The sequence below is a fragment of the Flavobacterium sp. P21 genome (genome assembly GCF_050632225.1).
Classification (GTDB): Bacteria; Bacteroidota; Bacteroidia; order Flavobacteriales; family Flavobacteriaceae; genus Flavobacterium.
Genome location: NZ_CP192585.1, coordinates 115,343 through 173,013, shown reverse-complemented (window position 1 = coordinate 173,013; position 57,671 = coordinate 115,343). Strand labels below are relative to the sequence as shown.

The following is a 57,671-nucleotide window of genomic DNA, read 5'->3' as shown; positions in this document are numbered from 1 at the left end:
ATTGGTGATTTAGCATGCGGAGTTTCTTGTGTGATTCTTCGTTCCTCAGAATGACAAAGATCAGTCGGTTCTAATTTTAAAAACTAATGAAAATAGAAAAAGCCAACATAACCGATAACGAAATTCTAACCACAATAACCAAAAAGTCAAAAGCCTATTGGGGATATTCTGATGAGCAAATCCAGATATGGGATAAAAATCTAACTATTTCGCAAGATTACATAAGAGAGCATAACGTTTTTAAATTGGTTGATAATGATTTAATTATTGGTTATTATTCTTTTATTTTTGAAAATGACAAAACTGTAGAACTTGATAATTTATTTGTCTTGCCTGGATATATGGGAAAAGGATTTGGAAAATATTTGCTTCTAGATTTTTTAAACCGAATGAAAGAAATTGGAATCGAAAAAATAACGCTAGATTCAGAACCCAACAGTCGCGGAATTTTATTCTAAAATGGGATTTGTAAAAGTTGGAGAATTCGAATCGTCAATAAAAAACCGTTTCATGCCTATTATGGAAATGAAACTTTAAAAACAAACGAATTTGAAAAAATATTTAAAATACCTAATTGCACTTTTTCTGACTTTTGTCGTGATTGCGGGCGATGGTATTTTATATTCTCAATCTAAATCGGCAGAATATTATCAATCTTCATTTGTAGTTTTAAGAAGAGAATCAAATGCTAAAAGTTCTCGTTTATACAAATTCGGACAAGTTGTTTCCTGGGCGGAAATAAGATTTTCAATTGTTTTGAATTTTCTAAAAGTTGAAAATGTTTTTACTTTTCAAATTAAGAAACTCCTGAAATTTCAAAATCTGCTTTATCAAAAACTAATTTCATTTATAAATCAATCTGTTTTTATAAATGAAATAATCATTTCAAAACACTTCAGCAAAAGTTTATACACAGCTTAAGAAATTTATTTCGGAGCATAGATGATCAATAATGTCTAATCATTTATCATTTTCAAAATGTATAAGCAAAATAAACAAACACGTTTGGAGCGATCCAAGCGACCACTTCTTCATTGGTTAAAAAGAAAATTTATAATTATAATTACAGCCTTTATGCTAGGAATGGCCAACGGAATGCAGACTGAAGATACCCGAATTAAAGGAAATCAAAACTATACTGAACAGCATAAGAAGGATTGATTTTTTTAATTAGATAATGTGTCAATTTGATAATTAGAAAATGCTTTGTTGGAGTCAAAAGTCTTCTAAACATAATCTTGTCATTCTGAGGAACGAAGAATCTTCGCAAGTAGCTCCGGCTAGAATGTCGCCAATCTTTGTAGAGTTTCTCGAGAAGATTCTTCGTTACTCAGAATGACAAATGTTGCCTATAAAAAAAACCGAAGCTATTTGCTTCGGTTTTTATTGGAATTTAAAATTAAAAAAAATGGAATTTTAATCCACCCATTTATAATATCTAGCTCCAATCAAAACAGGAATTTCTTTTTCAATTCGGTCTAAAATCCATTCGTTTTTAGGAGTTCTTACGCTTTGTTTTTGCTCTTTTTTGTGAAGACTTTCGTAAGTATTGAAATCAATTTCTACACTTTCAGCTAAATTTTCAAAAAGTTTTACATTTTCTAAGGCCGATTTCCATTCTGGCTGAATTGTTCCTTCAAAAACTTTTGATTTCGATCCGCTTCCATAAGCTAAGAAACCGAATTTAGTTCCGGCAACTTCTTTTTTGGTATCATAGAAATGAGCCAAAGTCGACAATAATCCCATGAAAATAGAACCTGTGTAAAGATTTCCAATCAAAGAAGAAGCTAATTCGGCAGGCTGTAATTTCTCGGTTACAAAACTTCTGTAATCTTCAGATTTTGCAACTTCTTTAATTTTTGCCTGATAATCTGCAGGTGCAATATCATCAGCAATAATTTTTTCGGCACTATCCAAAGCGTAAATTTCAGATAACATTCGTCGCCCTTGAAAAGAATAAGGTAAATGCATCACGATACTGTGCCAAGTATTGTATAAAGTCTCAGTTGTATTTTTTAATTTTTTGAATGAAAAATACGCATTTCGCGTACGATCCATATAACATTGATTTGAATATTGTCCGTCAAAAACCGGCTGGTCTTTGTGGATTTCGATTTCGGCTTCTAAATTGTCGAACCAAGAATCGTTGTTTGCATTTTTTGTAATTTCTTCTTTAGCAATAGTTCTGTATGGTTTAAAGAAATCGAAAACACCTTTTGTGCTTGTTGCCCAATTGTCATCAAAAGCAATGATTTTTGGGTTTGCAGTAATCAGCATAGCAACAGCTCCAGCACCTTGCGTATATTCTCCGCCAGAATTCAAATCATATTTTGCAAAGTCAGAAGTAACTACGATTGCTTTTTTCATCGGATTCAATTTTACGAAATCAAGACAGTTTTGCATCGCGTCAACTCCGCCAATACACGCAAAAGTAAAATCTACAACATCGCATTCTGCCAATGAATCTTCGCCAAATTTTTGCTCCATTAAACTGATTAAATAAGAAGCAATTGGTTTAGAACTATCGATACCGCTTTCGGTACCTACATATATACGACTGATTTCTTTTAAGTCAATTTTATTGTTGATTATAAGTTTGGTTAAAGCGTTTGCTCCAAAAACAACTGCATCCTGATGAACGTCTGGAAAAGTCATTTTTAGTAATCCAAGACCTTTTTCTAATTTTTCGGGTTCAATATTTCTGGCGATCGCCAAAGTTTTTATGGGTAAGTGTATGTTCGCTACATCAAAAGAAATAGCATCAATTCCTGTTTTCATTCTTATTTTTTGAGTAGCTAAAGGTAAAACTATGTTATGGAATGACAATTTTTTGCTTTAATAAAATTGAGTGCAGTAGGTACTTTTGAAGAAAACAAACCAAAACTTTGAATAAAATAACAATATGATAAATTTTTAGTAATCTGAATACGTACTAAAATTAGGAGAAAGTGACTGTGACGCAATTTTTTAGATTTTCCATACTAAATTTATACGTAAAAATACGTATGCGTAGTCTATTTTAAAATGATTATAAATAACAACGAAATGGTTGTAGTTCTTTGTTAATTGAGTTATTTTTGTGTAATTTTTTAAAACAAACTACTTAACACTTATGGCACAATCTGCACAGTTGAATGCTTCCATCTTAAAGAAAGTAGCTATGGCTCTTTCGGGAATATTCTTAATCACGTTTTTAGCGCCGCATGTTTCCTTAAATTTTATTTCTATTATTAGTGAAGATGTTTTCAATGAGGCTTCTCACTTTATGGGATACAATCCGCTGATTCAGTATGTAATGCAACCAATTTTGGCATTCGGAGTAATTTTCCATTTCGTAATGGGATTTGTACTTACGGCACAAAACAGCGCCGCAAGGCCAATTGCTTATGCAAAATACAATGGAGTCGCTAATGCTTCTTGGAGTTCTAGAAATATGATTATTTCTGGATTGGTTATTTTGGCTTTCTTAGGATTGCATTTTTATGATTTTTGGTTTCCTGAAGTTGCTTACAAGTATATAGCAGGAACAGCACCAGATGCAACAAGGTATTATGGCGAGTTAGTTCATAAATTCCATGATCCAATCCGTACAGGATTGTATTGTGTGGCTTTCGTACTTTTAGGTTTCCACTTATGGCACGGATTTGCATCTTCTCTTCAGTCAATGGGAATGCACAACAAATACTCTAGATTTTTAAGTAAAGTTGGTTACGGGTTCGCAGTTGTGGTTCCGGCACTTTTCATAATTATCGCATTATTTCATCATTTCAATAATTAATATCAATTATAATGGCATTAGATTCAAAAATTCCAAATGGTCCTATAGCGGACAAATGGACAAATTATAAAGATCATATTAATTTAGTAAACCCTGCTAACAAACGTAATCTTGATATTATCGTTGTTGGTACAGGTTTGGCTGGAGGTTCGGTCGCGGCTACTTTGGCTGAGTTAGGATATAACGTAAAAGCATTCTGCTTCCAAGATTCTCCACGTCGTGCGCACTCAATTGCCGCACAAGGAGGTATCAACGCGGCAAAAAACTATAAAGGTGACGGTGACTCAGTTTACAGATTGTTCTACGATACTGTAAAAGGTGGTGACTACCGCGCACGTGAGGCAAACGTTCACCGTTTGGCGGAAGTTTCTGCTAACATTATTGACCAATGTGTGGCTCAAGGGGTGCCATTGGCTCGTGAATATGGCGGACTTTTAGATAACCGTTCTTTTGGAGGAACTTTGGTTTCTCGTACATTCTACGCACAAGGACAAACTGGACAGCAATTATTGTTAGGAGCTTATTCTGCAATGAACCGTCAGATTGGTCGAGGAAAAATTAAAATGTACAACCGTCACGAAATGCTTGACATTGTAATCGTGAACGGAAAAGCGAGAGGTATCATCGCTCGTGACTTAATTACAGGAAAAATAGAAAGACATTCTGCTCACGCGGTAGTAATTGGTTCTGGAGGATACGGAAACGTGTTTTTCCTTTCAACAAATGCTATGGGAAGTAACGCAACAGCTGACTTGGAAAATTCATAAAAAAGGAGCGTTTTTCGCAAATCCTTGTTACACACAAATTCACCCAACATGTATTCCGGTTTCAGGAGATCACCAGTCTAAATTGACTTTGATGTCTGAATCTTTACGTAATGACGGTCGTATTTGGGTACCTAAAAAATTAGAAGATGCTCAGGCAATCCGTGAAGGAAAGAAAAAAGCAATTGATTTATCTGAAGACGAAAGAGATTATTTCTTAGAAAGAAGATATCCTGCTTTTGGTAACTTAGTTCCTCGTGACGTTGCGTCTCGTGCGGCTAAAGAAAGATGTGATGCTGGTTTTGGAGTTAACAAAACTGGTGAAGCTGTTTATTTAGATTTCGTCACGCTTATCGAACGTTACGGAAAAGAAGTCAGCTCACGTAAAAGGTTTGAATGAAAATGACAAAGCTTTAGTTACTAAATTAGGAACTGATATCGTGAAAAGTAAATATGGAAACTTATTCCAAATGTACTTGAAAATTGTTGACGAAGATCCTTACACAACACCAATGATGATTTACCCAGCGGTTCACTATACAATGGGTGGAACTTGGGTTGATTATAACTTAATGACTACAATTCCTGGATGTTTCTCAATTGGAGAGTCTAACTTCTCTGATCACGGAGCAAACAGACTTGGAGCTTCTGCTTTAATGCAAGGTTTAGCTGATGGATATTTCGTATTACCTTATACTATCGGAGATTATTTAGCACCAGATATTAAAATGGGACCAATTTCTACAGATTTGCCAGAATTCGTTGAAGCTGAGAAAGCGGTTGTAGATCAAATCAATAAATTCATCAACAACAACGGTAAACATTCTGTAGATTATTTCCATAAAAAACTTGGAAAAATCATGTGGAATAAAGTAGGTATGGCTCGTAATGCTAAAGGTTTAACCGAGGCTATCGAAGAAATTGTCGCTTTACGTGAAGAGTTTTATAAAGATGTAAAAGTTCCTGGAAGTGCTTTTGAATTTAATCAGGAATTAGAAAAAGCGACTCGTGTTGCCGATTTCTTAGAATTAGGAGAGTTGTTCGCAAAAGATGCTTTACACCGTAACGAATCTTGTGGAGGTCACTTCCGTGAGGAATACCAGACAGAAGAAGGAGAAGCACTTCGTGACGATGAAAACTTTGCATATGTTGCGGCTTGGGAATACAAAGGAAAACCAAGTGATGCAGTATTACACAAAGAACCTCTTAATTACGAAAACATTAAATTAGTTCAAAGAAGTTATAAATAAGAATTTGGTCGAAAGCCCAAAGTCTTAAAGTCAAAAGGCAAAATGTGCCAAGCGACTTTCGACTTTCGACTTTATGACTTTCAAACGAAAAAGGTATGAAACTTACATTAAAAATATGGCGTCAGAAAAACGCTCAAGATAAAGGAGGGATTGTAGAATATCCTATCGATGGAATCGAACCAGACATGTCTTTCCTTGAAATGTTAGACGTTCTTAACGAAGGTTTAATCAACAAAGGAGAAGAGCCTGTAGCATTTGATCACGATTGTCGTGAGGGAATCTGCGGAATGTGTTCTTTATTCATCAACGGAGAAGCACACGGACCAGATAGAGGTGTTACAACTTGTCAGTTGCACATGCGTATGTTTAAAGATGGTGACACGATTTTTATCGAGCCATTTAGAGCAAAAGCTTTCCCAGTAATTAAAGATTTAGTTGTTGACAGAAGTTCTTTTGACAGAATTCAACACGCAGGAGGATTTATTTCTGTAAATACTTCAGGAAATACAATTGATGCAAATGCGATTCCAGTTCCAAAAGACGACGCAGATAAATCATTTGATGCTACTGCTTGTATTGGTTGTGGAGCTTGTGTTGCAACTTGTAAAAACTCTTCAGCAATGTTATTCGTTTCTGCAAAAGTTTCTCAATATGCATTATTGCCACAAGGTAAAGTTGAAGCAACGGATCGTGTATTAAACATGGTTCACCAAATGGATTTGGAAGGTTTTGGTAACTGTACAAATACTGGAGCTTGCGAAGTAGAATGTCCTAAAGGAATTTCTCTTGAAAATATCGCACGTATGAACCGTGAGTATTTAGCGACAAGTTTAAAAGGATAATTCAAACCGATTAATATATTAAAAACGCTTCCAAAAATGGAAGCGTTTTTTGTTTTCTATTCATTATAAAGTTGAGAAGCATTGATTTCTTCTTTCTTCTGGTCTTCCTTCTGTATAAAACAATTTAAAATTGTACCGCCAGTCAAATCAAAATAGCTGATGTTGAGTTTGTGAAAACCTTTCTCTAATTTGACAGCACCGTAAGCTTCATTCATCCAATGTATGCCATCATTATTTACGATGAGCTCATTATCAATAAAAAGCTTTGATCCATCATCAGAAAGCGTAGAAAATGTATAATTTCCCGTTTCTGGAATAAAGATATATCCGTCGAATTTTAGGCCGATGTAACGCTCTAATTTCGTTTTCCATTTTTCCACACTGATTTTGCCTTCCAAAACTCCAGAATTAACAGGTTTTGTAAGGTCTAAATCTTGAATTTGAGAAAAGTTTCCAGCAAAATATTCATATTTCAAACCATTTTTCGTTGGTTGAATTGTTAGTGCTGGTTTTAAATCCGGATTTCGAACAATGATTTTATTGATGGAACTTCTTTTGCCGCTCTCGCTGATTTGAATTATTTTGATGATTCGATATTCTCCTTTTGGAATATTTATGGTTACAGGATTTTGGTAAAAATTTGCTGTTTCATCAGGATTATATCCATCAATTGTATAAAATATTCTTCCGTTTTTGATGGTTGGTTTTAGGTTTAAAATATACTTTGATGCAACTAATGCTTTTTCTTCCGATCCAAAAGGCGAAGGCACTTTATAGACTCTTTTTTCTGCTTCTAACCTTTCTAAATGATATGGTAACTGATTTTGAACAAAATGGTCGTAATTTTTATTCGGAGTTTCTGTCCATGCAATTTCTGCTAAAGCAAATAGTCGAGGATAAAGCATATAATTCAATTTTGCTGGATTCGTCAAATATTCCGACCAAAGATTGGCTTGAACGCCAATAATATATTTTTGTTCTTCAACATTTAAGCTATCAATGGGAGTTGGATTATAATTATAAACTTTTTCCAAAGTACTTAATCTGCCAACTGTAAGCGGTTCATTTGGAGAATATCCTTGATTATAATCGAAATACACAGTGTTTTCAGGAGTCATTACAACGGGATGTTTCAGTTTCTGTTGCATGAATTCCTCCTGATTCTCCTCTCCAAGACATAACAGCGACGTTTGGTGCCAATCCGCCTTCAAGAATTTCATCCCAGCCAAAAATTTGTCTTCCATTGGCATTCAGAAATTTTTCGATTCTCTTGATGAAGTAACTTTGTAATTCATGTTCGTTTTTCAAACTCAAATCTTTAATTCTTTTTTGGCAATTCGGACAAGCTTTCCATCTTGTTTTTGGGCATTCGTCTCCGCCAATATGAATGTTCTTGCTTGGAAATAGCGCTATTACTTCTGTCAAAACATCTTCTAAAAAAGTAAAAGTTTCGTCTTTTCCGGCACAAAATACATCCTCAAATACGCCCCAAGATTCTGCCACTTTATAATTTCGTTCTGGAAAACAAGCTAGATTTGGATAAGCAGTTATTGCCGCCGAAGCATGTCCTGGCATTTCGATCTCGGGAATTATATTCACATAATGATCTTCGGCAAATTTGACAACTTCCTTAATTTCTTCTTGAGTATAAAATCCTCCGTATGGATTTCCGTCGAAGAAAAAAGGTGTTCTTTCAAATTTATTTCCAATTAAGGTCTGATTTCTTTTTGAACCAATTTCTGTCAGTTTTGGATATTTTTTGATCTCAATTCTCCAGCCTTGATCGTCTGTCAAGTGCCAATGAAAGTTGTTTAACTTATAACTGGACATTTGTGCAATAAAATCTTTTATAACATTAATAGAGAAAAAATGACGGCAGACGTCTAAATGCAAGCCTCGGTAAGAATATTGGGGTTGATCTTCGATGATTAGGCACGGAATTTTAATTTCTGTCCCCGAAGGCTTGTTCGGAAGAAGTTGCAACAAAGATTGAACGGCATAAAAAAGCCCTTCTTCTTGTCCTTCGACCATAATTTTATTTGAAGTAATTTCAATTTTATATCCTTCTTTTGAGGAAAGATTTTTGCTTGAGTCAAATTCGATTCTAAGATTTGATTTTTTCGAGGGAGCAGAAATGTTCAAAGCCGATTCTAAAATTTTAGCTGATTTTAATTCCTTTTTGCTGTAATTTTTGTTTTTAAAATTAATCTGTACTTTTCCATTTATCCGAATACTATCTCCAGTAAGTTTGAAAAAATTTGGAGCAGGAATAATAGAATTGTTCTGCTGAAAATTTTGGGAATTTCCGATGAAATAAAAAAGAGCAAAAAATAAAAAAAGCAATTTTTTCATAAGAGAAAAACTTTAGATTTTTATTAAAAAGAAGTTTTAAAGATATGCAAATGGTTTGAAAACTTGATTATTGGACTTTTTATAGCAACACAATTTTTGGATTGAAGGAATTGTTTATTTTTGTAAGTAGAAAAAATAAATGGCATGAGTACTGAAAATGAAGTTTTAAATTACAGCAAAGAAGAACGCAAAAATCATATTCTGAAAGAAATCAATTTACACACGCGTGTGAGTTTTGAAACACTTTCTGCAAAACTTGGCGTTTCTGAAGATACTGTTCGACGTGATATAAACGAATTAGACGCTGAATCCCTTTTGATTAAAGTAAAAGGTGGTGCAATGACTAAAGGATATCACTATTCTTCATCGAATCAAACTTATGCGGTTGAAGCAAAACAGGTTATTGCACAAAAAGCCGTTAGTCTTCTTCATGACGGAATGGTTTTGGTTGTAGATGGCGGAACTACGATTCGAGAATTTATCCGTTTGATTCCGAATGATCTTAATTTGACTGTTTTTACGATTACTGCTTTAACGGCGGTACAGCTTTTGGATAAACCGAATATTAAAACCATTATGATTGGCGGAAGCATTTCTTCTTATAGCCAAATGTGTATAAGCGGAGAAACTTTTCATCAGTTAGCCAACATAAAAGCTGATCTTTTGGTTTTAGGAACAAATGCTTTAGATGTAGATGGTGGTTATTCGGATTCTGATTGGGAAACGGTTCAAGTGAAAAAAGCAATGATTCAGGCTTCAAAGAAAACTGCAGTTTTAACTATTACTGAAAAACTGAATACAGTTCTTAAAATGAAAATTGCGAGTTTGTCTGACGTTAATTATGTAATTACCGAAGAAGAACCTACTCACGAAAAATTGCGACCTTATAAAAAAGCTGTTCCAAACTTAGTTGTAATCTAATTTGAAACTGTTTTTGACTTTTATACCAATATAAAAATGAAAATTGCTTTAATCCAAACCGATCTTTTTTGGGAGAATGCTTCTAAAAACCGAGAAAATTTCGACTCGAAAATTAATGAAATCACTTCAGAAGTAAATCTGATCGTGCTTCCTGAAATGTTTTCGACTGGATTTACAATGAATGCTTCCGAAGTTGCGGAAACAATGCAAGGCGAAACGATTGCTTGGATGAAATTGAAAGCAAAACAAAAAAACGCGGCTATAACAGGAAGCGTCGTTATTGCAGAAAATGGAAAATATTATAATCGAATGTTGTTTGTTTTTCCGTCGGGAGAAGTGCAATATTATAATAAGCGCCATTTGTTTACATTGGCAGGAGAAAATCAATTTTATACCGCAGGAACCGAAAAGGTAATTGTAAATTATTTAGATTGGAAAATTTGCCTTCAGGTTTGTTATGATTTGAGATTTCCGGTTTTTGCCCGAAATGCTGAAAACTACGATTTACTTTTATATGTAGCCAATTGGCCAAAAGTGCGCACAAATGCGTGGGATGCCTTGCTTAAAGCGCGCGCAATTGAAAATTTAAGCTATACGATTGGCGTTAACAGACTTGGTCTTGATGCCAATAATTATGAACACATTGGCCACTCGCAGGTAGTTGATTTTCTAGGGCATTATATTCTTGAACCACAAGAAACAGCTGGTGTTTTTGTGGTTGAATTAGATAAAGATAAAATGATGGAAACTCGAAAAAAACTTGATTTTTTAAGTGATCAAGATGTTTTTGAAGTTAAACTCTAGAAGGCTTTACGTTTCTTTTCGGCTTCTTTTTGTTTTTTCTTGTCTGTTTTTTCTCGACTTCCGGACTAAAAGGAATGCTTAAATCAATTGGCTGATCGACATCCCAATTGGATCGAACATCGACTTCTTTTTGAAAATAAAAAACTTCCTCAGCATAGGTTTTGGTTAGGAAATCTCCAGTGTCGTACATTTTGTTTTTGTTGTCATCATAAATAACGCGTACCGAAAATGCCTCGGGCTCTACCAAGTTGAACTCGATTTTGGTTTCACCTTCAGAATAAGCGCTGGCTAATACTTTGTCGCCTTTTTTGTTGGTGATTTCAACAATAATTGGGAAGCGCTTCACATTCTGTAAATTCAAAACTAAATTCCCGTAATCTTCCAGTTCTTTGGTTGTTAATTTATAAGACAAAGTATCGTTCGTTTTGTCATAAAAATCGGTTAAGGCGCCTGGCAATAACGTGAAACGGTATTTTTCTAAAGGCTCTTTTTTGAAATCGAAATATAATTTCTGCTCAAATTCATCATATTCAGTAGTAAATTTCACTGCAACAGAATCTTTGTTGACTAAGGCAATTTTTGTATTGTCAAATTTTACCAAAGGCGTTTCTGATTCAAGCGTAAATCGTTCTCTAAAATTAAGCACGCCATTTTGAACCGGCTTGATATTCAGCGTGTCTTTTTTGAGGTCTTTGATTTTGAAAGCGAATTTCTTGTTGTATTTTTCGGCATTGACTTCTAATGAAAGCGAATCGGTTTTTATTGGTTTGTACCAAATTTGCAACGAATCTTTTTTAGGGAATTGCGTTACGATTGTTTCCAGAGTTTCAGAATGATTTTTAAGCGTAATTTTTGGTTTTAAAACCTTGAAATTCTGTTTTCCGTCATACGGAAGATATAATCTATTTCCAGATGCCTGAATTGGTTTGAATGTTTTTAAAGGCAAAGTTTCCTTAAATAATTCCAATTCAAAAATAGTGTCATTCGGAACGGTGATTGGATGTTTTATAAAACCAATTTTGTCATCTTTTGGATTAAATTTATTGTTGTTTGATTTGTCTTTCATAGCAACTAAAAGATATTTTCCTGCTTTTAGGTTTTCTAATTGAAAGGTGCGCAAACTGTCCAAAGTGTTTGTAATGTATCGCGGAAATTCTTTATAAATAGTCGAATCTTTGTATTTGTCATTTACCTCATAAAGCATAACGGAAACAAAATTATCAACATATTTTTCATAAGAATCTTTGATAATTCCTTTTACAGAAAGCGAATCGATATAGGATCCCGTCGAAAAAACGTACTTAAATTGATTGATAGCATTTCCTTCGTTGTTGTCCGCAAGACTTTGGCCAAAATTTATGCTGTAAGTTGTATTTGGCTGTAAAGTGTCTTTGATTTTTATGGTGATAAATTTGCTCGCATTTGTTGGAAGAATAAGCGGCTCATGCTTCATTGGAGGCGAAATAATCAGCTGTTTGTTTAAGTTTTTCAGCTTCACATATTCGTCAAATACCAATTTGATTTCAGTTTCTTTAAAATTAGTGCTAAAATTTTTCGGATAACTTGAAACCAGTGTTGGAGGAATTGTGTCTTTTAACCCGCCTGTAATACTGCCTCTTTTGGCACAGCTCATCATTAAAAATACCAATAAAAGTGAAATGTATTTCAGAGTGTTTTTCAACATAATCGTTTTTGAATTTGATTGCACAAAATAACGATTATTATTGCTTTAATTGAAATTTTTTATCTATTTATTAGGATTTGCAAATTTTGATTTTTCTACTTTTTTATGGTAATATTTTCTTACTTTTGGTTTGAAAATGTAATATTGCTTAGTTTTGTTAAAAAGGTTTTTTTGGATTTCATTCTTTCTTTTGCTGACCGCCTGCAGTAAAAATGACCAGCCCGCAATCGCTTTTTATTATTGGAAAACTGACCTGAAATTTTCAGAAACAGAAAAAGAAGTTTTGAAAGACAACAATGTTCGTAAACTTTATATTCGGTACTTCGATATTGGATTGCATCCAGAAACACAAATTCCGTTTCCTGTAAGTCCAATTCACTTCAAGGAAAATATGCAACATTTTGAAGTTGTTCCAGTAGTTTTTATTCAAAACAAAGTTATGCTCAAACCAAATCTTGATGTTGAGGATTTGGCAAAAAAGACCATTCGCTTGATCAATGAAATTAATTCAGGAAATAAAATAAACTGCACACAAATTCAGATTGATTGTGATTGGACATTAAAAAGCAAAGAGAATTATCTTCACTTTATTGAACAAGTTAAGAAACTTTCGCAGAAAAAACTTTCGGCTACAATTCGATTGCATCAAGTCAAGTATTTCAAGAAAACCAAAACACCAAATGTCGATTCTGGTGTTTTGATGTTTTACAATATGGGAAGTATTGCGACAGATTCTCTAAACTCAATTTATGATCGAAAGATTTCGGAAAAATATCTTAAAAGCTTAAAAAAATATCCGCTTCATTTGGATTATGCGCTTCCAATATATTCTTGGGCAATTCATATTCGGGAAAAAAGGTTTTGGGACTTCGATCAAAATTAAATTTTGCAGAACTTAGAAAAGACAAAAATTTTCAGCAAGCAAGTCCGATGTTTTTTAAAGTCAAGCAATCCAATTACAAAAATGGAGTTTATTATGAAGAAAATGACTTGCTCAAAATTGAAGCAATTTCGCCAAACGATTTAAAAGAAATGGCCGAAGATTTGAGCGAAAACAGCATGCAACCTCCAAAAGAAATTATATTTTACGATTTAGACGAATTCAATTTAAATAATTATGAAAAGAATATTTTCAAAGAAACTGTTTCTTACTTTTAGTATTGGCCTACTTTCGATTTATGGCGTTATTTATGCTTGCGCCGGCGGAGACGATTGGGATTTTTTGGGTATAATTCGAATTTTACGCCAGAAACTTTTGCCGATAAATCGTATTCACCATTGTTTTTGTCGGGTTCTATTTTTTACGGAATCGATTTTGATACCGAACATAATTCCAGATTTAATAAAAATATAAAATCTGATTGGGCTTCTTATTTAAAAGGAAAAGCCGATACCACGTCGGTGAATTATTTTTTGATTGGAGATGAAAAGCCAAGATATTATTCGGACGATAAAAATGTGATCAAAAACAAAGAAGAGATTGCGACTCTTCATGCTTTTTACAAGAATAAAAAAGAGAATAAAACTTCTCTAAAATGGGCCAAAAAATTAAATCTGAAAGATGATAAAATAAAGGCTTTCGTTGAGTTTTTGTATTTGGCACAAAAAATAGAAACAGTTTCTATTAATAATGATTATTGGAGTTATGAGCCTGTTGTGGCAAAAACGTTCAATGATGCAAAAATGATTCAGTCGATTGAGAATGTTTACAATACGAATTCTGATCCGTTTTTGAAAAACCGTTACTGGTTTTTGACGATGAAAGCCCGTTTTTATAGTAATGACAAACAAAAAGCAATTGACTTTTTTAATAAAACCGAAAGCTCTGTTCCAAAAAATGTTCTGTATTATAGAGCGCTTTCGTACGTTGCGGGAATCAATTATAAACAGAAAAAATATGCTGTTTCCAATTATTTATATGCGCAGGTTTTTGATAAATGTCCAGAATTGCGAGTGGTGACTGCCTATAGTTTTCGTCCCAAAAATGAATCAGATTGGACGAAATCTTTGGCAATGGCAAAAGATAATAAGCAAAAAGCGGCACTTTGGGCAATTCATGGCTATTACAAAGACGAAAAACAAGCCATCGAAAAGATTTATGAGTTAGATCCAAAAAGTGAGCATTTGAATTATCTCGCGACTCGATTAGTAAATAAGCAAGAACAAGCGTTAAATAATTCGTTTAAGCAAGACGGAGGAGAAAATGCTCCAATGAAAGTTCAAACTGTCGCTGAAAATAAAACAGAAAATCTAGCTAAACTTAATGCTGAAGCATTTGCTTTGATAACTAAAATTTCAAATGCAGGAAATACGCAAAAACCATATTTGTGGGATTTATCTTTAGGTTATCTTCAAACGTTGAAAGGTGATTATGCAAATGCAGATAAAAGTTTTGATAGAGCCGAAAAAACACTTCCAAAAACAGAATTGGCAGGATTTCAAATTCGAATTCTACGTTTTGTAAATAATTTGAGCAAAATTGATAAAGTGACAGATTCAAATGTCAAAACAGTTTTGGCCGATTTGAATTGGCTTTACTATGAACTTCCAAAAACTTATAAAGAAGGGGAATTTCGTTATCAAAATGCTTCATCGTGGAGCAGAAGTTATTTGTCAACACTTTACAGAGAAAAAGGAAATTTAGTGATGGCTGAAATTTTTGGAGAATCTCGATATAGTTATTGGAATGACGGAAACTCATTTTATGATAATGAGAAGAATTTATTAGACATAAAGTCGTTTTTGGAAAAATCCAATAAAACGGAAATCGAGAAAATTGGAGCAGGGATTTATAGTTTGAAACTGAAAGACATTAATAATTTCCAGGCTGTTCAGGCTACTTTCAAAAATAAAATTCCTGAAGCTATTGAATTTATGAAACAGACAGATTCGGTTCAGTATTATAAGTTTTTAGGAAATCCGTTTAACGGAAATATAAAAGATTGTCATGATTGCGATCATGTGGCGTATCAAAAAAAGAAATATTCTCAAATGGATTTCTTAATGACGATCAAAGAAATGCAGGATAAATTGGCAAAAAAGGAAGATGTTTATACGAACAGTTTGTTGTTGGGAAATGCATTTTATAATATTTCTCATTTTGGAAACGGAAGAACTTTTTATGAAATCAGCATAGTTGGTTATGGCTCGAGTCCTTATTCGTTTAGGAATTCAATGAAGGGAATGATTACAGATAATTCGGTTTCAAAAATGTATTATCAAAAAGCTTTTGAAGCGGCTTCAAATAAAGAACAAAAAGCAAAATGTTTGTACCTGATTTCAAAATGCGAACGAAACGATTATTACAATAAAAAATACAATGACATTAATAATTACTGGGAAATTCAAGATGATAAAATTAATTTTATCGCGTGGAATTCTTTTAAGACTTTAAGAAAAGAGTATTCGGATACCAATTATTATCAAGATGTAATTGCAGAATGCGGTTACTTTAATAGATATGTGAGTCAATAAATTTAAGACGATGGTAAATAAAATAGAGCATATTGGGATTGCAGTAAAAAATATGGATGATGCGAATGTATTATTCGAAAAAATGCTAGGTGTTCCTTCTTATAAAATGGAAGCGGTAGAAAGCGAAGGTGTGCTGACTTCTTTTTTCAAACAGGAAATAATAAAATTGAACTTTTAGTGGCGACAAATCCAGAAAGCCCGATTGCAAAATTTTTGGAAAAAAAGGAGAAGGAATTCATCACATCGCTTTTGATGTTGATGATATTGAAGCGGAAATTATCCGTTTGAAAAAGGAAGGTTTTGTGCTTATCAATGAAGTTCCGAAGAAAGGAGCTGACAATAAATTGGTGGTTTTTCTTCATCCAAAAAACACAAATGGCGTTTTAGTTGAGCTTTGTCAGGAAATTAGATGAAAAAAATATCATTTTTATTTTTAAATAAGGCATTGAAAATCAATTTCGTTTTTAAACATTGAGGAAAGTTTTGAAAATTAAATACAAATGATGTCTTAAAATATTTGGAGTGAATGAAAAATAGTAGTAATATTGCATCCTCTAAACCGGTCCTATAGCTCAGCTGGTTAGAGCACCTGACTCATAATCAGGTGGTCCCTGGTTCGAGCCCAGGTGGGACCACATTAGAATAAAAGCTTCATAAAATTTTTATGAAGCTTTTTTTGTTTTTAGGGTTGTATTTTTGTAAAAATCTTCTACATTTGTCGAGTGAAGCTCTTTATTATTAAGGCTTGTACGAAATTTCATAAAAGACCCCAAGTCTAATTTAAAACCGCTTGCTTTGGCAAGTTTAAACTTATGAAGATAACGAAAACTATTTTTTTTGCATTTTTTTTAACCTTAATAACTTCGGTTAATTATGCTCAGAGTGGTAATAGTAATGGTCCTGGTCAACCGACAACAAACGGTAGTCTTGATCCTCCACCAGATATTCCAATTGATCAGAATTTAATAATTTTAGCAGGATGTGCCATTTTGTTTGGAATATATTCTGTCTACAGATATAATGAAAAAAAGCTTCAATTTAAATTGAAGCTTTTTTTGTGCAGTTAGGTTTTTTATTTGTTTATGGCATACAATCTTGAAATGTATTTGCCAACAACATCAAATTCTAGATTTATTTTTGTGCCAACTTTGAAATCTTTGAAGTTTGTGTTTTCAAACGTATAAGGAATTATCGAAACGCTAAATTCATTTGTTTTTGAATTTACAACAGTAAGACTTACGCCATTTACGGTAATAGAACCTTTTTCTATTGTAATGTTGTTAAGGTTTTTGTCGTATTCAAAAGTATAGTTCCAGCTTCCGTTGGCTTCTTCGATTTTTACGCATGTCCCGGTTTGATCTACGTGTCCTTGTACAATATGCCCGTCAAGACGATCGCCGAGTTTCATGCCACGTTCAAGATTAACAATGTCTCCTGTTTTCCAGTCTCCAATATTAGTTTTTAAAATCGTTTCATCAATCGCGGTTACAGTATAAAAAGAGTCTTTTATGGCAACAACTGTCAAGCAGATTCCATTATGTGAAACGCTTTGGTCAATTTTTAGTTCGTTGGTAAAAGAGGAGTCGATTGTAATGTGAAGATTGTTTTGATCTTTTTGTATTTCATGAACCCTTCCTAGGGTTTCTATAATTCCTGTGAACATTGTTGTTTTATTTTACTAAATTTGCACATCAAAATTAGTAATAAATAAGCTGAGCTCATGAATAAAAAAGCAGAAAATATAATTGTTGGAATTTCAGTCGGAGATTTAAACGGTATTGGAAGCGAAGTTATATTGAAAACATTCGAGGATTCTCGTATGCTGGAGCTATGTACACCGGTTATTTTTGCAAATGCCAAAATATTATCTTTTGTGAAAAAGAGTTTTACATCTTCGGTTCAATTTCATGGTGTAGATAAATTAGAGCAAGTTTTGCCAGGAAAAGTTAATGTTTTCAATCTTTGGAAAGAAGGTGTTGATATTAGCTTTGGGAAAAATGATGAGAAAATTGGAGAATATGCTATTAAATCATTTACGGCGGCAACTAAAGCTTTGAAAGAAGGTTTGATAGATGTTCTGGTTACTGCTCCAATAAATAAATATAATATCCAGTCAGAGGAGTTTAAGTTTCCTGGGCATACGGATTATTTAGATAAAGAGTTAGAAGGGGATGCATTGATGATGATGGTGCAAGATAATTTAAGAGTAGGTCTTTTGACGGATCATGTGCCGTTAAATGAAGTTTCGTCGCATTTGACTGAAGAGTTGATTACTAGAAAAATTGAAACAATCAGAAAATCATTGATTCAGGACTTTAGCATTGTTAAGCCGAAAATTGCAGTTTTAGGATTGAATCCGCATGCAGGTGATGGCGGGGTTATTGGAAAAGAAGATGATTTGGTTTTAAAGCCAGTTTTGAAAAAATTATTTGATTCGGGAACAATGGTTTTTGGTCCGTTTCCGGCAGATGGTTTTTTTGGAAGCGGTCAATATGAGAAATACGATGCAATTGTTGCGGCATATCATGATCAAGGATTGATTCCTTTCAAAACATTGTCTTTTGGTAAAGGAGTGAATTATACAGCGGGTCTAAATAAAGTTAGGACCTCGCCGGATCATGGTACAGCTTATGATATTGCTGGAAAAGATATGGCAGATTTCAATTCGTTTAAGGAAGCAGTTTATCTTGCGATCGATATTTTTCGCTCGCGTAATCAGTATGAGGAGATTAGCCAAAAACCTCTAAAAATAAAAGAAAAACAGTTATAAACAAAAAAAGGTCAATAAGATTATTAGATTTATAATAATTTTATATCTTTGCACCCCAATTCAGATATCTAGTTTTAGAATTGAATTGATCAAATTGATGTTGAAATGAGCAAAACAAAAGAATTTTTAATTCCTTTCGTAGGATTAAAACTAGGAAAACACCATTTTGAGTATCAAATAAATAACACGTTCTTTAAGAACTTTGAGTACGATGAGTTTCAAAGTTCAGATATTAAAGTCAATTTACTTTTCGATAAGAAAAGTAATATGTTGGAGTTAGAATTCAAACACAAAGGAACTGTAAATGTGCCTTGTGATCTGACAGGCGAAGATTTTGATTTACCTATAAAAGGGAAAATGAAGTTGATTGTTCGTTTTGGAGAAGAATTCAATGATGATAATGAAGAGTTGTTGATTTTACCACATGGTGAGCATGAGATTGATGTGGCGCAATATATTTATGAAATGATCGCGCTTTCTGTCCCTCAAAAAAGAATTCATCCAGGTGTTAAAGACGGAAGTCTGCAAACAGAAGCTTTGACAAAACTGAATGAATTAAGTGTAAAAGAACAAAAGGAAGAGAGTAACAAAGAAGAAGATATTGACCCGCGTTGGGAAAAATTAAAGAAACTATTAACGGATAAATAATATAGTAAAATGGCACATCCTAAGAGAAAAACCTCGAAAACAAGAAGAGATAAGAGAAGAACACATTATAAAGCTACTGTAGCTCAAATCGCTACATGTCCTATTACAGGTGAGGCGCATTTATACCACAGAGCTTACTGGCATGAAGGTAAAATGTACTACAGAGGGCAAGTTGTTATCGATAAATCTGAAGCGGTTGCTTAATACGTTTTTGTAAATTATACTAGAACTCTCACATAGTGAGAGTTTTTTTTGTTGGTTATAATTTTCGTTTTTTAGGAAAATATAGACAAATTCGTTACGTTTTTTTTTGTAATTTTCAAGTCTTTTAAAAATTTTTCAAATACCCTGTATTTGAAAGGAAATAATAGAATATAATGAATACAATCACAGCCGCAATTACCGCTGTTGGAGGCTACGTTCCAGACTTTGTGCTTTCAAACAAAGTATTGGAAACAATGGTAGATACCAATGACGAATGGATTACCACTCGTACAGGAATTAAAGAAAGAAGAATTCTGAAAGATGCTGATAAAGGAACATCATACCTTGCAATAAAAGCGGCTCAGGATTTAATTGCAAAAGGAAATATTGATCCACTTGAGATTGATATGGTTATAATGGCAACAGCAACACCTGATATGATGGTGGCTTCTACGGGAGTTTATGTTGCTACAGAAATTGGAGCAACAAATGCATTTGCATACGATTTGCAAGCCGCATGTTCAAGTTTCTTATACGGAATGTCAACTGCCGCCGCTTATGTACAGTCTGGACGTTACAAAAAAGTACTTTTAATTGGGGCAGATAAAATGTCGTCAATTGTAGATTATAAAGACAGAGCTACTTGTATTATTTTTGGTGATGGAGCTGGAGCAGTTCTTTTTGAACCAAATTATGAAGGCTTAGGTTTGCAGGATGAATATTTAAGAAGTGATGGTGTTGGACGCGATTTCCTTAAAATCCCTGCAGGAGGTTCTTTGATTCCGCCTTCAGAAGAAACTGTGAAAAACAGACAGCACAATATTATGCAAGATGGTAAAACTGTTTTCAAATATGCTGTTACAAATATGGCAGATGCCAGCGAATTGATTTTGCAAAGAAATAATTTGACAAATCAAGATGTTGATTGGTTAGTGCCACACCAAGCTAATAAACGTATTATTGATGCTACCGCTGGAAGATTAGAATTAGAAGAATCTAAAGTTTTGGTGAACATTGAAAGATATGGTAATACTACTTCTGGAACTTTGCCATTGGTATTAGCTGATTTTGAAGACAAGCTTAAAAAAGGAGATAATGTAATCTTTGTCGCTTTTGGTGGTGGATTCACTTGGGGATCTATCTATTTAAAGTGGGCTTACGATAAGAAATAAATTAAAACTAAAAACGAATCATTATGGATTTAAAAGAAATTCAAAACCTAATCAAATTTGTAGCAAATTCGGGAGTTGCTGAAGTAAAGTTAGAAATGGATGATGTAAAAATCACTATCAGAACAACTTTAGAAACAAATGTTACTGAGGCTACTTATGTACAGCAATTGCCAGCTCAAGCCGCATTGCCACAAGCCGCTCGCTCCACAAGTTGCTCGCGCCAGTTGTTGTAAATGTAACTCCAGAAGCACCAGCCGCTAACGATTCTAAATATGTTACTATAAAATCTCCTATCATTGGAACATTCTATAGAAAACCATCTCCAGACAAACCTGTTTTCACTGAAGTAGGAAGCACTGTATCTAAAGGAGATGTTCTTTGCGTAATTGAAGCAATGAAATTATTCAACGAAATCGAATCTGAAGTGTCAGGAAAAATTGTTAAAATTCTTGTTGACGATATGTCTCCAGTTGAATTTGATCAACCTTTATTCTTAGTAGATCCATCATAAATAAATTTAGATTTTAGATTTTAGATTTTAGAATGGTTCGAAAGAAAATTTTTAACCATCTAAAATTATCTAATTATCAAATTGTCTAATTATCTAATTAAAATAAGATGTTTAAAAAAATATTAATTGCGAATAGAGGAGAAATTGCACTTCGTGTAATTCGTACATGCAAGGAAATGGGAATTAAAACGGTAGCCGTTTACTCTACAGCCGATGCAGAAAGCTTGCATGTTAAGTTTGCTGATGAAGCGGTTTGTATTGGTCCCCCGCCAAGTAACTTATCGTACTTAAAAATGTCGAATATTATTGTCTGCTGCAGAAATTACGAATGCAGATGCAATTCACCCAGGATACGGTTTCCTTTCTGAGAATGCTAAATTCTCAAAAATTTGTCAAGAGCACGGAATCAAATTTATTGGTGCGGCTCCTGAAATGATCGATAGAATGGGAGATAAAGCTTCTGCAAAAGCTACAATGAAAGCGGCAGGAGTTCCATGTGTACCAGGTTCAGACGGATTATTAGAATCTTACGAACATGCACAAAAAACAGCGACTGAAATTGGTTATCCAGTGATGATGAAAGCTACTGCTGGTGGTGGTGGAAAAGGAATGCGTGCCATCTGGAAAGAAGAAGATCTTTTAAAAGCTTGGGAAAGCGCACGTCAAGAAGTCAGCTGCAGCATTTGGAAATGACGGAATGTACATGGAAAAACTTATTGAAGAGCCACGTCATATCGAAATTCAAGTTGTTGGAGATTCTTACGGAAAAGCATGTCACCTTTCTGAAAGAGATTGTTCAGTTCAACGTCGTCACCAAAAACTTACTGAAGAAACACCTTCACCTTTCATGACAGACGAACTTCGTACAAGAATGGGAGAGGCGGCTGTAAAAGCGACTGAATTCATTAAATACGAAGGAGCTGGAACTGTAGAATTCTTGGTTGATAAACACAGAAATTTCTACTTCATGGAAATGAATACTCGTATTCAAGTTGAGCACCCAATTACTGAACAAGTAATTGATTACGATTTGATTCGCGAGCAAATTATGGTAGCGACTGGTATTCCAATTTCAGGAAAAAATTATTTGCCACAATTACATGCTATCGAAGTTCGTATTAATGCTGAAGATCCTTATAACGATTTTCGTCCTTCACCAGGAAAAATTACGACACTTCATATGCCAGGAGGACACGGAGTTCGTTTAGATACTCACGTTTATTCTGGTTACAGTATTCCACCAAATTATGACTCAATGATTGCTAAGTTGATTACTACTGCGCAATCTCGTGAAGAAGCTATCAGTAAAATGAGAAGAGCTCTTGACGAATTCGTAATCGAAGGCGTGAAAACTACAATACCTTTCCACAGACAATTAATGGATGATCCAAAATATATTGCAGGTGATTATACAACTGCTTTTATGGAAACATTCAAAATGAATAGTCCAGAATAATTTTAAAGGTTGTCGATTTTCGGCGACCTTTTTTATTTCATATCAACCCGACGAGTTTTATTTCTCGTCGGGTTTTGTCGTTTTAATGGGTTGGTAAACACTAAAAGTGTGTAATTTTTATACACATTCCAATCGTATTACACACTTTTTTAGAATGTCAATTTTTGGCACAATGAGCAGGAACTCTTTATTTGTAAGGGTTTGAGCGATATGGAGTGCAAGTTCTGGTTTACGGCATAATAATTTCATTATCTAAAGCGTAAACAACTACAAACAAAACTAAAATACACATTATGAAAAAGCTATTCTTATCAGCCGCTATTGTTTTGGGAAGTTTGACTTCATTCGCCGCAAATTCTTCAATTGAAGATTCTATTATAAAAACAGTTTCTATTCAAGATGAATATACTGAAATCAAATTAGAAGAATTACCAGCTCCAATAACTGAGGCATTAAAAAAATCATTTCCAAATGCAGTAGTTTCTAAAGCATATAAAAATGAAAAAGCACAGTATAAACTAGATGTAACAGTTGGAGGCAAAGAAGGAAATCTTTTTGCTAACGCAGACGGAACTTGGATTCAAAAATAATCTAAAAGACGCGTTTCGTGTATTTACAAATAAAAAATACTAAAATTAAATTAACTGTCTTAAAATACTATTATCATGAAAAATTTATTTCTATCAGCCGCAATCGTTTTGGGAGGTTTAACATCATTTGCTTCAACTTCTCCAATATCAAATTCAATCGTAAAAACAATTTCAATTCAAGACGAGTACACTGAAATTAAGTTAGAAGAAGTTCCTTCTGCAGTTACAGATGCTCTTAAAAAAGCATATCCAGATGCAGTTTTAAATAAGGCTTACAAAAATACTGCATCACAATATAAGCTAGAAGTTGCAGTGGGAGATAAAGTAGGATCTCTTTATGCTAATGCAGACGGAACTTGGATTAAAAAATAATCCCTTTTTGTTCCAATCAAATTAATTAACTCTATTAAATATACACACTATGAAAAATTTATTTTTATCAGCCGCAATCGTTTTGGGAAGTTTAACATCATTTGCTTCAACTTCGCCAATCGCAATTACAACCGTAAAATCAATTTCAATCCAAGATGAATTTACAGAAATCAAAAATGAAGAAGTTCCATCTGCAGTAACAAATGCACTTAAAAAAGCGTATCCAGATGCAGTTTTGAACAAGGCATACAAAAACGCCGCTTCTTCTCAATATAAATTAGAGATTACTGTAGGCGACAAAGTTGGCTCTTTGTATGCTAACGCTGATGGATCTTGGGTGAAAAAATAATCACTAACTAAAAAATTATCATTATGAAAAAGATATTATTATCGGCGACTATCCTTTTAGGAGGGCTGTCAATACAAGCCACACCGATCGTTGCTGGATCAACAACAGAATTAGTAAAATTTCAGGATGAGTATAAAGAAGTTGACGCTGTTCCGGCGACTATAAAAACAGCTTTGGACAATGCTTATCCTGGTGTAAAACTTGAAAAAGCTTACGTAAACGATAAAAAAGAATACAAAATCGAAATTATCGTTCGTGATGTAAAATCAACTGTTTACACTGATGCACAAGGAAACATTCTTAAAAAGTAACTAATAAATTATCCCCACTATGAAAAAGTTAATCTTATCGGCGACGGTTCTTTTGGGAGCTTTGTCAATGCAGGCAACAAATGTTGCAGTAACAAATGAAATGGTACAATCAGTTGACATTCAAAATGAATATACTGAAATTGGCGCAGATGCTATCCCGGTCGCTGTAAAATCTACGATTGAGAAATCTTTTCCAAATACGAAACTTGAAAAAGCGTATAAAAATGAAAAGAATGAATACAAACTAGAGATTTCTAGTGGAGATAAAAAGTACACTGTTTTTACAGATGCTTCTGGAAACATTATTAAAAAATAATTCTAAATCTTGAGCAATATGAAAAAGTTAGCCCTAACAGCAGTTGTTATTCTGACAAGTTTGTCTGTTCCTGCAAATGCTATAACTACTCCAAATAAAACAGCAATATCAGTTTCAGTTCAAACAGAATATACGGAAGTAACTGTAGATGCTGTTCCGGCGACTGTAAAAACTGCTCTACAAACTGCTTATCCAAATGCAAAATTGGAAAAAGCATATGTAAACGAGAAAAAAGAATACAAATTAGAAATCTCAGTTAAGGACCAAAAGGCTACTGTTTACTCAGATGTCAATGGCAATTGGCTGAAAATATAATAAATATATTATAAATATAATTAGGTGAATTAGATTTATGTTTTTGGTGAAAAAGAGATTGCTTATAGCAGTCTCTTTTTTTGCATAATTTTGTGAGAATACAACTTTAATAGTGTTATTTTAGCAAAAAAAGTCCTTAAAAACAGATGTCAAAAATATTATTGATAGAAGATGATATTTCGTTTTGTAAATTATTAGAGAAGTTTCTAATAAAAAAAGCATACGATGTAACTATAGCTTTCTCTGCGGCAGAAGCAAGAACAGCAATCAAAAACGAATCGTTTGATTTGATTTTGACAGATCTTCGTTTGCCAGATTCTGATGGTATAGGACTAATGACAGAATTTAAAAATTCGCATCCTCATATTCCTGTTATCATGATGACAGGCTATTCTGATGTAAATACAGCTGTAAAAGCAATCAAAAATGGTGCGGCTGACTATATTTCGAAACCATTCAATCCTGATGAGGTTTTGTTAGTTATTACAAATGCTCTGCAAAACAATAATGAAGTTGAAGAAGTTGTTTCTAAAGAAAAAAGCCAACCAAAAAACAAGTTTCTTCAGAAAATGAATTCGTAAAAGGAATTTCTGTTGCTTCTCGAAAATTACTAGATCATATTCAATTGGTAAGTCCAACAGATATGTCGGTTTTGATTATCGGCGAAAGCGAGCACAGGAAAAGAAATTATAGCCAAAAGCATTCATCAGCAAAGCACTCGCAAAAACAATAATTTTATTGCAGTTGATTGTGGCGCCATTCCGAAAGAATTGGCGGCAAGTGAATTCTTTGGCCATTTAAAAGGATCTTTTACTGGAGCGATAAGTGACAAAATGGGTTATTTTGAAGCCGCAAATGGTGGAACGCTTTTTTGGATGAAATTGGAAATCTTTCTTATGAAAACCAAATCCAACTTTTGAGAGCGCTTCAGGAGCGAAAAATAAAACCGGTTGGGAGCAATAAAGAAATAAACGTCGATATCCGAATTATAACGGCCACAAATGAAGATTTGCGCGAAGCAGTAAAAAACGGCGATTTTAGAGAAGATTTATACCATAGAATCAATGAATTTTCTATTCTGTCTCCTTCATTAAAAGATAGAGCAGAAGATTTGATGGTTTTCGCCGATTATTTTCTTGAAAAAGCCAATCAGCAATTGAATAAAGATATCATCGGGTTTTCGCCGGAAGTTGTGGCGATTTTCCAAAACTACAATTGGCCTGGAAATTTGAGAGAACTGCAGAATTGCGTAAAACGTGCAACACTTTTAACGCGTGGCGATTATATAGAAAGCGAAGTGCTTCCAGCAGAATTTTTCCAGATTCAGAAACAAAACTCGGCAGAAACAACAGGTAGTTTTTCTTTGTCAGATAATGAAAAGGAAACCATTATTCACGCATTGTCAAAAACGCAAAACAATAAGTCTGAAGCCGCAAAACTGCTTAAGATTACCAGAAAGACACTTTATAATAAATTGAAGCAATACAACATCGATTAAACGATTTCTTGTTTTAAGGCTTCAAAAAGTGATTTGATTTTAGCTTTTAGATCGGTTTGAATATTTTTTATTGCAGTAATTTCAAATTCATTTTTTTCTAGGTTTAATAGAATGCCTGCAATTTCGTTTGCTTCAATTTGCTTGAACATAGGCGCAATGCGATGCGCGATAGCATTTATTTCGGCTTTATTTTCATCTTTTATTGCATTTTCTAGATAAGCTAGATTTTCATCTGTACTTTCGATAAAAGATTTTAAAACATCATTTAATGCATTTTTGTCGTTGGCCAGAAATTCTTTCAGCGTGTCTAAAGAATACAATTGTGAATTTGATTTTTCAGCTGTTTCATTTATAATATCTTTTGGCAAGCTGTCATTTTCAGAAATTATCCGGATCGTGTCGAGTAATATTTTTGGCGAATAAGGTTTTTTGACTACAGTTGTAAAACCGGAATCTGAATAAACTGAAGTTTCTAAATCGCTTCTTCCGGTCAAGGCAATCACAGGCTGATTTTTATAAAATGAAGTGTTTTTAAGTTTTTTCAAAAACATAAAACCATCCATTTCTGGCATTTGAATGTCGGTAATTATAAAATCAAAATTCGTTTTTTCAATAGATTCCAAAGCTTTGATGGCGCTGTTAAAAGACAAAACCTGATGTTTTTCCTGTCTTAAAACGCCACTCGTTAAATTCAATAAATTAATATCATCGTCAATAACAACAAAGGTTTGTGGCCTGATATTATGATTTTTAGGTACAGTTTTTTTTGCTTCTTCGGTTGTATTTGTGCTTGTGTCAAACAATAAAGGCAACTGAATTTCAAAAGTGCTTCCTTGGCCAAAAATACTTTCAAGTTGCAAACTTCCACCAAGAATCGAAATTATTTTTTGGCAAATAGAAAGTCCTAAACCTGTTCCGCCATATTTTTTTCGATGCCTTCATTTGCCTGAGCAAATTCTTCAAAAACAAATTTTTGATTTCCTTTTTCAATTCCAATTCCTGTATCTTCAATAGTAATCGCAAAAAAATCATTTTTTTCAGTCAAAAAAGCACTGATTCTGATATAGCCTTCTTCTGTAAATTTATATGCGTTGCCAATGATATTGGTCAAAATTTGTTTTAGTCGAAAAGGATCGCCAACAATTTTTGCATTCAGTTTTTCGTCAACATTAATTATTAAATCAATCTTTTTCTGTTTGTAAACCGTTTGTATGCTTTTGGCGACTTCGTCAATAACTTCGGGCAAAAAAAACGGAACTTTTTCAATTGTAATTTTTCCGGCTTCGATTTGTGAAAAATCAAGTAAATCCTGCACTAATTGCGTGATATATTCAGACGAATTTTTGATGTTTTTAATGAAATAAGATTGTTTTGTATTGACATCTGAATTGCCCAAAAGTTCAGAATAGCCAACAATAGTACTCAATGGCGTTTTCAGATCATGACTTACGGTCGAGATCAATTGTTCGCGGCTTTTTAATAGATTTTTGGTTTTGAAATTCGCAATTTCAAGTTGTTTCTTGTACAACTGTGATTTTGAATAATCGCTTACAATCAAAATAGAAAAGAAAATAGTCAATACCAAACCAATAATCGCCGAAGCCGTCACGATTTCATTGACTTTTTTAAGCGATTTTTCTTTTAATGAATTGTTTTTTATTGAGTTGATGATGATTTCTCGCTCAATAATTCGGAGTACTTTTCGGAGTTGTTCTGAAATCGCAATTTCGTTTTTCAGTAATTTGTTTTCTTCAAAATTCAACGATTCTTTTTTCTTTTCGGCTTTCAATTTTACTGAGCTCAAAAGCTTTTTGGAATTGGCCAAAATCGAATCCGACGCTTTTTTGCTTAATGTATTTGTGCTGTCATCAGGAATATTTTGATTGAGATAATCAACATATTTTTGAAGCACATTTTTTTGATAAGCGCCCAGCTGATTCGGATTTTTAGTAAAATCCTGAAGTTCTAATTTGCGAAGCTTGAATTCCATTTTAGTAATTTCATCAATAGCTGAATTTACTGAAACTTCATCATCGGCCTTATTTTTTATGGTTTTAAGTTGCTGAATATTTTTGGTTTTTTCTGCCAATAAATACGTGACGCTATCTAAAAGGACTTTTTGATATTCAGTAGTAACAATTTGTTTCAAAGTGTCAATTCGAGCACGAAGCGAATCGGTTTCAATAACGTAACTTTTAAAGTCTTTATCAGAATTGGTCTGTATTGTTTTTCGCGCTAAGCTTTCTGTTTTATAGACATTCGAAAATAATTTGCTGACTCTTAAAATCTTTGTTTTTTCAAACGCAATCTTGTCTTCCAATTTGTTGTAAACGACATTTTCAGAATACAAAAACCAACCTACGGTAACAACCAGTGCCAATAATGCGACATAACTAAAGAGCACTTTGATTGCTGTATAACTTTTTTTGCTCTCCATAGATTGTTATTGTTGAAATTGAGAAGTTTTAAAATTAGAATTCACTGCAATTTATTTAAAAAAATCTGTTTTTAAAAGGGAAATCCGGCCGAAAGTGTTACATAATTCAAAGCTTTCAGAAAGAAAACAGCCTCAGATTATATAATAAATCTGAGGCTGTTTTTAATATTTAGGATTAAATTATAACGTTTCGTCTAGCCATTTAAAAAATTCACCTTGCCAAACTTGAGCATTTTGAGGTTTTAAAACCCAGTGATTTTCGTCAGGGAAATAAACAAATCGGCTTTTGATTCCTCTCAATTGTCTTGCTTGAAAAGCTTCTTGTCCTTGTCCAATCGGCACGCGGTAATCTTTTCCTCCTTGGAAAATCAAAATTGGTTTGTTCCAGTTTTGTACCAAAGTTGCAGGGTTAAAAGTCGTATAAGATTTTTGAGCAACTGCATTGTCTTTTTCCCAATATGCACCGCCAAAATCCCAGTTGTTAAAGAAAACTTCTTCAGTTGTTCCTAACATAGAAACAGTATTGAAAACTCCGTCGTGAGCGATAAAAGTCTTGAAACGGTTTTTGTGGATTCCAGCTAAATAAAATACTGAATATCCTCCGTAACTAGCTCCAACACATCCTAAACGACTTTTGTCAACATAGCTTTCTTTTGCAACATCATCAATTGCAGAAAGGTAATCGTCCATAACTTGTCCACCCCAATCTTTACTGATTTGTTCGTTCCACGCAACACCATGTCCCGGCATCCCGCGACGATTTGGCGCAACCACTACATAACCTTTAGTCGCCATTAATGAGAAATTCCAACGGTAAGAATACGATTGTGTCAATGCGCTTTGTGGTCCACCTTGGCAATACAAAAGCGTTGGATATTTTTTGAAGCATCAAAATTTGGAGGAAGAATAACCCAAACCAACATTTTTTTGCCATCAGTTGTCGTAACATAACGTCTTTCTGTTTTGCTCGGCGTTATTGTTTTATAAGTATCAGTATTTACATTTGAAATTTGTTTCCAAGTGTTTTTCTTCAAGTTATAAGAAAAAATTTCAGCAACATGATTCATGTCTGTTCTTGTAACAATGATATCATCACCAGAAAAACCAACCAAATCGTTGACATCAAAATCACCATTTGTAATTTGGCGAACGTTAATTGCCATTTTAGTCAAACCAGGAAAATTAACTGTAAAAAGCTGTTTTGTTCCGTCAACTGCGGCAACAAAAAATACATTTTTACCGTCTTTGCTCCAGATAAAATGATCTACAGTTCCGTCCCAATTTGCAGTCAAATTGGTTTTGATTCCTTTAAACTCAACTATAATATCGTTTTTGTCAGCTTCATAACCGTCACGTTTCATTTGCAACCAAGTCAAGTTTCCAGTTGGAGAAAATTGTGGAGCTGTATCGTAACCTAAATTACCTTCAGTTCTATTAATCGTTTTTTGAGTTTCTAAATTGTACTCATAAATATCTGTATTTGTAGAAATTGCATAATCAGTTCCTGCTTTTTTCTTGCATACGTACAAAATGCTTTTTCCGTCAGGCGACCAGATATAATCTTCGTCGCCACCAAAAGGTTTTTGAGGAGAATCAAAAGTTTCACCTTTTAAAATGTCAATTCCTTTTGCGCCGTCTTTGTTTTCTTTATAAAAAACATGGTTGAATTTCCCTTCGTTCCAAGTATCCCAATGACGGTAATCTAAACCATTATAAATTTGAGCGTCTGATTTAGTAAGATTAGGATAAAAATCTTTTCCTAAAACTTTCTCGATTTTTACTTCTTCATTATAAACTAAAAATTTTCCGTCAGGCGAAATATTTTTGTCTTTCAAAACATCTTTAGTGTCCTTAATTTCAGTTGCAGTTCCACCATTTACAGGAATAGTATAAATTTTAGAACTCGATTTGTTTTCTTCTACAGAAGGTGTGGAAACCTTGAAAACAATATTTTTTTCATCTTTCGAAAGTCCGAGTGGTGTTACTCTTCCTAATTTCCATAACAATTCCGGTGACATCACATTCTGTCCGATAGCGTTTAAACTCATCATTATTAAGGTTGTTACTACTACTTTTTTCATAATCTAATATTCTTTTTTTGTGGCGCTAAAAATACGAATTTTAAATCCCAATATTTTAAATTCCAAATTCCAATTTTCTGTTAAAGTTCCACGATTTCTTTTCGCCACGAATTCACGAATTATTTTTTTAATAATCTTTGAGAATAAAAATTCGTGAATTCGTGGCTATAAAAAATCAGTAGCAAGTTTTGAAAATCGGAATTTAAAAAGTTGTAATTTAACCCAAGATTGGAATTTGGAATTTAAAATATTGGAATTTATTTTTAAGAAAGATGGAATTAAGTTATTGGGAGCTCAAAAATTGGTTTACAAATGTAGATTACACAATCGTTGGCGGCGGAATTGTAGGCCTGCACACTGCATTACGCTTGCGCGAAAGATTTCCAGCTTCTAAGATTTTGGTTTTAGAAAAAGGAATGTTGCCACAGGGCGCAAGTACAAAAAATGCTGGATTTGCCTGTTTTGGAAGTCTTTCTGAAATAATGGACGATCTAAAAACGCATTCAGAAGACGATGTAGTGAATTTGATCGAAAAACGTTGGAAAGGTCTGCAATTGCTCCGAAAAAGATTAGGAGATTCGGCAATTGATTTTAAGCCTCACGGCGGATATGAGTTGTTTTTGAAAGAAGACGAATCTGGTTTTTCAGAATGTATTTCGAAAATTCCTTTTATAAATGAAGTTTTAAAACCGCTTTTCAAGGCCGATGTTTTTTCTAAAGAAGTGGACCGTTTTGGTTTTGAAAATATTCACGAGTATTTGATTTTTAATCCATTTGAAGCGCAGATTGATACCGGAAATATGATGCAGGAATTATTAAAACAAGCCGTTTCGGCAGATATTTTAATTTTAAATCAACAAACGGTAACGTCTTATCAAGATTCAGGAAGTCATGTAGAAGTGGTGTTGAATGATTTTAGTTTCAAAACTAATAAACTCCTTTTTGCAACTAATGGTTTTGCCGGAGCTTTAACAAATGGCGCTGTAAAACCAGCTAGGGCTCAGGTTTTGATAACAGAGCCAATTCACAATTTAGATATAAAAGGCACGTTTCATCTAGATCGTGGTTATTATTATTTCAGAAATATTGGCGACCGAATTTTATTTGGCGGAGGCCGAAATTTGGATTTTGAAGGTGAAACCACAACCGAATTTGGTAACACGAAAATTATTCAAAATAAATTGGAAGATTTGCTGAAAAATGTAATTTTACCAAATCAGGATTTTCAGATAGCGCATCGTTGGAGCGGTATCATGGGAATGGGAAATAGCAAGAATCCTGTCGTGTCACAACTTTCTGAAAACGTGTTTTGTGGAGTGCGTTTAGGCGGAATGGGAGTGGCGATTGGCAGTTTAATAGGAACAGAATTAGCAGATTTATTATAATGGCAACAACCAAAAAACCAGCACCAAAAAAGCCGGCAACAAGTAAAGCAAAACCAGCAACAAAAAAGAAAAGCAATCGTACGTTTGGCGAAAAAGTCAAATGGTTTTTTATCAAAGCAATGTTGTGGTTTTTTGGTTTGTCAATAGGTTCAGTGATCTTTTTTAAATATGTGCCGGTGCCTTTCACACCATTAATGGTTGTTCGAGCCATTGAAAATAAAATGGGAGGCAAAGAAGTTTACTTTGATCATGACTGGGAACCAATTGATAAAATTTCGATGAATTTGCAAAAAGCAGTTATTGCTAGTGAAGATGCAACTTTTTTGACGCACAACGGTTTTGATTTTAAAGCACTTCAAAAAGCATATAAAAGCAACGAGCGCGGACGCCGAATCCGTGGTGGAAGTACGATTTCGCAACAGACTGCAAAAAATGTTTTTTTATGGCAAGGAAAAAGTTACTTGCGTAAAGGTTTAGAAGCTTATTTTACTGTTTTGATCGAGATAATTTGGGGCAAGGAAAGAATTATGGAAGTGTATTTGAACAGTATCGAAATGGGCGACGGTGTTTATGGTGCTTATGCGGCAACGGAACATTGGTACAGGCGTGATGCTTCGAGCTTGACGCCAATGCAAGCCGCAGGAATTGCCGCAATTCTTCCAAATCCAAGAAAATTTAAAGCTACAGGTTCTTCAAGTTATATCAACAGACGAAAAGAGCGAATTGTTCGTGAAATGCGTTATGTGGGCAAACTAAATTATGATGGGAAATAAAAACGTTTTTCTTGCGGTTTTTCTGCTCGCGACAACTTTGGTTTTCGGACAGGGAAATACAAAAGAATTCGGTTTTATCTCGGATAATGATTTATATACATCGTCAAAAAATGACATGTATTATACCAATGGTTTAGAGCTCTTCTTTCGTTATTTATCCAAAAACGAAAACGAAAAAATCAATAAAAAAATAACTGAATTTCGTCTGGGACAATATATTTATAATCCGAGATTTATTAATGAAACGGCTGTAGATATTAATGATCGACCATTTACTGGTTATCTTTTTGCTGAAGCTGGTCGGAGTTTTTTCTACCAAAGCGAGTCAGTTTTAAAAACAGATTTTCAATTGGGTTATATGGGGCCAAATGCTTTTGGGCGCGAAACTCAGGAAAGTTTTCATCATCTTATTGGTTATAAAAAAGTCTTTGGCTGGGAAAATCAGTTACATAATGCTCTTGCTGTTCAGACGCATATTATGTATTCGAAAAAATTATTTCCGAGCAAACACAATGATTTTATAGATCTTCATTTTCAGTCGGAAGCTAATTTAGGGACTATTTTTACCGGAGTTTCCACAGGATTTCTAACCCGAATTGGTTTCAAAAAGCTTTTGCCTATTTACGATTCAAATTTACACGACGCTTCTGTAAGTTCGGAACTGCAGTATGATATCAGAGAATTTTATTTCTATGCGATGCCAAGTGTCAATTATCAGTTTTATGATGCGACAATTCAAGGAAGCATGTTCAGCAATACAAGTCCAATAACTTTTGATTTGGAACCGCTTCGTTTCAATGCCGAAGCTGGTATAAAATACCGCCACAACAAATTCAATATTTCGTATTCTTTTCTGTATCGAGGAAGAGAATTGAAAGATCCTGGAATTGATACGAATTCTGGGTACTTTTATGGAAGTATTAGAATGGGATTTTTGATTAAATAAATATAAATTGCTAGGGGTAAATTTCAGAATATTTATTGTATCCCTATTTTCTGTATATAAAAAGAGCCATAACAATTGTTATGGCTCTTTTGGTATTTATCTATAATATGAATTTTCTATCTTAATAATTTCAGGGTACTAATTCAGAAATATTTAAAAATGATACTTAATTCAAAAACAGATACTTATTCTTTTCTTAAAGACTTGAGTGTGCTTCAGCCTTGTTTAAACTCACATTGTACTCAAATTTTCTGCAAAAGTACAAACTACATATTGATTAATTCTCAATTTAAGGTTAAATTTTTGTTTTTTATTTAAAATAGCATTCAGAAATAATACTAAAATTGCTTAATAGCTAATTTTTGAATAAAAAAGCTTTCTGTTGAGTGAAAAATTCATGTAATAGATATGGATTAAAATTCGATAGAGGGAATTTGCGATGAGTGCCTGTAAAGTAATGCCACAATCGAAATAGAAAAAGATTTACAAAGACCCAAAATTTCTTCTCTAGCCCCGATGGGAACGGCATCCTTTTTCCTGCTTCTTTAGCAGGGAAAAGATATAGTGGACAGCGGGACGGGTCTTGATTTTGAAAACGAAATTTTCTGCTTCTGATTTCTAAGAATAATACTTAACCTTCTGATAATATGAAATATAGTTTAAAAGGTTATATTTAGTATAAAATTTAAAATCATGGATATCAATTGGAACATAATAGGAATTGTGGCAATCTTGGTTGTGGTTTTGGTTGTGTTGACGATCAGAAAAAATCAGCGCGAGAAAAAGAAATTGGAAAATTTATTGAACAACGATTTCAAAAAAGCAGAAAAAGATAGAGTTGATGCTGAAGATTCTGCAAATGAAAAATAATTAGAAATTAGTTTTTCTAAAAAATAAAACCCTTGTAAAACAGAATTTACAAGGGTTTTTAGTTTGTGGAGAATACCGGATTCGAACCGGTCACCCCTTGCCTGCCAGGCAAGTACTCTAGCCAAATGAGCTAATCCCCCAAAGCGTTAACAAATAAAGTTAAATAATTCTCAAAAAACAAATTTCTAGATGTTTCAGCTTAATTATTTTTCAAAAGCGTAACTTTACTTTTAAATTTATTTTTATGAGTTTAGAAAATTTAGGTGGAAGCTTAGAAACTTCCTTTCAAAATACCATTGCAACCGTTCAATTTGGTCATCCGGCTAGTAATTCTTTTCCACGTACTTTATTAGATGCTTTAACTGCTGAAATAAATAATTTAAGTCGGAACGAAGATGTTTCGGTTATTATCTTAAAAAGTGAAGGAAGCAAAGCTTTTTGCTCTGGCGCTTCTTTTGACGAACTTTTGCAGGTTGAAAATGAGGAACAAGGAGCAACGTTTTTCTCTGGTTTTGCTCATTTGCTCAATGCAATGCGCAATTGCAATAAATTAATCATAGGACGCGTTCAAGGAAAAGCAGTTGGTGGAGGTGTCGGAATTATCGCGGCCTGCGATTATACTTTCGCAACATTGCTAAGTGATGTAAAATTGTCTGAACTCGCTATCGGAATTGGGCCGTTTGTGATTGAACCTGCTGTTTCGCGAAAAATCGGAAAAACGGCAATGGCTGAAATGACATTAGCTCCCGAAAAATGGAAAACTGCTGAATGGGCTTTTGATAAAGGGTTGTATTCTGTTTTATGTGATGCTTGCTAATCTGGACTCGGAAGTAGATTCTTTTGCTGAAAAACTGAGTTCGTATAATCCTGAAGCTTTATACGAAATGAAAAAAATCATTTGGGAAGGGACTGAAAACTGGGAATCGCTTTTGTTTGAACGTGCGGGAATTACAGGTAAACTCGTTTTGTCTGATTTTAGCAGAAATGCGTTGCCGCAGTTTAAAAAATAGGTATGATATAAGTCATTGATTTTGGACAAATAGCGACATAGTTTTGAAAAATGTTTTAAAATCAAGTCTTCACTACATAAATTATTGAATATGAATATTATTTCCTTATTCCAAAAAGTTGACATTGCGACCAAAATTAAAAACGCTCCAGACAGCGGTTATCAGATTGGTGTTGTGATTGGATCTTTTATTCCCTTCTTGATTTTAGGCGGAATTGCATTGTGGATGTATAAGCGCGTGAAAAAAGAGACGAAAACGGTTATTAATTTGTAAATTTGCAAGCTTAAAATTAAAAATCGATGAGTAATATCAGAATTACAAAACAATTTAGTTTCGAAACCGGTCACGCTTTGTACGGTTACGACGGAAAATGCAAGAACGTTCACGGACACAGTTATAAATTATCGGTTACGGTTATTGGTTCGCCAATTACAGATCGATCGAATGTGAAATTCGGAATGGTAATTGACTTTTCTGATCTAAAGAAAATTGTAAAAGAAGAAATCGTCGATCAATTTGATCATGCGACTGTTTTTAATCAAACAACGCCACATATCGAATTGGCAAATGAATTGAAAGATCGCGGACATCACGTTATATTGGTAGATTATCAGCCAACAAGCGAAAATATGGTGGTTGATTTTGCAGAAAGAATTGTAGCAAGACTTCCAAAAGGAATTTCTCTTTTCTCATTAAAACTTCAAGAAACTGAATCGTCTTTTGCAGAATGGTACGCTTCTGATAATTAATTAGTCAAAAGTCGAAAGTCGAAAGTTTTTTTCTTAGTTGTCTCAAATTCTAAGAAGTCTAACAATTTAAGAAGTCTAAAATTCTAAAATCTAAATGAAAAAAATATATTTTGCTTCAGATCAGCATTTTGGTGCGCCAACTCCCGAATTGAGTTTACCTCGTGAAAAAAATTCGTGGCTTGGCTTGATGAAGTTAAGGAAGATGCGGAAGCAATTTTTTTATTAGGGGATTTATTTGATTTTTGGTTTGAATATAAAACGGTTGTTCCGAAAGGTTTTGTTCGAATTTTAGGCAAACTGGCTGAAATTCGCGACAGCGGAGTTCCGATTTATTTTTTTGTTGGAAACCATGATCTTTGGATGAATGATTATTTTGAAACCGAATTGAATATTCCGGTTTATCACGATAACAAAGAATTCACTTTTAATGGAAAAACTTTCCTAATTGGCCACGGAGACGGAAAAGGCCCTGGTGATAAAGGCTATAAAAGAATGAAAAAGGTATTTACAAATCCGTTTTCAAAATGGCTTTTCCGTTGGCTTCATCCAGATGTTGGCGTTAGTTTGGCGCAATATTTATCAGTCAAAAACAAATTGATTTCCGGCGATGAAGATGTAAAGTTTTTAGGTGAGGAAAACGAATGGCTGGTCTTATACGCTAAACGTAAACTCGAAACTAAACATTATAATTACTTCATTTTCGGACATCGTCATTTGCCAATGATCATTCCTGTTGGTCAAGATTCAAATTATGTGAATCTTGGTGACTGGATTGGTTATTTTACTTACGGTGTTTTTGACGGCGAAAATTTTGAACTTAAAAAATTCGAAAAATAAGTTAGTCGAAAGTCGAAAGTCAAAAGTCCAAAGTCTGTAAATGGCGTAATACTAGCGAAATTATCTATCGCTTATTTTGTATAAATTCCAATTTTGTGCGTTCTCAAAATATATTCTGAAAGCTGTTTGCTGTCTGAAAGCTGAAATTTAATTGCTCCAGATGCTTTTTTCGGCATATGACATTCTACACAATTCGAAGCCAATAACTTCTCTGGCATTGTTTTTAAAGTCGTTTCGTTGTGTTTTAAGCCTTGATGACAGCTCATACAGATTTTGGAGTATGAAGCCATATTTTTAGAAGCATTTTCATGTGGATTATGGCACGTAATGCAATCCATTTTTTCACTATTGATAAAGCATTTGCTTTGCGCCATCAAACGAAATTGATTTCCGTGTACATCAAATTTTGCGGTATCGGTAATGCTTCGAGTATCTCGATAAAAATCAGATAAATTATTTCCGGGTTTAAAATCAAAACGGGATTTCATTTTCATGCCGTCATTTCCAGCATGACATAAGGCGCAAGCGTCCAGTCTTTGCTGTCTGTTGAGGTTTTTAAAACTTGTAATGCTGTTAGCGACTTTTATGTTTGGATTTTTCAGATGAAATTCAACGTGTTTTTTTGCTGGACCATGACAACGCTCGCAATCAATTCCGTAAACGATTGTCTCTTTTCTGATAATATCTTCAACATCCATTGACATCATATTTCGCTCTTGAGAATTTTGATTCACCATTCTGCTTGCTGGCATTTGAAGCGTGGCAAGAATAGCAATCTTTAACCACCATTCTATCAAAATAGGGCTTATCTGCAGGAAATCCTGGACTTGTTGCCCAATTGTGAATAGAGCTATAATAAGAAAGCGGAAGTTCGTAAGTGTTGTTGTTGCGCCAGTAAACAGAAGTCTGCGCGTGTTTTATTCCAAAAACAATATCAAATCGATGAGATTCGACTTCTTTTCCGTTTTTGTATAAAACTTGAAAAAGACTGTCGCCACGTTTTTCCATGACTAATTTTGTGTTTTTGTCATAAATAAAAGTATGATTGCCTTTGTCAAAATCTCCCAAAACATTTTCTAAAGAAGCGGGAGCGGTTGCCTTGAAATGAGAACTTTTCAAAGCCATGTCATATTGTGTTTTATGGCACTGAATACAACTTTCAGAGCCGGCATAATCAGTACCACGCGGATCGATATAATCTTCAGAAGAATTTTTGCAGTTTGTAAAACATACTGCCAAAAGTATAAGGGCAAAAAGTAAACGCATTTTTTTCATTGCCGTAAATATACTTTTTTTGAAGCAAATCAAAATATATTTCAATAATGAAAAAATGATGTTAAAATATTTAGAATAATTCTTAATTCATGCCTGGACCATAAATATATTCGTCTAACTCAATTTTGAATAGGGAACCTTCTACCAAATCTTTTATTGACTTTAATTCGGTCATGTTTACAGCCAAATCTATTGAGTTGCATGGTGTTTTCAATAAAAATTTATGGCAAGAATATTTCATTTCGCAAGCTTCGCAACAAGTATTTTCGATTAAGCTATCTTCGATTAAATCGCAAAAATGATTCAATTCAGATATGGTAAAATAAAAGCCTGTTTCTTTAAAAACCAATTGTACTTTGTCATGAATGGTTTGACTGTTTTGTTTCCAGTAAAAAGCTATTCCAAAATTGTTATGATAGATTTGTTCTATTTCTCTCATCGTAAATCCTTTTATTTCAACAAATATAAATATTATTTATATTAATTCTAAATAAAAAAATCTTAAAAGTTTGAAAAAAATTTTCTCAGCTGGCTTTAGTTCATGCCAGGACCGTAAATATATTCATTGAGATTAAGTCGAAATAATGAACCATCAACCAAGTCTCTAATAGAATTTAATTCAATTGGTGAGATCTCTAAATCTAATGCAACATAAGGCGTTTTTAATAAAAACTTATCAAAAACGCGTTTTGTACTATACCTATCAGAATCGTTATGATCAGTTACGCAGTCTTCAATTAAATCGTGAAACTCATTTAATTCCTGAATTGAAAAATAAAATCCCATTTGTTTAAAAAGAAGCTGAATTTTATCTGATACAATTTCGTTGCCTTCTTTCCAATAAAATGAAATTCCAAAATCGTTGCGGTATATCTGTTCGATGTCCTTCATGGCATTTTTTTACGCCGCAAAGGTACAACCTGTTTGTATTAACATTTGACTAAGAAAAGCATAAAGATATGCTAAAAAATCTTGTTAATATTTGATTTTGAGTTAGTTGAATTTTTTAAGTTTTCTTTTTGAATGAATTCTAATTAATAAATTTGGTCGAGTAAAATTATTTCAACCAATATTTTACGTAGAAGAGAAATTCTTTTTGTTGATCTACAAATAAATAATGCGAGCAATTATCAAGGAAAGCAAAGTGTTTATCTCCCGTTATTGCTTTAAGCGAATTGATTTGTTCCAATGAAAAAATGCCATCTTGTTTTCCATAAATGGCAAAAATAGGAATTCCCGAAGCTTTAATTTTCTTTAAAATCGGGCGCGTATCAATATTGTTTTGCTTTTCATTTTGGTAAAAAGAAGTGGCGCATTTTTATTTCTAATATTGGTTTTATAAAATTCACCTGCTTCATAATTGGCATATAATTTTTTTGAAGCTTTTGTTGGCTTTGGCATTTTAAAATAACCTTCATCACTTGCCAAATCAAAACAATGTTTTCTATATCCTGCAGAATTTTTATCCAGTTTTTCTATGTAAGCTATTTTGTTTAACGTTTTAGAATCGCCGTCGTGTATTTTCTTTATCGTATTCAAAATATGATCGTAAGTTTCTTGCTGTGCAAATAATGCTCCAGCTAAAATCAAAGCACTAACATTCTGCGGATATTTATGGGTATAAAGTGTCGCAACGAGACCGCCAAAACTGTGACTTAGTAAAACAGCTTTCTTCAGATGATATTTTTTATAGATGGAATTTAAATCCTGAAAAGCTTCTTCATAGGTGAATTTTGCGTCAGGATCAGCAGATCTTCCTTCGCCACGACGATCATAAGCAATAACATAAAAACCTTGATTAGCGAGATTTTGTGCCGTTGTTCCTTCAAATAATGTTGCGTTGCCACTTGGCCCGCCGTGAATGAAAATTACAGGTTTGTTTTTCTCGTTTCCGTAGGTTTTGATATAAAGGTTTTGACCATTTAGGAAAATGGATGTAAGCAAAGTGGCAATTAGGAGTAATTGTTTCATTACTCTTGATTATGATGCTCTTCCATATCTCTTTTCAGATCTAAATTTCTAAAAGTAGGCGATATAAATCCGAAGCCTAAAACGGTCAAAAGCGTAATGCTTCCTCCAAAAACAACCGAAGTAACAGTTCCCATTAATTTAGCTGTCGCACCACTTTCAAAAGCGCCTAATTCGTTCGACGATCCAACAAAAATCGAATTTACTGCACCAACGCGTCCGCGCATGTGATCTGGCGTTTTAAGCTGTAAAATGGTTTGGCGAATTACTACCGAAATTCCGTCGGCAAGACCGCTTAAAAACAAAGCAAAAACAGAAAGCCAGAAATAAGTCGAAACACCAAATAAAATAATCGATAAACCAAAAACAAAAATGGCAACTAAGAGTTTTTTTCCTGCATTTTTATATAAAGGGACATAAGCAGAAACGAGCATTGTAATAAAAGATCCAACGGCAGGTGCGACCCTTAATATTCCAAAACCTTCAGAACCTACTTTTAAAATGTCTTGCGCAAAAACAGGCAATAAAGCCACAGCGCCTCCAAAAAGTACAGCAATCATGTCAAGTGATAAAGCGCCTAAAACTACTTGATTTTTGAAAACAAAAGTTAAACCTTCAGTCAAACTATCTTTTATTGATTCTCCAATTTTCGGATTTACGATTGGTTTTTTACTGATTTGTGATAAGGCAACTAACGCAAGAATTGAGAATCCAAAAACCAAACACATTGACCAATGTACGCCAATCCAGTTGATTGAAAATCCTGCCAATGCAGGACCCATTACGGCTCCAATTTGCCAAACCGAACTGCTCCAAGTAGAAGCATTTGGATATACTTTTTTAGGAATAATTAGTGATTGAAGAGAGAAAGTTGTTGGACCAAGGAAAGCTCTAACTAAACCGCCTAAAAAGACTAAAGCATAAATGGAATATAAAATGGAATTGGTTGGCCAGCCGCTGACAATTTTTGGCCAAGTCAATAAAAACAATCCAAAGCTGATTACCGAAAATCCCAAAATACATTTTACTAACAATCCCTTCTTTTCACTTTGATCGACAATATGTCCGGCAAATAATGCCATTCCTACTGCCGGAATAACTTCCATTAAACCGATAATTCCTAGCGAAAGCGGGTTTTTAGTTAAACTATAAACTTCCCATTCAATTACGATAAACTGCATTGCCCAAGCAAATACCATGCAGAAGCGCAATAATAAATATACATTGAATTCTCTATAACGAAGCGCTTGATACGGATCTGGTTTGTTTGATTTATCTTCCATTTGTTCTAATGTCTTTCAGCATAAGCTGTGTTGAAATTGTGCCGTTCCATTCATTTTCGGCAATTGTATAGGCCAGCTGAAACGGGTTTTGATTTTGTGCTATATTTAATTTTTTTCCGAGTCCAAATCCAATTGCGACAATTCCTTCTGTTCCGAATTGTTTTGCAAAAAGCCTCAAATGTTCTTCGTCTGCGCCTAAAGTTTTGGCATAACCAGTATCTTTTACATCTGAAGTCATAAAAACCGGCGTCATATTCTGTGGGCCAAAAGGCTCAAATTGTTTTAAAATCCGAATGAGCTTTGGAGTTATGTCTGAGAAATTGATTTCGGCATCGATCTCAATTTCTGGAGTCAGCATTTCTGGTAAGATTGTTTCTGAAACTTGTTTCTCAAAAGCATCTTTGAAAGTTTGATAATTCTCAGCTTTTAAAGTCATTCCAGCCGCATACATATGGCCTCCAAATTGTTCCAAATGTTCTGCGCAAGCATCAAGTGCATTATAAACATCAAAACCTTTTACTGATCTTGCCGAAGCGACGTATTTGTCACCGCTTTTAGTGAAAACCAAAGTTGGACGATAATAGGTTTCAATTAATCTTGAAGCTACAATTCCGATAACGCCTTTGTGCCAATCTTCTTGAAAAACGACAGTCGAAAAACGTTCTTCTTCGTTGTTTTCTACAATTTGCTGAAAAGCTTCTTTGGTAATTTTTTTGTCTAAATCCTTTCGGTCAGCATTATATTGTTCAATTTCTGAAGCAAATTGCTGTGCTTGTTCGAGATCAAATTCGGTTAAAAGCTCAACCGCGTGATTTCCGTGTTTGATTCTTCCGGCGGCATTTATTCGCGGTGAAATAATGAAAACAACATCGGTAATATCAAGGACTTTCTTTTTTACTTGATGAACTAAAGCCTTAATTCCTGGTCTCGGTTCGCTATTGATTACCTTCAATCCGAAATAAGCCAAAACACGATTTTCTCCTGTAATTGGAACAATATCGGCGGCAATTGCAGTGGCAACTAAATCCAGATACGGAATTAAGTCTTCTGTTGTTTCATTTCGGTTTTGGCCTAATGCCTGAATCAGTTTAAACCCAACACCGCAACCGCATAATTCATCATAAGGATAAGAACAATCTTCTCTTTTTGGATCTAAAACAGCAACTGCATCTGGCAAAATATCCCCAGGACGGTGGTGATCGCAAATAATAAAATCGATGTTTTTTGCTTTCGCGTAGGCGATATGATTAATTGATTTAATGCCACAATCTAGCGCAATGATTAAGGAAATTCCGTTATCATCTGCATAGTCAATTCCTTTATAAGAGATTCCGTAGCCTTCGTCGTAACGATCCGGAATGTAAGTAGCAATATTTGGATAATGTGATTTTAAATACGAAGAAACCAAAGAAACCGCTGTTGTTCCGTCAACATCATAATCGCCAAAAACCAAAATATTTTCCTGATTTTCAATCGCCGATTCGATTCGGGAAACAGCTTTGTCCATATCCTTCATCAAATATGGATCGTGCAGATGTTCTAATGACGGACGAAAGAAATTCTTCGCCTCGTCAAAAGTCTCAATGCCACGCTGAATTAAAAGTGTTGCTACAAAATCTTCTACATTTAGAGCTTGTGCCAAATGTTTGACTTTTTCTTCAGAAGGTTTTGGTTTTATGGTCCAACGCATGGGTTGATTTTAGATTTTAGATTATTGATTTTAGATTGTAGAAATCGAAAATCGTTTAATCTGATTGTAATTTTTTTGCCACAGATTACATGATTTTAAAGGATTTTTAATCTTTGACAGCAGTATTCGGTCTTAGCTTTGTCAAAGTTTTAAACTTTGACAAAGCTTTTTAGAGTTCAAATTTTAGAATGTAGATTTCAGAAATCTAAAATCTACATTCTAAAATCTAAAATGTTATTTTGCTTCTAAAGCATTTCCTTCAAACTTAATTCCGTCCCAGCCTAGGTTGATGAAATTTCTAATATTTTGATGATTTGTTCCGTTAGGATCTCCTAAAACTTCTTCAAAATAAAATGCTCCAAAACACGCCAAAGTTTCTTCTTTGCTTAAATTTTGCAGTTTTGCGAAAGAAAATAATTTACAAGAACCTGAATTTTCACCGACAGCGTTATGCTGGGTTCCATTTTGAAAAGCAGTTGGCGTGAAATTGTAATTTTCTTCGATTACTGCGATAGTTTCGGGAAATGTGATTTGAGTTGGAGTTTGTTTTACTTTTTCTAAAAAGGCTTGAATGCTCATGCTTATGGTTTGATTTTTTTGCCACAGATTAAAAGGATTAAAAAGGATTTTTTCGCCACGAATTTGCTTCGCCTGTTCGCTATCGCTCGAGTCATGAATTTACACTAATTTAATTCGTGCTAATTTGTGAAATTCGTGGCAACTCAATTTTTAATCTGTGTTAATCCTTTTAATCTGTGGCTGAAATAATTATTTATTCTTCTTCGTCCTTAGAATACTTGCTTTTTTAGCTTCTTTTTCTATTGTTTTTCCAGCAACGACCACGACTATTTCACCACGCGGTGCTGTTTTTTCAAAATGCGCCAAAACTTCTTTTGCAGTTCCGCGTACATTTTCTTCGTGTAATTTTGATAATTCTCTTGAAACGCAAACTTGTCGGTCTTCTCCAAAATATTGCACAAATTCAGATAAAGTCTTAACGAGTTTATGTGGAGAAACGTATAAAATCATCGTTCGGGTTTCTTCGGCTAAAGCCAAAAAACGAGTCTGACGTCCTTTTTTATCAGGCAGAAAACCTTCAAAAACAAATTTGTCATTTGGTAGCCCGCTGTTTACAAGCGCCGGCACAAAAGCTGTTGCGCCCGGAAGACATTCTACTTCAATTTTATTTTCGACACAAGCGCGTGTCAAAAGAAATCCCGGATCTGAAATTGCCGGAGTTCCTGCATCAGAAATTAAAGCGATGGTTTCACCGGCTTTTAAACGTGCAATTAAATTTTCGGTTGTTTTGTGCTCGTTGTGCATATGATGACTGTGCATGTGCGTGCCAATTTCAAAATGCTTTAAGAGTTTTCCGCTTGTTCGGGTATCTTCCGCCAAAATCAAATCGACTTCTTTCAAAACCCGAATGGCTCTGAAAGTCATGTCTTCAAGATTGCCAATTGGCGTTGGAACGATATATAATTTTGACATATTTAATTTTAATATTTAAACACGAATTACACAGATTGGCACAAATTTTTAATGTATATAAAATTCCACCAGGCAAATGAATTAGTGTTAATTTGTGTAATTAGTGTTTGTTTTTATGCGAATTTCTTCTCGATAATTCCTAGAAAACGTTCAGCGTAATCGTCTTTTCCTTCCCAATTGTTGTAATCTGGTTTTACCATGTTTTCAATAAATTCTTTTGCTTCGCTGTAAGAATCAAAAGTCAGTAATTGATTTAAAACACGGCTGTAATCTTCGGTGCTGTTTCCAAAAAGATTTTTGGTAAAAGCAATTCGGTCATTCAAATCAACATGGAAACCTTTTGCCAGTTTTTCATTTAAAGTAACTGCTTTTGGTTCGGAAGGAGTTTCAAGAACTTCTGTTTCAATTTTTATCTCTTGAACTTCATTAAGCGATGGAAAAGGAGTTGAAGGAACAGCTTCAAAGCTATCTACTTTTACAAATTGTGCATCGGCATAATTGATTCCGAAATCTTCAAACGCAATTGTTGGTTTTGATGAAGTTTCAGCTTTTGGTTCTTCTTTTTCTTCAATTATCTCTTCCGGTTTTTCTAATTCAAAAAGAGGCTTGAAATCTGGAATCGGATTTGAATCGTTGACTGTTTTAAATGAAAGATCATTTGCTTCGATTGTTTTTTTAGCTTCAGAAACAGCCGCTTGGATTTTTTCAATAATTGGATCTTTAACACTTTCCACAGTTTCAATTTCTTTCACTGCTTCTGCTTCTTCCACTTTTTCAACAATAGGTTCTTCAATAGATTCCGGAGCTTCTTCTTCAATTGGCTCTGGAGTTGTTTCTTCTGGAATTTCGGCAATTATTTCTTCAGTAATTTCCGGTTCTGGGGTTTCTTCTGCTTTAATTTCTTCAACAGACACAGGGGCTTTACTACTAACTTCGGTTGGAGTTATTTCTTCTTTATTAAAAATAGTTTCAATTTCAGAACTAATTTCACCATGACTGATGGTTGGTTTTGCTTCGTCGAAGTTCTCATCAACAAATTTTAAAATAGCCAGTTTTTCATATAATTTCTGTGTTTCAAGGTACAATTGATTGATATCGGATTTGTTTTTAAGCTTTAAAATTCGATGTGCAATACTGATTAAGTCAGCTTCCAATTTTTTTCATAACTGTTGAAATTATAGTGAATAAGGTATTTTAGTGTTTCTTTTGAAACCCAATTATTTATTGAGTTTTAAGCTTTATTTTTTATTTCTTTTATTGAAATGATTTTGATATTCTCGGAAGAATTTTGTCCATCATTTCTTTTTTATTTTCTGGATAACCAATCATTAAATGATGTATGTTTTTTCCTTTGAGAACCTCTTTTTCATAATGAATAGTTCCTGCTTGATTACTACTTATTACATGCCAATTATCTTTGCATGCATTATAAATTATTTTGTCATTAGAATATTTTCTCGGGTTTTTGAATGATTGTAATAAATCTTTTTTATTCCCAGGATAAACCTCAATTGCAATCGTCATATCTCCAGCTTCATCAAATTCTCCACCATCAAAATATTGAATTCCTGAATTTGTCAACAAGCCATAATCAAAATAATTTGGCAATTCGACCGAAGCATCGTGATGTTTATAAGTTTTCCAGCCGTTATTGTCTTTGATTTGTGTCTTTGATTTTATAACTGTTGTTTTTTGTTGTGCAATTGCAAGATTTGAAAAGAACAGCAATAGAATTGCCAAAAACCGAAATAATTTATTCATTTTTAATTCCTTTTATTTTTTTTAAGCTTAAATTAGTTAAAAAAATCTCTTTCTACATTATTTTATTTCTGTTAATAAGCATTTACAAATCTCCGATTTGATAAAATTTTTCTACTTTTGAAAAAATGTAAAACAGCACATTTTTACGTCGATTTATTACAAGTACAAAGTAATAAAAACTATTCATCTTTAAAGGCAGAAAAATACAAAATGTTTCTCGAAAATACAGTAAATCACAAAGAACAATTTGGTTGGATTGAAGTTATTTGTGGATCAATGTTTTCGGGTAAGACCGAAGAGTTAATCCGCAGATTAAAACGCGCGCAATTTGCCAAACAAAAAGTCGAAATCTTTAAACCTGCTATTGATACCCGATATCATGACGAAATGGTAGTGTCTCATGATGCCAACGAAATTCGTTCAACACCGGTTCCGGCGTGCACTAATATTTTGATTTTGGCTCAAGGTCACGATGTTATCGGAATTGACGAAGCTCAGTTTTTTGATGATGAAATTATTACGGTTTGCAACGATTTGGCAAATCAAGGAATCCGCGTAATTGTGGCTGGATTGGATATGGATTTTAAAGGAAATCCTTTTGGGCCAATGCCGGCTCTTATGGCTACAGCTGAGTATGTTACTAAAGTTCACGCTGTTTGTACTAGAACAGGGAATCTTGCCAATTATAGTTTCCGCAAAACTGATAATGATAAATTGGTAATGTTGGGTGAAACAGAAGAATATGAGCCACTAAGTCGAGCCGCATATTTTAATGCAATGAAAAAAATACAAGAAAAATAGATTCAAAATTCATTTAAGCCATTCATAATGCAAGACAAGCAAACTAAACGAAAACAAAATATTTTACTATTACTTGTAATTGGAGTTGCGGTAGCTTTGGCGGTTTATTTTCAGTTCTTTCTTTCTGAAAATAAAGAGGAAGTAAATACTGAAGTAGTAGAGTTAGTTGCAAAATATAATAAAAATTGCCCGCTGAATATTCAGGAAGGAATTCGTTTAGATAGTGTGAGTTTGCATGATAAACAGGTTGTTCAATACAATTTGACTTTGATGAACGTTGAAAAGGAAACAGCAGAGGTTGATGTTATAAAAGCTGAAATTGAAAAAAGTCTTTTAAGTACTGCTAAAGCAAATCCAGGACTTCAAGTTTTTAGAGATAATGATTATACTTTAATTTATAGTTATAGCGATAAAAAGAAAGTGTTTTTATTTAATATAAAGATATTGCCTGATCAGTATAAATAAAAACTTTATTGATATTAAAATTAAACCCGACTGGTTTTTAAAACCTGTCGGGTTTGTTTTTTTAATATTTCTTAAAAACCTTAAATCTTTTTCCTCATTCTTGCCACCGGAATATCAAGTTGTTCGCGGTATTTTGCAATCGTTCTTCTCGCAATCGGATACCCTTTTTCTTTTAAAATTTCGGCCAATTGATCGTCTGGAAGCGGTTTTCTCTTATCTTCTTCCTCAATGGTGTTTTGAAGAATTTTTTTGATCTCCAAAGTCGAAACATCTTCTCCCTGATCATTTTTCATCGCTTCAGAAAAGAATTCCTTAATCAGTTTTGTTCCGTATGGAGTTTCAACATATTTACTGTTAGCAACACGCGAAATCGTCGAAATGTCCAAACCAACCATATCTGCAATGTCTTTTAAGATCATTGGTTTTAGTTTGGTTTCGTCACCGTCTAAGAAATATTCTTCCTGATAATGCATAATCGCATTCATCGTTACAAAAAGCGTTTCCTGACGTTGTCTAATCGCATCGATAAACCATTTAGCCGAATCCAATTTTTGTTTGATAAACTGAACCGCATCTTTTTGTGCAGTCGATTTATCACGAGATTCTTTGTACGTCTGCATCATTTCCTGATAATCTTTAGAAACGTGCAGAGAAGGAGCATTTCGTCCGTTTAAAGTCAGTTCTAGTTCGCCGTCCACAATTCTGATGGCGAAATCTGGAACTACATTTTCGGTAACTTTATTATTTCCGGTAAAAGAGCCGCCCGGTTTCGGGTTTAGTCTTTCAATTTCGTGAATCGCTTTTTTAAGCTGTTCGTTCGAAACGCCATATTTTTGCAATAATTTATCGTAATGTTTTTTCGTAAAAGCATCAAACTGATTTTCGATAATGTCAATTGCTAAATCAACATATTCAGTTGGTGTTTTGTGCTTTAGTTGAAGCAATAAACATTCCTGTAAATCGCGCGCTCCAACTCCCGAAGGTTCAAGCTCGTGAATCACCGTCATCATTTTTTCGACCATTGCTTCATCAGTGTAAATTCCCTGAGTAAAAGCCATATCGTCAACAATATCCGGAATGCTTCTGCGGATATAACCCATATCATCAATACTTCCAACAAGGAATTCAGCGATTTCGCGCTCTTCGTCATTCAAAATAAAAGTATTCAGCTGATTGATCAAATCCTGATGGAAACTTATCGGAGCCGCAAAAGGTGTTTCGCGCTCTTCGTCGTCACTGTAATTATTTACCTGAGTTTTGTAATCAGGCGTATCGTCGTCGCTTAAATATTCGTCAATGTTAATGTCGTCTGCTTCGATTCTGTCAGATTCTGCATCATCATAATCGTCGTAATCTTCATTAGCGTATTCATCAGCTTCGTAATCGTCTTCTTTTCCAGCTTCTAGAGCCGGATTTTCGTTCATTTCTTCTAATAAACGCTGTTCAAAAGCTTGCGTAGGCAATTGAATTAACTTCATCAGCTGAATTTGCTGTGGAGATAATTTTTGGGATAATTTTAAATTTAAAAATTGCTTTAGCATAAAAAAGTTGCTAAGATACTAAGCTCCTGAGAGGCTAAGTATCTTATGTTGACGAATTGAATTCGCGTAAAATTATTTTATTTATATTTTAAAAACTTAGAATCTTAGTGTCTTAGCGACTTAGAATCTTAGATTAAAATTCCGCACTTCCCGGAGTTCGTGGGAAAGGAATTACGTCTCTAATGTTTGTCATTCCTGTTACAAACAATACCAAACGCTCAAATCCTAAACCGAAACCTGCGTGAGTTGCTGATCCAAATCTTCTGGTGTCTAAATACCAGTATAATTCTTCTTTATCAATTCCAAGTTTTTCCATTTTCTCAACAAGAACGTCGTAACGCTCTTCTCTTTCAGAACCACCAACGATTTCTCCAATTCCAGGGAAAAGAATATCCATAGCACGAACTGTTTCTCTTCCTGGTTCTGTGTTGTCGTTCAAACGCATGTAAAACGCTTTAATGTTTGCTGGGTAATCATATAAAATTACCGGACATTTAAAGTGTTTTTCAACCAAGAAACGCTCGTGTTCTGACTGTAAATCAGCTCCCCATTCGTTGATTAGGTATTGGAATTTCTTCTTTTTATTTGGAGTTGAATCTCTTAAAATGTCAATCGCTTCAGTATATGAAACACGTTTGAAGTTGTTTTCTAAAACAAAGTTTAGTTTTTCTAACAAAGCCATTTCGCTTCTTTCAGCCTGTGGTTTTGATTTTTCTTCTTCAAGAAGTCTTCCTTCTAAGAATTTCAAATCGTCTCCACAATTATCTAAAGCATATTTAATTACATACTGAATAAAATCTTCAGCCAAATCCATGTTGTCATCCAAGTCATTGAAAGCAACTTCAGGCTCGATCATCCAGAATTCTGCCAAGTGACGAGAAGTGTTTGAGTTTTCTGCTCTAAACGTTGGTCCAAAAGTATAAATCTGACCCAAGGCCATAGCAAAAGTTTCTCCTTCTAATTGTCCAGAAACCGTTAAGTTCGTGTGTTTTCCAAAGAAATCTTTTTTGAAATCAATGTTTCCTTCTTCGTTTTTAGGAAGATTATCCAAAGGCAATGAAGTTACCTGAAACATTTCTCCAGCGCCTTCAGCATCAGCTCCAGTGATAATTGGCGTATTTACATAAACGAAACCTTTATCTTGGAAATATTTGTGAACCGCAAATGACAATACCGAACGCACACGCATAATCGCACCAAAAGCATTTGTACGTACGCGCAAGTGAGCGTTTTCACGTAAAAACTCCAAAGAGTGTTTTTTAGGTTGCATTGGGAATTTCTCAGCATCAGAATCTCCAAGGATTTCCAATTTAGAAACCTGAATTTCATATTTCTGACCCGCACCTTTACTTTCAACCAAAGTTCCAATTACAGAAACCGAAGCTCCAGTTGTGATTCTTTTTAAAGTCCCCTCTGGTGTATTTTCAAAATCAACAACACATTGAATATTATTAATTGTAGAACCGTCATTAAGCGCGATGAACTGATTATTTCTAAAAGTTCTCACCCATCCTTTTGCATTCACTTCCTGTAACGTCGTCGTACTGTTTAATAAGTCTCTAACTTTTGTGTGTTTCATTTTTATATATAATTGATATTAAATAATATTCGTTTTGAACAACTGCAAATATAATCGATAATAATTAATTTTTGAAGCTGTTTCCCGCTATCCGCTATATCTTTATGTTTTTAAAGAAAAAACATAAAGGATGCCGCTACTATCGGGGCTAGGGCACTCGGTTTTCAAAAGAAGATTTTTTTACTCCATATTTTGTTGTTTCAAAAAAATCTAATTATGTTGAATAATATAATCTATAGAAGTATAAATTGAACTTAAATCTACGTTTTATTATACATGGAAATCTAATTGAGAAGTGAATGTATCAATCTCTTTTCCATACATATCATAATAAGTGAATTCAATTTTGTGTTCTTTTAATTTTGCAAGATTCTTTTTTATTAAAGAAATGTATTGTTGGTTGCTATTATCACCACTAATATTTAAAATCTCAAGTTCTTTTTCTTTTCCAATTGCACAATGATTTTCAGAAATTGTGAATGAAAGAAATTTATGAGTTGCAATTGCGGAGTTCGGATTCAAAATATTTTCAAAACTACCACAGGCTTCATTTTTGCTATTTAAAATTTTAATTTCTTTGATTATCATTGGACCAAGGCCAATATTGTGAATAGTAATGCTTATGTTCCACATGTTTTTATCTAAAACTAGATCTGCATAAGGACGTACAAGTTCTTTAATTGTCCATTTGTTTCGCTCTTCCTCAATTGTTACTAATCTAATTGATAAATATACAAACACTAAAAAGTTAAGAATGGAAACTAAGGTGCCTAAAACCCCTCCGAGGTAATCTCCAAATTGAGCCCATCTTTCGGGATCATCTGAAATTTTATTGGAGGAAAATTGAATTAAATAAAATACAATTGATATTAGAATAACAAATAGACTTGAAATCCATAACCAAAAAACAAATTTTTTATTTGACATATTTTATACTTATTTGATGTGGCAAACAAAACCTTATTTCTCCATCCCTTCCAATTCCTCTTTCTTAGTTTTCTTCTTCTCAAAAGTCAAAACCAATGAAGGCAATACAACCAAATTAGCAAACATTGCAAAAGCCAAAGTACAAGAAATTAATCCTCCCAAAGCAATTGTTCCGCTGAAGCTTGACAACGTGAAAGTCGCAAAACCTAAAATCAAAACTACCGAAGTATAAAAAGTACTAATTCCAGTTTCTCTTAAAGCACTGAAAACCGATTTCTTCACTTTTCCGCCACTTTGAATCAAATCATGTTTGTATTTCGCCATAAACTGAATCGCATTATCAACCGAAATACCGAATGCGATACTAAATACTAAAATAGTCGAAGGTTTTAACGGAATTCCGAAATAACCCATCAATCCAGACGTAATACAAAGCGGTAAAACATTCGTGATTACAGATGCCATTACCATTTTGAAAGATCTAAATAAATACAACATTAATATCGCAATAACTGCAATTGCAAAAATTAGCGATTCGATTAAGTTGTCTACCAAATAAGATGTTCCTTTTTGGAAAACCAATGCTTTTCCGGTAACGGTAACTTCGTAACGATCTTTCGGGAAAATCTCAGCAATTTTTGCGTTTAATTTTTTCTCCACTTTTGCCATTTCATCTGTTCCAATATCCTTCATGAAAGTCGTGATTCGGGCATATTGTCCAGTTGAATCAACATAGGCTTTCATTAAGTTTTCTTTGCTATTTTTTGTCGCATTTTTAGCATAGCTCAAAATAAAAGCTTGTTCTTGTGAAGTTGGCAATTGGTAATATTCTGGATTTCCATTATAAAAAGCCTGTTTTGAATATTTAACCAAATTCACAATTGAAACCGGTTTTGCCAATTCTGGAATTTCAGCAATTGTATTTTGTAATTCATCCATTTTACGAATCGTCGAAGCTTTCATGACACCTTTTTTCTTTTTAGTGTCAATCATGATTTCCAACGGCATAACACCGTTGAATTCTTTTTCGTAGAATAAAATATCTTTAAAGAAAGAAGCGCTTTTCGGCATTTCGCCAATCAAACTTCCTGAAACTTTCATTTGAGCAACACCAATTACACTGAAAATCAAAAGCAAACCATAAACGATATAAACAATTTTACGTTTTGTTTTTACCAAGTCTTCAACAACATTCAATAAAGTCGAAATATAGGTTTTAGTCAAATGATATAAATGCTTTTCTTTTGGAAGTGGCATGAAACTGTAAATAATTGGCACAATAAAAAGTGTCAATAAATAAACAGAAATCACGTTGATTGAAGTTACCAATCCAAATTCAAAAAGCAAATCGTTTCCAGTAATCATAAACGTTGCAAAACCAATTGCTGTTGTCAAATTCGTCATCAAAGTCGAAACTCCAATTTTAGAAATAACACGCTGTAATGCTTTTGCCTGATTGTTATGTAATTTGATTTCTTGTTGGTATTTGTTGATCAAGAAAATACAGTTTGTAATTCCGATTACGATAATCAGCGGCGGAATAATTGCCGTAAGAATTGTGATTTTGTAGTTAAATAAACCAAGCGTTCCGAATGACCAGATTACGCCGACAATTAAAATGCAAATCGAAATAAATGTCGCTCTGAACGAACGGAAAAAGAAAAAGAAAATCAAAGAAACGGTCAATAAAGCGGCTCCAATAAATAGTCCAATTTCACCTTTCATGTCATCAGCATTGATGGTTCTGATGTATGGCATTCCTGAAACTTTTAAATCAATTCCGGTCGTTTTTTCGAATTTTGTAATTTTCGGAACTAAATTTTCAAGGATAAAAGTCTTTCTTTCCGGAGTATTAACTAAAGCCTTGTTGATGTATATTGCCGAACGCACACTGCCACTTTCTTTATTGAATAATAATCCTTCGTAAAAAGGCAAATTATGAAATAAATCATATTGAATGCTCTTCAAGTAAGCAGGATCTAGCGCTTTGGTTTGATCAATAAACGGACTTAAAACGAATTTTTCGTTAATTGTATCTTTTTCAAGTTTTTTCAAATCATTTAATGAAACAACCAAATCTACTTCTTTCGATTTTTTTAAGCCTGTCATCAATTCGTTCCAAGCGGCGTAGTTTTTTGGAGTAAAAAAGTTTTTATCTTGAAAACCAATAACAACTAGATTTCCTTCTTCTCCAAACTTGTCTAAGAATTTTTGGTAATCTTTGTTTGCTTTATGATCTTTTGGAAGCAAGTTTGCTTCGGTATAAGTCATAGAAAGGTTTTTCCACTGAAAACCAAGAAAAATGGTTAATGCAGAAAGCAAAACCAGAATTGTTATTCTGTTTTTAAGTATAATTCGGGCCAATTTTTCCCAGAACCCAACTTGAATAGCGTTTTTCATAAATTCTTTAAAAATGGTTGCAAATGTAGTGAAAATGCCTCAAAATCATAAACAATCGATTGTATTTTACGCAATGTTAACATAATTTTGCAAGTTTTTCTGTTGTAATGATTTTCCTGTTTTTTTCGGTTTAATTGTTAGCTTTTCTCATATTTGTAGTGAAAATCTAAATTCTTGGTAATTCAAAAAAAAATAACTTTTAAATTTTAGCTAATAAATGCAGGAAAACAATACTACAACTCTTATTTTTCTGGCAATTCTTTTATTGCTTGTGATCATAATTTGCTTTATGATTTATTTGTTGATGCAGGCTAAAAAAGCAAAAGATGAAGCCGAAAAAAGTTTTTATGCACTCGAAGTAAAAGTGAATGATTTGCAGTTAGAAACTTTAGAGTCGAAACTAAATCCGCATTTGTTCAAGAATATTTTAAATTCAATTCAATCACATGCTTATCAGACTTATTTCGCTTTAGATAAATTGGCAAATGTGCTGGATTATATTTTATATGAAAGCAAAAAGAAATTTGTTACTGCGAAAGAAGAAATTGATTTTGCACTGAATTTGATCGAAATCAATAAAATCAAAATCAGTCCGCTTTTTGAATTGAAAATCAAAACCAACATTAACAAAGAAGATAAACTTTATGATCAGCCATTATTGGCTCCGCTAATTTCGATTGATTTGATTGAAAATGCCTTTAAACATGCCGATTTGCAAAGCGCGGATGCTTTTATTTCGGTTGTTTTTGAGTTTAAAGACAATGCCTTTTTTATGACGGTCTCTAATAAAATCTCTGATAAAAAAGTAATGAAAAAGGAACGAAGCGGTTTTGGTCATGCAACTCTCGAACATCGTTTAAGGATTATTTACAAGAATAATTTCAAACTCGACAAGTTTGTAGAAAACGATGTTTATATTGCTCATTTAAAAATAGATTTACTTGGATACAAAACTGAAATGCTTGCTTCTGGACGATGAACTCCCGGGATTGACGTACTTGAAAATGCTTTGCGAACAAATTCCGGATCTGGAAATCGTAAAAACATATAATAATCCCGAAAAGCTTTTGTCTGATATTCCCGATCTTGATTTTGATCTGCTGATTTCTGATATCGAAATGCCAGGAATAGACGGACTTCACTTGGCCGAAGTGCTCCAAGATAAATTGGTGATTTTTTGTACTGCCTACAAAGAATATGCGACTGATGCTTTTAATATTGATGCCGTAGATTATATTACAAAACCTGTAAAATTAGAGCGTCTTCAAAAAGCAATTTCAAAAGCAATTGAGCGCTTTGAAAAACCAGAGACTAAAAAGAAATTTATTCAATTAAATACGGATAAAGGCAAGACATTACTTTATTTTAATCAGATTCAATATATAAAGACAGCTTTGGGCGACAGTCGAGATAAAACGGTTTTATTGACAGATGGCAGTTTTCTGAATCTGAAAAACATTAAATTTGATACACTTTTAAAAGAATTGCCCGAAGCCGATTTTTGCCGAGTGAATAAAAAGGAAATCATTGCCGTAAAAGCAATAAAATTCTTTAATCACAACGAAATTGTGTTGTATCATTTGGAAGAAAACAATAAAAATGCAACTTCGATTTTGAGTGAAACATATCGTTCTGACTTTTTGAGAAAGGTGAAAATATAACTTATTACAAAGTTTTTCGGACTTATTACATAGATTGAAAATTAGATTTCAAATTGCTTTTTTACATAAAATCGACTTCTGATATTTGTTTCATAATTTTAAAGAATTAAGTTATGAATAACTTTAAAAACTCTCTTTTTTACATTACAGTTATTGGCGGTTTTACAACTTTGATTTACTGGATCATTTCACAAGGCGCGTCTCTTGAAGCGGGTCGAAATGTAATTGAAAAAAATCGAAAGTAATCATTGGAATGACTTTCTGCATTCAATGGTTGAAAACCTTCAACATCCTCTTGCCATTTTATTAGCCCAGATTGTTACGATTATTTTAGTTGCACGTTTGTTTGGCTGGTTTTTAGAAAAATCGGACAACCATCTGTAATTGGAGAAATGATTGCAGGGATTGTTCTTGGGCCGTCTTTGGTAGGAATGTATTTTCCAGAGTTTTCAGCGACTTTGTTTCCAAAAGAATCATTAGGAAATCTTCAGTTTTTAAGTCAAATCGGTTTGATTCTTTTCATGTTTGTGATCGGAATGGAATTGGATTTGAAAGTGCTGAAAAATAAGGCACACGATGCTGTTGTAATCAGCCACGCCAGTATTGTTATTCCGTTTGCTTTAGGATTAGTTTTGGCTTACTTTATTTATGGAACTTTTGCGCCTGAAGGAGTTGCTTTTTCTTCCTTCGGATTGTTTATGGGAATTGCTATGAGTATTACGGCATTTCCGGTTCTAGCTAGAATAGTGCAGGAGCGAGGCCTTCAAAAAACCAAATTGGGAACCATTGCCATTACTTGTGCGGCTGGCAGATGATATTACGGCTTGGTGTATTTTGGCAGTTGTAATTGCAATCGTAAAAGCGGGTTCATTAGCAAGTTCATTATATGTAATTGGTCTTGCAATTTTGTATGTGATCATCATGTTGAAAATTGTTCGCCCGTTCTTGAAACGAGTTGGTGATTTGAATTCAACTCGCGAAAGTTTGAATAAACCAGTTGTTGCAATTTTCTTTTTGACACTTTTATTTTCTGCATACGCAAGAGAATTAATTGGGATTCATGCTTTATTTGGTGCGTTTTTAGCGGGAGCGATTATGCCGGAAAACAATAAATTCAGAAATATTTTTATCGAGAAAGTGGAAGACGTTTCTATAATTGTTCTTTTGCCATTGTTCTTCGTATTCACAGGTTTGCGTACACAAATCGGATTGTTGAATGATCCTGAATTATGGAAAATCACCGGATTGATTATCGTTGTAGCTGTTGTGGGGAAATTTTTGGAAGTGCTTTGGTCGCAAAATTTGTAGGGCAAAATTGGAAAGACAGTTTGGCAATTGGTGCTTTAATGAATACCCGCGG

At 33.8% G+C, this 57,671-nt stretch carries 52 protein-coding genes, 2 tRNA genes and 9 pseudogenes (1 of these 63 cut by a window edge); 39 read left to right on the top strand and 24 right to left on the bottom strand.

From position 1 onward, the window contains the following. Positions 1–86 precede the first annotated feature (86 nt). The 3 genes from ACQ9BO_RS00870 to ACQ9BO_RS00860 all read left to right on the top strand — a co-directional run bounded on the left by ACQ9BO_RS00870 (position 87) and on the right by ACQ9BO_RS00860 (position 1,161). Positions 87–458, top strand: coding sequence for a GNAT family N-acetyltransferase (locus tag ACQ9BO_RS00870; RefSeq protein ID WP_431243286.1), 372 nt, complete (start codon positions 87–89; stop codon positions 456–458). A 91-nt stretch (positions 459–549) separates the two neighbouring features. Then, complete coding sequence (locus ACQ9BO_RS00865; protein WP_431243285.1) at positions 550–921, top strand: hypothetical protein; 372 nt, start codon at positions 550–552, stop codon at positions 919–921. A gap of 57 nt (positions 922–978) precedes the next feature. Beyond that, positions 979–1,161 carry a hypothetical protein gene (locus tag ACQ9BO_RS00860; RefSeq protein ID WP_431243284.1) on the top strand — a complete coding sequence of 61 codons (183 nt, stop codon included), beginning with the start codon at positions 979–981 and terminating at the stop codon, positions 1,159–1,161. Between the two features lie 255 nt (positions 1,162–1,416). On the opposite strand, the gene ACQ9BO_RS00855 is transcribed toward ACQ9BO_RS00860, so the two are convergent. Next, on the bottom strand, positions 1,417–2,778 hold the full coding sequence (locus ACQ9BO_RS00855; protein WP_431243283.1) for a hydroxymethylglutaryl-CoA synthase family protein: 1,362 nt from the start codon (positions 2,776–2,778) through the stop codon (positions 1,417–1,419). Between the two features lie 334 nt (positions 2,779–3,112). On the opposite strand from ACQ9BO_RS00855, the gene ACQ9BO_RS00850 reads away from it, so the two are divergent. The 3 genes and pseudogenes from ACQ9BO_RS00850 to ACQ9BO_RS00840 all read left to right on the top strand — a co-directional run bounded on the left by ACQ9BO_RS00850 (position 3,113) and on the right by ACQ9BO_RS00840 (position 6,634). Next, positions 3,113–3,778: a succinate dehydrogenase cytochrome b subunit gene (locus ACQ9BO_RS00850; protein ID WP_431243282.1), complete on the top strand. Its 666-nt coding sequence runs from the start codon at positions 3,113–3,115 to the stop codon at positions 3,776–3,778. Positions 3,779–3,789: 11 nt separating this feature from the next. Continuing rightward, positions 3,790–5,792 (top strand): annotated as a pseudogene (locus ACQ9BO_RS00845) (fumarate reductase/succinate dehydrogenase flavoprotein subunit). Positions 5,793–5,887: 95 nt separating this feature from the next. Beyond that, entirely contained in the window at positions 5,888–6,634 is a 747-nt protein-coding gene (locus ACQ9BO_RS00840) for a succinate dehydrogenase/fumarate reductase iron-sulfur subunit (RefSeq protein ID WP_431243281.1), read from the top strand. Positions 6,635–6,690: 56 nt separating this feature from the next. Here ACQ9BO_RS00840 and ACQ9BO_RS00835 read toward each other — a convergent pair whose 3' ends face one another. Both ACQ9BO_RS00835 and ACQ9BO_RS00830 read right to left on the bottom strand, forming a co-directional pair. Further along, the gene (locus ACQ9BO_RS00835) at positions 6,691–7,752 is read right to left on the bottom strand and encodes a family 20 glycosylhydrolase (RefSeq protein ID WP_431243280.1); all 1,062 of its coding nucleotides are present in this window, start codon (positions 7,750–7,752) and stop codon (positions 6,691–6,693) included. Continuing rightward, positions 7,742–8,986 (bottom strand): beta-N-acetylhexosaminidase, encoded by a 1,245-nt coding sequence (locus ACQ9BO_RS00830; RefSeq protein WP_431243279.1) that lies wholly within the window; start codon positions 8,984–8,986, stop codon positions 7,742–7,744. Before ACQ9BO_RS00830 ends, ACQ9BO_RS00835 begins: the two co-directional genes overlap by 11 nt. Positions 8,987–9,130: 144 nt before the next feature. Here ACQ9BO_RS00830 and ACQ9BO_RS00825 point away from each other — a divergent pair, with 144 nt between their 5' ends. Together ACQ9BO_RS00825 and ACQ9BO_RS00820 are read left to right on the top strand one after the other, a co-directional pair. After that, positions 9,131–9,907 carry a DeoR/GlpR family DNA-binding transcription regulator gene (locus ACQ9BO_RS00825; protein ID WP_431243278.1) on the top strand — a complete coding sequence of 259 codons (777 nt, stop codon included), beginning with the start codon at positions 9,131–9,133 and terminating at the stop codon, positions 9,905–9,907. Between the two features lie 36 nt (positions 9,908–9,943). Continuing rightward, complete coding sequence (locus tag ACQ9BO_RS00820; RefSeq protein WP_431243277.1) at positions 9,944–10,711, top strand: amidohydrolase; 768 nt, start codon at positions 9,944–9,946, stop codon at positions 10,709–10,711. Here the strand turns inward: ACQ9BO_RS00820 and ACQ9BO_RS00815 are convergent. Next, complete coding sequence (locus ACQ9BO_RS00815; protein WP_431243276.1) at positions 10,701–12,395, bottom strand: Ig-like domain-containing protein; 1,695 nt, start codon at positions 12,393–12,395, stop codon at positions 10,701–10,703. The genes ACQ9BO_RS00820 and ACQ9BO_RS00815 overlap by 11 nt on opposite strands. A 283-nt stretch (positions 12,396–12,678) precedes the next feature. Between ACQ9BO_RS00815 and ACQ9BO_RS00810 the strand changes: the two genes are divergently transcribed. The 5 genes and pseudogenes from ACQ9BO_RS00810 to ACQ9BO_RS00790 all read left to right on the top strand — a co-directional run bounded on the left by ACQ9BO_RS00810 (position 12,679) and on the right by ACQ9BO_RS00790 (position 16,504). Next, positions 12,679–13,278, top strand: a complete 600-nt coding sequence (locus tag ACQ9BO_RS00810) for a hypothetical protein (RefSeq protein WP_431243275.1) — start codon at positions 12,679–12,681, stop codon at positions 13,276–13,278. After that, entirely contained in the window at positions 13,257–13,553 is a 297-nt protein-coding gene (locus ACQ9BO_RS00805) for a hypothetical protein (RefSeq protein ID WP_431243274.1), read from the top strand. Before ACQ9BO_RS00810 ends, ACQ9BO_RS00805 begins: the two co-directional genes overlap by 22 nt. Before the next feature lie 54 nt (positions 13,554–13,607). Next, positions 13,608–15,869: a hypothetical protein gene (locus ACQ9BO_RS00800; protein ID WP_431243273.1), complete on the top strand. Its 2,262-nt coding sequence runs from the start codon at positions 13,608–13,610 to the stop codon at positions 15,867–15,869. 10 nt (positions 15,870–15,879) lie between these two features. Continuing rightward, a pseudogene (gene mce, locus ACQ9BO_RS00795) lies at positions 15,880–16,282 on the top strand (methylmalonyl-CoA epimerase). Between the two features lie 148 nt (positions 16,283–16,430). Next, positions 16,431–16,504: transfer RNA gene (locus ACQ9BO_RS00790), tRNA-Ile, on the top strand. 437 nt (positions 16,505–16,941) lie between these two features. On the opposite strand, the gene ACQ9BO_RS00785 is transcribed toward ACQ9BO_RS00790, so the two are convergent. Further along, positions 16,942–17,532 carry a riboflavin synthase gene (locus ACQ9BO_RS00785; RefSeq protein WP_431243272.1) on the bottom strand — a complete coding sequence of 197 codons (591 nt, stop codon included), beginning with the start codon at positions 17,530–17,532 and terminating at the stop codon, positions 16,942–16,944. Between the two features lie 57 nt (positions 17,533–17,589). Here ACQ9BO_RS00785 and pdxA point away from each other — a divergent pair, with 57 nt between their 5' ends. From pdxA to ACQ9BO_RS00720, 13 genes and pseudogenes are all read left to right on the top strand, one after another. Further along, the gene (gene pdxA / locus ACQ9BO_RS00780) at positions 17,590–18,639 is read left to right on the top strand and encodes a 4-hydroxythreonine-4-phosphate dehydrogenase PdxA (protein ID WP_431243271.1); all 1,050 of its coding nucleotides are present in this window, start codon (positions 17,590–17,592) and stop codon (positions 18,637–18,639) included. Positions 18,640–18,744: 105 nt separating this feature from the next. Beyond that, positions 18,745–19,287 (top strand): YceD family protein, encoded by a 543-nt coding sequence (locus ACQ9BO_RS00775; protein WP_431243270.1) that lies wholly within the window; start codon positions 18,745–18,747, stop codon positions 19,285–19,287. 9 nt (positions 19,288–19,296) lie between these two features. Next, the gene (rpmF, locus tag ACQ9BO_RS00770; protein WP_008465217.1) at positions 19,297–19,491 is read left to right on the top strand and encodes a 50S ribosomal protein L32; all 195 of its coding nucleotides are present in this window, start codon (positions 19,297–19,299) and stop codon (positions 19,489–19,491) included. A 173-nt stretch (positions 19,492–19,664) separates the two neighbouring features. After that, positions 19,665–20,663: a beta-ketoacyl-ACP synthase III gene (locus ACQ9BO_RS00765; RefSeq protein ID WP_431243269.1), complete on the top strand. Its 999-nt coding sequence runs from the start codon at positions 19,665–19,667 to the stop codon at positions 20,661–20,663. A gap of 23 nt (positions 20,664–20,686) precedes the next feature. Continuing rightward, positions 20,687–21,174: pseudogene (gene accB / locus ACQ9BO_RS00760) on the top strand (acetyl-CoA carboxylase biotin carboxyl carrier protein). 107 nt (positions 21,175–21,281) lie between these two features. Next, positions 21,282–22,630, top strand: a pseudogene (accC, locus tag ACQ9BO_RS00755) (acetyl-CoA carboxylase biotin carboxylase subunit). Between the two features lie 293 nt (positions 22,631–22,923). Then, positions 22,924–23,220: a hypothetical protein gene (locus ACQ9BO_RS00750; protein WP_431243268.1), complete on the top strand. Its 297-nt coding sequence runs from the start codon at positions 22,924–22,926 to the stop codon at positions 23,218–23,220. 75 nt (positions 23,221–23,295) lie between these two features. Further along, on the top strand, positions 23,296–23,592 hold the full coding sequence (locus tag ACQ9BO_RS00745; RefSeq protein WP_431243267.1) for a hypothetical protein: 297 nt from the start codon (positions 23,296–23,298) through the stop codon (positions 23,590–23,592). A 49-nt stretch (positions 23,593–23,641) separates the two neighbouring features. Next, entirely contained in the window at positions 23,642–23,941 is a 300-nt protein-coding gene (locus tag ACQ9BO_RS00740; protein WP_431243266.1) for a hypothetical protein, read from the top strand. A gap of 23 nt (positions 23,942–23,964) precedes the next feature. Next, positions 23,965–24,252, top strand: coding sequence for a hypothetical protein (locus tag ACQ9BO_RS00735; RefSeq protein ID WP_431243265.1), 288 nt, complete (start codon positions 23,965–23,967; stop codon positions 24,250–24,252). 19 nt (positions 24,253–24,271) lie between these two features. Further along, complete coding sequence (locus ACQ9BO_RS00730) at positions 24,272–24,568, top strand: hypothetical protein (protein ID WP_431243264.1); 297 nt, start codon at positions 24,272–24,274, stop codon at positions 24,566–24,568. Positions 24,569–24,586: 18 nt separating this feature from the next. Beyond that, positions 24,587–24,883 (top strand): hypothetical protein, encoded by a 297-nt coding sequence (locus tag ACQ9BO_RS00725; RefSeq protein ID WP_431243263.1) that lies wholly within the window; start codon positions 24,587–24,589, stop codon positions 24,881–24,883. 146 nt (positions 24,884–25,029) lie between these two features. Then, positions 25,030–26,381 (top strand): annotated as a pseudogene (locus tag ACQ9BO_RS00720) (sigma-54-dependent transcriptional regulator). Here the strand turns inward: ACQ9BO_RS00720 and ACQ9BO_RS00715 are convergent. The 3 genes and pseudogenes from ACQ9BO_RS00715 to ACQ9BO_RS00705 all read right to left on the bottom strand — a co-directional run bounded on the left by ACQ9BO_RS00715 (position 26,378) and on the right by ACQ9BO_RS00705 (position 30,899). Further along, positions 26,378–27,241, bottom strand: coding sequence for a response regulator (locus ACQ9BO_RS00715; protein ID WP_431243262.1), 864 nt, complete (start codon positions 27,239–27,241; stop codon positions 26,378–26,380). The pseudogene ACQ9BO_RS00720 and the gene ACQ9BO_RS00715 sit on opposite strands and share 4 nt — an antisense overlap. A gap of 44 nt (positions 27,242–27,285) precedes the next feature. Beyond that, positions 27,286–28,818: a sensor histidine kinase gene (locus ACQ9BO_RS00710; protein WP_431243261.1), complete on the bottom strand. Its 1,533-nt coding sequence runs from the start codon at positions 28,816–28,818 to the stop codon at positions 27,286–27,288. A 180-nt stretch (positions 28,819–28,998) separates the two neighbouring features. Continuing rightward, positions 28,999–30,899 (bottom strand): annotated as a pseudogene (locus ACQ9BO_RS00705) (alpha/beta fold hydrolase). A 272-nt stretch (positions 30,900–31,171) separates the two neighbouring features. Between ACQ9BO_RS00705 and ACQ9BO_RS00700 the strand changes: the two are divergent. The 4 genes from ACQ9BO_RS00700 to ACQ9BO_RS00685 all read left to right on the top strand — a co-directional run bounded on the left by ACQ9BO_RS00700 (position 31,172) and on the right by ACQ9BO_RS00685 (position 34,873). After that, positions 31,172–32,284 carry an NAD(P)/FAD-dependent oxidoreductase gene (locus ACQ9BO_RS00700; RefSeq protein ID WP_431243260.1) on the top strand — a complete coding sequence of 371 codons (1,113 nt, stop codon included), beginning with the start codon at positions 31,172–31,174 and terminating at the stop codon, positions 32,282–32,284. Then, positions 32,284–33,057 carry a monofunctional biosynthetic peptidoglycan transglycosylase gene (mtgA, locus tag ACQ9BO_RS00695; protein ID WP_431243259.1) on the top strand — a complete coding sequence of 258 codons (774 nt, stop codon included), beginning with the start codon at positions 32,284–32,286 and terminating at the stop codon, positions 33,055–33,057. Before ACQ9BO_RS00700 ends, mtgA begins: the two co-directional genes overlap by 1 nt. Then, positions 33,047–34,003: a lipid A deacylase LpxR family protein gene (locus tag ACQ9BO_RS00690; protein WP_431243258.1), complete on the top strand. Its 957-nt coding sequence runs from the start codon at positions 33,047–33,049 to the stop codon at positions 34,001–34,003. Before mtgA ends, ACQ9BO_RS00690 begins: the two co-directional genes overlap by 11 nt. 693 nt (positions 34,004–34,696) lie before the next feature. Further along, the gene (locus ACQ9BO_RS00685; RefSeq protein WP_431243257.1) at positions 34,697–34,873 is read left to right on the top strand and encodes a hypothetical protein; all 177 of its coding nucleotides are present in this window, start codon (positions 34,697–34,699) and stop codon (positions 34,871–34,873) included. Between the two features lie 66 nt (positions 34,874–34,939). On the opposite strand, the gene ACQ9BO_RS00680 is transcribed toward ACQ9BO_RS00685, so the two are convergent. After that, positions 34,940–35,013, bottom strand: a tRNA-Ala gene (locus ACQ9BO_RS00680). Between the two features lie 104 nt (positions 35,014–35,117). Here ACQ9BO_RS00680 and ACQ9BO_RS00675 point away from each other — a divergent pair. The 4 genes and pseudogenes from ACQ9BO_RS00675 (at position 35,118) to ACQ9BO_RS00660 (ending at position 37,469) form a co-directional block, all read left to right on the top strand. Beyond that, positions 35,118–35,883 (top strand): annotated as a pseudogene (locus tag ACQ9BO_RS00675) (enoyl-CoA hydratase/isomerase family protein). Positions 35,884–35,973: 90 nt separating this feature from the next. Continuing rightward, the gene (locus tag ACQ9BO_RS00670; protein WP_431243256.1) at positions 35,974–36,156 is read left to right on the top strand and encodes a hypothetical protein; all 183 of its coding nucleotides are present in this window, start codon (positions 35,974–35,976) and stop codon (positions 36,154–36,156) included. Between the two features lie 26 nt (positions 36,157–36,182). Beyond that, on the top strand, positions 36,183–36,632 hold the full coding sequence (locus ACQ9BO_RS00665; RefSeq protein ID WP_431243255.1) for a 6-pyruvoyl trahydropterin synthase family protein: 450 nt from the start codon (positions 36,183–36,185) through the stop codon (positions 36,630–36,632). 94 nt (positions 36,633–36,726) lie between these two features. After that, positions 36,727–37,469, top strand: a pseudogene (locus ACQ9BO_RS00660) (UDP-2,3-diacylglucosamine diphosphatase). A 71-nt stretch (positions 37,470–37,540) separates the two neighbouring features. On the opposite strand, the gene ACQ9BO_RS00655 reads toward ACQ9BO_RS00660, so the two are convergent. From ACQ9BO_RS00655 to ACQ9BO_RS00605, 11 genes are all read right to left on the bottom strand, one after another. Then, positions 37,541–38,206 carry a cytochrome c3 family protein gene (locus ACQ9BO_RS00655; protein ID WP_431243254.1) on the bottom strand — a complete coding sequence of 222 codons (666 nt, stop codon included), beginning with the start codon at positions 38,204–38,206 and terminating at the stop codon, positions 37,541–37,543. Continuing rightward, complete coding sequence (locus ACQ9BO_RS00650) at positions 38,157–38,744, bottom strand: hypothetical protein (RefSeq protein ID WP_431243253.1); 588 nt, start codon at positions 38,742–38,744, stop codon at positions 38,157–38,159. Before ACQ9BO_RS00650 ends, ACQ9BO_RS00655 begins: the two co-directional genes overlap by 50 nt. An 82-nt stretch (positions 38,745–38,826) precedes the next feature. After that, positions 38,827–39,183: a hypothetical protein gene (locus ACQ9BO_RS00645; protein ID WP_431243252.1), complete on the bottom strand. Its 357-nt coding sequence runs from the start codon at positions 39,181–39,183 to the stop codon at positions 38,827–38,829. A gap of 95 nt (positions 39,184–39,278) precedes the next feature. Beyond that, entirely contained in the window at positions 39,279–39,635 is a 357-nt protein-coding gene (locus ACQ9BO_RS00640; protein ID WP_431243251.1) for a hypothetical protein, read from the bottom strand. Positions 39,636–39,998: 363 nt separating this feature from the next. Then, positions 39,999–40,715: an alpha/beta fold hydrolase gene (locus tag ACQ9BO_RS00635; RefSeq protein ID WP_431243250.1), complete on the bottom strand. Its 717-nt coding sequence runs from the start codon at positions 40,713–40,715 to the stop codon at positions 39,999–40,001. Then, the gene (locus ACQ9BO_RS00630; protein WP_431243249.1) at positions 40,715–41,995 is read right to left on the bottom strand and encodes an MFS transporter; all 1,281 of its coding nucleotides are present in this window, start codon (positions 41,993–41,995) and stop codon (positions 40,715–40,717) included. The genes ACQ9BO_RS00635 and ACQ9BO_RS00630 overlap by 1 nt, the downstream gene beginning before the upstream one ends. After that, the gene (gene recJ, locus ACQ9BO_RS00625) at positions 41,985–43,685 is read right to left on the bottom strand and encodes a single-stranded-DNA-specific exonuclease RecJ (RefSeq protein ID WP_431243248.1); all 1,701 of its coding nucleotides are present in this window, start codon (positions 43,683–43,685) and stop codon (positions 41,985–41,987) included. The genes ACQ9BO_RS00630 and recJ overlap by 11 nt, the downstream gene beginning before the upstream one ends. 234 nt (positions 43,686–43,919) lie before the next feature. Beyond that, positions 43,920–44,264 carry a HopJ type III effector protein gene (locus tag ACQ9BO_RS00620; protein WP_431243247.1) on the bottom strand — a complete coding sequence of 115 codons (345 nt, stop codon included), beginning with the start codon at positions 44,262–44,264 and terminating at the stop codon, positions 43,920–43,922. Positions 44,265–44,453: 189 nt separating this feature from the next. Next, positions 44,454–45,176, bottom strand: a complete 723-nt coding sequence (gene rsmI, locus ACQ9BO_RS00615; RefSeq protein ID WP_431243246.1) for a 16S rRNA (cytidine(1402)-2'-O)-methyltransferase — start codon at positions 45,174–45,176, stop codon at positions 44,454–44,456. Between the two features lie 113 nt (positions 45,177–45,289). Then, positions 45,290–46,330 (bottom strand): hypothetical protein, encoded by a 1,041-nt coding sequence (locus ACQ9BO_RS00610; protein ID WP_431243245.1) that lies wholly within the window; start codon positions 46,328–46,330, stop codon positions 45,290–45,292. A 100-nt stretch (positions 46,331–46,430) separates the two neighbouring features. After that, complete coding sequence (locus ACQ9BO_RS00605; RefSeq protein WP_431243244.1) at positions 46,431–46,937, bottom strand: hypothetical protein; 507 nt, start codon at positions 46,935–46,937, stop codon at positions 46,431–46,433. 210 nt (positions 46,938–47,147) lie between these two features. Here ACQ9BO_RS00605 and ACQ9BO_RS00600 point away from each other — a divergent pair, with 210 nt between their 5' ends. Together ACQ9BO_RS00600 and ACQ9BO_RS00595 are read left to right on the top strand one after the other, a co-directional pair. After that, complete coding sequence (locus tag ACQ9BO_RS00600) at positions 47,148–47,738, top strand: thymidine kinase (protein WP_431245045.1); 591 nt, start codon at positions 47,148–47,150, stop codon at positions 47,736–47,738. A 27-nt stretch (positions 47,739–47,765) separates the two neighbouring features. Then, entirely contained in the window at positions 47,766–48,203 is a 438-nt protein-coding gene (locus ACQ9BO_RS00595) for a hypothetical protein (protein ID WP_431243243.1), read from the top strand. Between the two features lie 80 nt (positions 48,204–48,283). Here the strand turns inward: ACQ9BO_RS00595 and rpoN are convergent, their stop codons facing one another. The 4 genes from rpoN to ACQ9BO_RS00575 form a co-directional block, all read right to left on the bottom strand. Next, positions 48,284–49,744 (bottom strand): RNA polymerase factor sigma-54, encoded by a 1,461-nt coding sequence (rpoN, locus tag ACQ9BO_RS00590; protein ID WP_431243242.1) that lies wholly within the window; start codon positions 49,742–49,744, stop codon positions 48,284–48,286. A 133-nt stretch (positions 49,745–49,877) separates the two neighbouring features. Continuing rightward, positions 49,878–51,323 (bottom strand): asparagine--tRNA ligase, encoded by a 1,446-nt coding sequence (gene asnS / locus ACQ9BO_RS00585; protein ID WP_431243241.1) that lies wholly within the window; start codon positions 51,321–51,323, stop codon positions 49,878–49,880. A 270-nt stretch (positions 51,324–51,593) separates the two neighbouring features. After that, positions 51,594–52,250 (bottom strand): hypothetical protein, encoded by a 657-nt coding sequence (locus ACQ9BO_RS00580; protein ID WP_431243240.1) that lies wholly within the window; start codon positions 52,248–52,250, stop codon positions 51,594–51,596. Positions 52,251–52,283: 33 nt separating this feature from the next. Then, on the bottom strand, positions 52,284–54,650 hold the full coding sequence (locus tag ACQ9BO_RS00575) for an efflux RND transporter permease subunit (protein WP_431243239.1): 2,367 nt from the start codon (positions 54,648–54,650) through the stop codon (positions 52,284–52,286). A gap of 217 nt (positions 54,651–54,867) precedes the next feature. Here ACQ9BO_RS00575 and ACQ9BO_RS00570 point away from each other — a divergent pair, with 217 nt between their 5' ends. The 3 genes and pseudogenes from ACQ9BO_RS00570 to ACQ9BO_RS00560 form a co-directional block, all read left to right on the top strand. Continuing rightward, positions 54,868–55,629, top strand: coding sequence for a sensor histidine kinase (locus ACQ9BO_RS00570; protein WP_431243238.1), 762 nt, complete (start codon positions 54,868–54,870; stop codon positions 55,627–55,629). Continuing rightward, complete coding sequence (locus ACQ9BO_RS00565; protein ID WP_431243237.1) at positions 55,592–56,311, top strand: LytR/AlgR family response regulator transcription factor; 720 nt, start codon at positions 55,592–55,594, stop codon at positions 56,309–56,311. The genes ACQ9BO_RS00570 and ACQ9BO_RS00565 overlap by 38 nt, the downstream gene beginning before the upstream one ends. A gap of 113 nt (positions 56,312–56,424) precedes the next feature. Then, positions 56,425–57,671 (top strand): annotated as a pseudogene (locus ACQ9BO_RS00560) (cation:proton antiporter); it runs 1,021 nt beyond the window's last position.

Bases quoted from the DNA above. Each gene is read 5' to 3' on its own strand.
- ACQ9BO_RS00655 (WP_431243254.1), bottom strand. From the start codon at position 38,206: ATGGTGAATCAAAATTCTCAAGAGCGAAATATGATGTCAATGGATGTT.
- ACQ9BO_RS00575 (WP_431243239.1), bottom strand. From the start codon at position 54,650: ATGAAAAACGCTATTCAAGTTGGGTTCTGGGAAAAATTGGCCCGAATT.
- ACQ9BO_RS00620 (WP_431243247.1), bottom strand. From the start codon at position 44,264: ATGAGCATTCAAGCCTTTTTAGAAAAAGTAAAACAAACTCCAACTCAA.
- ACQ9BO_RS00830 (WP_431243279.1), bottom strand. From the start codon at position 8,986: ATGAAAAAATTGCTTTTTTTATTTTTTGCTCTTTTTTATTTCATCGGA.
- ACQ9BO_RS00670 (WP_431243256.1), top strand. From the start codon at position 35,974: ATGAATATTATTTCCTTATTCCAAAAAGTTGACATTGCGACCAAAATT.
- ACQ9BO_RS00690 (WP_431243258.1), top strand. From the start codon at position 33,047: ATGGGAAATAAAAACGTTTTTCTTGCGGTTTTTCTGCTCGCGACAACT.
- ACQ9BO_RS00750 (WP_431243268.1), top strand. From the start codon at position 22,924: ATGAAAAAGCTATTCTTATCAGCCGCTATTGTTTTGGGAAGTTTGACT.
- ACQ9BO_RS00745 (WP_431243267.1), top strand. From the start codon at position 23,296: ATGAAAAATTTATTTCTATCAGCCGCAATCGTTTTGGGAGGTTTAACA.
- ACQ9BO_RS00630 (WP_431243249.1), bottom strand. From the start codon at position 41,995: ATGGAAGATAAATCAAACAAACCAGATCCGTATCAAGCGCTTCGTTAT.
- ACQ9BO_RS00635 (WP_431243250.1), bottom strand. From the start codon at position 40,715: ATGAAACAATTACTCCTAATTGCCACTTTGCTTACATCCATTTTCCTA.
- ACQ9BO_RS00570 (WP_431243238.1), top strand. From the start codon at position 54,868: ATGCAGGAAAACAATACTACAACTCTTATTTTTCTGGCAATTCTTTTA.
- ACQ9BO_RS00645 (WP_431243252.1), bottom strand. From the start codon at position 39,183: ATGAGAGAAATAGAACAAATCTATCATAACAATTTTGGAATAGCTTTT.
- ACQ9BO_RS00835 (WP_431243280.1), bottom strand. From the start codon at position 7,752: ATGACTCCTGAAAACACTGTGTATTTCGATTATAATCAAGGATATTCT.
- ACQ9BO_RS00860 (WP_431243284.1), top strand. From the start codon at position 979: ATGTATAAGCAAAATAAACAAACACGTTTGGAGCGATCCAAGCGACCA.
- recJ (WP_431243248.1), bottom strand. From the start codon at position 43,685: ATGCGTTGGACCATAAAACCAAAACCTTCTGAAGAAAAAGTCAAACAT.
- ACQ9BO_RS00710 (WP_431243261.1), bottom strand. From the start codon at position 28,818: ATGGAGAGCAAAAAAAGTTATACAGCAATCAAAGTGCTCTTTAGTTAT.
- rpmF (WP_008465217.1), top strand. From the start codon at position 19,297: ATGGCACATCCTAAGAGAAAAACCTCGAAAACAAGAAGAGATAAGAGA.
- ACQ9BO_RS00685 (WP_431243257.1), top strand. From the start codon at position 34,697: ATGGATATCAATTGGAACATAATAGGAATTGTGGCAATCTTGGTTGTG.
- ACQ9BO_RS00640 (WP_431243251.1), bottom strand. From the start codon at position 39,635: ATGAAGGACATCGAACAGATATACCGCAACGATTTTGGAATTTCATTT.
- mtgA (WP_431243259.1), top strand. From the start codon at position 32,284: ATGGCAACAACCAAAAAACCAGCACCAAAAAAGCCGGCAACAAGTAAA.
- ACQ9BO_RS00825 (WP_431243278.1), top strand. From the start codon at position 9,131: ATGAGTACTGAAAATGAAGTTTTAAATTACAGCAAAGAAGAACGCAAA.
- ACQ9BO_RS00735 (WP_431243265.1), top strand. From the start codon at position 23,965: ATGAAAAAGATATTATTATCGGCGACTATCCTTTTAGGAGGGCTGTCA.
- ACQ9BO_RS00855 (WP_431243283.1), bottom strand. From the start codon at position 2,778: ATGAAAACAGGAATTGATGCTATTTCTTTTGATGTAGCGAACATACAC.
- ACQ9BO_RS00605 (WP_431243244.1), bottom strand. From the start codon at position 46,937: ATGAATAAATTATTTCGGTTTTTGGCAATTCTATTGCTGTTCTTTTCA.
- pdxA (WP_431243271.1), top strand. From the start codon at position 17,590: ATGAATAAAAAAGCAGAAAATATAATTGTTGGAATTTCAGTCGGAGAT.
- ACQ9BO_RS00700 (WP_431243260.1), top strand. From the start codon at position 31,172: ATGGAATTAAGTTATTGGGAGCTCAAAAATTGGTTTACAAATGTAGAT.
- ACQ9BO_RS00850 (WP_431243282.1), top strand. From the start codon at position 3,113: ATGGCACAATCTGCACAGTTGAATGCTTCCATCTTAAAGAAAGTAGCT.
- ACQ9BO_RS00600 (WP_431245045.1), top strand. From the start codon at position 47,148: ATGTTTCTCGAAAATACAGTAAATCACAAAGAACAATTTGGTTGGATT.
- ACQ9BO_RS00580 (WP_431243240.1), bottom strand. From the start codon at position 52,250: ATGTCAAATAAAAAATTTGTTTTTTGGTTATGGATTTCAAGTCTATTT.
- rsmI (WP_431243246.1), bottom strand. From the start codon at position 45,176: ATGTCAAAATTATATATCGTTCCAACGCCAATTGGCAATCTTGAAGAC.
- ACQ9BO_RS00765 (WP_431243269.1), top strand. From the start codon at position 19,665: ATGAATACAATCACAGCCGCAATTACCGCTGTTGGAGGCTACGTTCCA.
- rpoN (WP_431243242.1), bottom strand. From the start codon at position 49,744: ATGCTAAAGCAATTTTTAAATTTAAAATTATCCCAAAAATTATCTCCA.
- ACQ9BO_RS00785 (WP_431243272.1), bottom strand. From the start codon at position 17,532: ATGTTCACAGGAATTATAGAAACCCTAGGAAGGGTTCATGAAATACAA.
- asnS (WP_431243241.1), bottom strand. From the start codon at position 51,323: ATGAAACACACAAAAGTTAGAGACTTATTAAACAGTACGACGACGTTA.
- ACQ9BO_RS00775 (WP_431243270.1), top strand. From the start codon at position 18,745: ATGAGCAAAACAAAAGAATTTTTAATTCCTTTCGTAGGATTAAAACTA.
- ACQ9BO_RS00595 (WP_431243243.1), top strand. From the start codon at position 47,766: ATGCAAGACAAGCAAACTAAACGAAAACAAAATATTTTACTATTACTT.
- ACQ9BO_RS00820 (WP_431243277.1), top strand. From the start codon at position 9,944: ATGAAAATTGCTTTAATCCAAACCGATCTTTTTTGGGAGAATGCTTCT.
- ACQ9BO_RS00815 (WP_431243276.1), bottom strand. From the start codon at position 12,395: ATGTTGAAAAACACTCTGAAATACATTTCACTTTTATTGGTATTTTTA.
- ACQ9BO_RS00725 (WP_431243263.1), top strand. From the start codon at position 24,587: ATGAAAAAGTTAGCCCTAACAGCAGTTGTTATTCTGACAAGTTTGTCT.
- ACQ9BO_RS00650 (WP_431243253.1), bottom strand. From the start codon at position 38,744: ATGAAAAAAATGCGTTTACTTTTTGCCCTTATACTTTTGGCAGTATGT.
- ACQ9BO_RS00870 (WP_431243286.1), top strand. From the start codon at position 87: ATGAAAATAGAAAAAGCCAACATAACCGATAACGAAATTCTAACCACA.
- ACQ9BO_RS00740 (WP_431243266.1), top strand. From the start codon at position 23,642: ATGAAAAATTTATTTTTATCAGCCGCAATCGTTTTGGGAAGTTTAACA.
- ACQ9BO_RS00840 (WP_431243281.1), top strand. From the start codon at position 5,888: ATGAAACTTACATTAAAAATATGGCGTCAGAAAAACGCTCAAGATAAA.
- ACQ9BO_RS00665 (WP_431243255.1), top strand. From the start codon at position 36,183: ATGAGTAATATCAGAATTACAAAACAATTTAGTTTCGAAACCGGTCAC.
- ACQ9BO_RS00730 (WP_431243264.1), top strand. From the start codon at position 24,272: ATGAAAAAGTTAATCTTATCGGCGACGGTTCTTTTGGGAGCTTTGTCA.